General features: G+C 60.4%; 52 protein-coding genes (2 of these 52 only partly in view). 15 read left to right on the top strand and 37 right to left on the bottom strand.

Going from position 1 to position 57671, the window contains the following annotated elements; genetic code table 11:
• On the bottom strand, window positions 1-65 hold the start of the coding sequence (locus tag DXT96_RS19935) for a substrate-binding domain-containing protein (protein WP_153516108.1). 913 nt of this gene lie to the left of the window's left edge; only the first 65 of its 978 coding nucleotides appear in the window; it begins with the start codon at window positions 63-65; its stop codon lies beyond the left edge, outside the window.
• A gap of 237 nt (window positions 66-302) precedes the next feature.
• On the opposite strand from DXT96_RS19935, the gene DXT96_RS19930 reads away from it, so the two are divergent.
• Together DXT96_RS19930 and DXT96_RS19925 are read left to right on the top strand one after the other, a co-directional pair.
• Entirely contained in the window at window positions 303-1382 is a 1080-nt protein-coding gene (locus DXT96_RS19930; protein ID WP_371418941.1) for a LacI family DNA-binding transcriptional regulator, read from the top strand.
• 116 nt (window positions 1383-1498) lie between these two features.
• Entirely contained in the window at window positions 1499-1828 is a 330-nt protein-coding gene (locus DXT96_RS19925; RefSeq protein WP_153516107.1) for a tetratricopeptide repeat protein, read from the top strand.
• Here DXT96_RS19925 and DXT96_RS19920 read toward each other — a convergent pair.
• The 4 genes from DXT96_RS19920 to DXT96_RS19905 all read right to left on the bottom strand — a co-directional run bounded on the left by DXT96_RS19920 (window position 1809) and on the right by DXT96_RS19905 (window position 7335).
• Window positions 1809-3395 (bottom strand): ABC-F family ATP-binding cassette domain-containing protein, encoded by a 1587-nt coding sequence (locus tag DXT96_RS19920; RefSeq protein ID WP_153516106.1) that lies wholly within the window; start codon window positions 3393-3395, stop codon window positions 1809-1811. The genes DXT96_RS19925 and DXT96_RS19920 overlap by 20 nt on opposite strands.
• Before the next feature lie 180 nt (window positions 3396-3575).
• A complete protein-coding gene (locus DXT96_RS19915; protein ID WP_153516105.1) occupies window positions 3576-5366 on the bottom strand; it encodes an ABC transporter ATP-binding protein in 1791 nt (596 codons plus the stop codon).
• A 467-nt stretch (window positions 5367-5833) separates the two neighbouring features.
• Window positions 5834-6823, bottom strand: a complete 990-nt coding sequence (locus DXT96_RS19910) for a tripartite tricarboxylate transporter substrate binding protein (protein WP_153516104.1) — start codon at window positions 6821-6823, stop codon at window positions 5834-5836.
• A 173-nt stretch (window positions 6824-6996) separates the two neighbouring features.
• Window positions 6997-7335 carry a GCG_CRPN prefix-to-repeats domain-containing protein gene (locus DXT96_RS19905; protein WP_149901052.1) on the bottom strand — a complete coding sequence of 113 codons (339 nt, stop codon included), beginning with the start codon at window positions 7333-7335 and terminating at the stop codon, window positions 6997-6999.
• Between the two features lie 187 nt (window positions 7336-7522).
• On the opposite strand from DXT96_RS19905, the gene DXT96_RS19900 reads away from it, so the two are divergent.
• The gene (locus tag DXT96_RS19900) at window positions 7523-7723 is read left to right on the top strand and encodes a hypothetical protein (RefSeq protein ID WP_149901051.1); all 201 of its coding nucleotides are present in this window, start codon (window positions 7523-7525) and stop codon (window positions 7721-7723) included.
• A gap of 6 nt (window positions 7724-7729) precedes the next feature.
• Here DXT96_RS19900 and DXT96_RS19895 read toward each other — a convergent pair whose 3' ends face one another.
• The 4 genes from DXT96_RS19895 to DXT96_RS19880 form a co-directional block, all read right to left on the bottom strand.
• Window positions 7730-8791, bottom strand: a complete 1062-nt coding sequence (locus DXT96_RS19895) for an ABC transporter ATP-binding protein (protein ID WP_153516103.1) — start codon at window positions 8789-8791, stop codon at window positions 7730-7732.
• On the bottom strand, window positions 8788-11019 hold the full coding sequence (locus DXT96_RS19890; protein WP_153516102.1) for an iron ABC transporter permease: 2232 nt from the start codon (window positions 11017-11019) through the stop codon (window positions 8788-8790). Before DXT96_RS19890 ends, DXT96_RS19895 begins: the two co-directional genes overlap by 4 nt.
• 85 nt (window positions 11020-11104) lie before the next feature.
• Window positions 11105-12130: an ABC transporter substrate-binding protein gene (locus tag DXT96_RS19885; RefSeq protein WP_149901048.1), complete on the bottom strand. Its 1026-nt coding sequence runs from the start codon at window positions 12128-12130 to the stop codon at window positions 11105-11107.
• Between the two features lie 114 nt (window positions 12131-12244).
• The gene (locus DXT96_RS19880; RefSeq protein WP_153516180.1) at window positions 12245-13204 is read right to left on the bottom strand and encodes an ABC transporter substrate-binding protein; all 960 of its coding nucleotides are present in this window, start codon (window positions 13202-13204) and stop codon (window positions 12245-12247) included.
• Between the two features lie 273 nt (window positions 13205-13477).
• Between DXT96_RS19880 and DXT96_RS19875 the strand changes: the two genes are divergently transcribed.
• Window positions 13478-14224, top strand: coding sequence for a response regulator transcription factor (locus tag DXT96_RS19875; protein ID WP_149901047.1), 747 nt, complete (start codon window positions 13478-13480; stop codon window positions 14222-14224).
• Window positions 14221-16338, top strand: a complete 2118-nt coding sequence (locus DXT96_RS19870) for a PAS domain-containing sensor histidine kinase (protein WP_371418940.1) — start codon at window positions 14221-14223, stop codon at window positions 16336-16338. Before DXT96_RS19875 ends, DXT96_RS19870 begins: the two co-directional genes overlap by 4 nt.
• Window positions 16339-16362: 24 nt before the next feature.
• Here DXT96_RS19870 and DXT96_RS19865 read toward each other — a convergent pair whose 3' ends face one another.
• From DXT96_RS19865 to DXT96_RS19805, 13 genes are all read right to left on the bottom strand, one after another.
• The gene (locus DXT96_RS19865; protein WP_371418938.1) at window positions 16363-16974 is read right to left on the bottom strand and encodes an ankyrin repeat domain-containing protein; all 612 of its coding nucleotides are present in this window, start codon (window positions 16972-16974) and stop codon (window positions 16363-16365) included.
• 125 nt (window positions 16975-17099) lie between these two features.
• Window positions 17100-18911 carry an ABC transporter ATP-binding protein gene (locus tag DXT96_RS19860; RefSeq protein ID WP_153516100.1) on the bottom strand — a complete coding sequence of 604 codons (1812 nt, stop codon included), beginning with the start codon at window positions 18909-18911 and terminating at the stop codon, window positions 17100-17102.
• A 4-nt stretch (window positions 18912-18915) separates the two neighbouring features.
• Window positions 18916-20700 (bottom strand): gamma-glutamyltransferase family protein, encoded by a 1785-nt coding sequence (locus tag DXT96_RS19855; RefSeq protein WP_153516099.1) that lies wholly within the window; start codon window positions 20698-20700, stop codon window positions 18916-18918.
• A 22-nt stretch (window positions 20701-20722) separates the two neighbouring features.
• Window positions 20723-21595 carry an ABC transporter permease gene (locus tag DXT96_RS19850; RefSeq protein WP_194287686.1) on the bottom strand — a complete coding sequence of 291 codons (873 nt, stop codon included), beginning with the start codon at window positions 21593-21595 and terminating at the stop codon, window positions 20723-20725.
• A 12-nt stretch (window positions 21596-21607) separates the two neighbouring features.
• Window positions 21608-22555 (bottom strand): ABC transporter permease, encoded by a 948-nt coding sequence (locus DXT96_RS19845; RefSeq protein WP_006311351.1) that lies wholly within the window; start codon window positions 22553-22555, stop codon window positions 21608-21610.
• A gap of 67 nt (window positions 22556-22622) precedes the next feature.
• Window positions 22623-24131 carry an ABC transporter substrate-binding protein gene (locus DXT96_RS19840; RefSeq protein ID WP_153516098.1) on the bottom strand — a complete coding sequence of 503 codons (1509 nt, stop codon included), beginning with the start codon at window positions 24129-24131 and terminating at the stop codon, window positions 22623-22625.
• Between the two features lie 78 nt (window positions 24132-24209).
• Window positions 24210-24971 (bottom strand): FadR/GntR family transcriptional regulator, encoded by a 762-nt coding sequence (locus tag DXT96_RS19835; RefSeq protein ID WP_149901041.1) that lies wholly within the window; start codon window positions 24969-24971, stop codon window positions 24210-24212.
• Between the two features lie 179 nt (window positions 24972-25150).
• Window positions 25151-26017 (bottom strand): aldose 1-epimerase, encoded by an 867-nt coding sequence (locus DXT96_RS19830; protein WP_153516175.1) that lies wholly within the window; start codon window positions 26015-26017, stop codon window positions 25151-25153.
• Window positions 26004-27191 (bottom strand): galactarate dehydratase, encoded by a 1188-nt coding sequence (locus DXT96_RS19825; RefSeq protein WP_153516097.1) that lies wholly within the window; start codon window positions 27189-27191, stop codon window positions 26004-26006. Before DXT96_RS19825 ends, DXT96_RS19830 begins: the two co-directional genes overlap by 14 nt.
• A gap of 44 nt (window positions 27192-27235) precedes the next feature.
• Window positions 27236-28960, bottom strand: a complete 1725-nt coding sequence (locus DXT96_RS19820) for an ABC transporter ATP-binding protein (RefSeq protein WP_194287685.1) — start codon at window positions 28958-28960, stop codon at window positions 27236-27238.
• A gap of 8 nt (window positions 28961-28968) precedes the next feature.
• Window positions 28969-30093 (bottom strand): ABC transporter permease, encoded by a 1125-nt coding sequence (locus DXT96_RS19815; RefSeq protein WP_153516096.1) that lies wholly within the window; start codon window positions 30091-30093, stop codon window positions 28969-28971.
• 9 nt (window positions 30094-30102) lie between these two features.
• A complete protein-coding gene (locus tag DXT96_RS19810) occupies window positions 30103-31089 on the bottom strand; it encodes an ABC transporter permease (protein WP_149901037.1) in 987 nt (328 codons plus the stop codon).
• Between the two features lie 115 nt (window positions 31090-31204).
• A complete protein-coding gene (locus DXT96_RS19805; RefSeq protein ID WP_153516095.1) occupies window positions 31205-33154 on the bottom strand; it encodes an ABC transporter substrate-binding protein in 1950 nt (649 codons plus the stop codon).
• A gap of 302 nt (window positions 33155-33456) precedes the next feature.
• Between DXT96_RS19805 and DXT96_RS19800 the strand changes: the two genes are divergently transcribed.
• From DXT96_RS19800 to DXT96_RS19780, 5 genes are all read left to right on the top strand, one after another.
• The gene (locus tag DXT96_RS19800; protein WP_153516094.1) at window positions 33457-34176 is read left to right on the top strand and encodes a FadR/GntR family transcriptional regulator; all 720 of its coding nucleotides are present in this window, start codon (window positions 33457-33459) and stop codon (window positions 34174-34176) included.
• 55 nt (window positions 34177-34231) lie between these two features.
• Complete coding sequence (locus tag DXT96_RS19795; RefSeq protein ID WP_371418934.1) at window positions 34232-35113, top strand: SMP-30/gluconolactonase/LRE family protein; 882 nt, start codon at window positions 34232-34234, stop codon at window positions 35111-35113.
• A gap of 29 nt (window positions 35114-35142) precedes the next feature.
• Window positions 35143-36039 carry a dihydrodipicolinate synthase family protein gene (locus tag DXT96_RS19790; RefSeq protein ID WP_153516093.1) on the top strand — a complete coding sequence of 299 codons (897 nt, stop codon included), beginning with the start codon at window positions 35143-35145 and terminating at the stop codon, window positions 36037-36039.
• A gap of 311 nt (window positions 36040-36350) precedes the next feature.
• Entirely contained in the window at window positions 36351-36560 is a 210-nt protein-coding gene (locus DXT96_RS19785) for a cold-shock protein (RefSeq protein ID WP_153516092.1), read from the top strand.
• A gap of 131 nt (window positions 36561-36691) precedes the next feature.
• Window positions 36692-36916 (top strand): hypothetical protein, encoded by a 225-nt coding sequence (locus DXT96_RS19780; protein ID WP_149901031.1) that lies wholly within the window; start codon window positions 36692-36694, stop codon window positions 36914-36916.
• A 263-nt stretch (window positions 36917-37179) separates the two neighbouring features.
• Here DXT96_RS19780 and DXT96_RS19775 read toward each other — a convergent pair whose 3' ends face one another.
• The 6 genes from DXT96_RS19775 to DXT96_RS19750 all read right to left on the bottom strand — a co-directional run bounded on the left by DXT96_RS19775 (window position 37180) and on the right by DXT96_RS19750 (window position 45326).
• Window positions 37180-38832 (bottom strand): OFA family MFS transporter, encoded by a 1653-nt coding sequence (locus tag DXT96_RS19775; RefSeq protein WP_149901030.1) that lies wholly within the window; start codon window positions 38830-38832, stop codon window positions 37180-37182.
• Window positions 38833-38945: 113 nt separating this feature from the next.
• Window positions 38946-39287, bottom strand: coding sequence for a formate dehydrogenase subunit delta (locus DXT96_RS19770; protein WP_153516091.1), 342 nt, complete (start codon window positions 39285-39287; stop codon window positions 38946-38948).
• Between the two features lie 68 nt (window positions 39288-39355).
• Complete coding sequence (gene fdhF, locus DXT96_RS19765; RefSeq protein WP_153516090.1) at window positions 39356-42238, bottom strand: formate dehydrogenase subunit alpha; 2883 nt, start codon at window positions 42236-42238, stop codon at window positions 39356-39358.
• A 4-nt stretch (window positions 42239-42242) separates the two neighbouring features.
• Entirely contained in the window at window positions 42243-43799 is a 1557-nt protein-coding gene (locus DXT96_RS19760; protein WP_153516089.1) for an NADH-quinone oxidoreductase subunit NuoF, read from the bottom strand.
• Window positions 43796-44275: a formate dehydrogenase subunit gamma gene (locus DXT96_RS19755; RefSeq protein WP_153516088.1), complete on the bottom strand. Its 480-nt coding sequence runs from the start codon at window positions 44273-44275 to the stop codon at window positions 43796-43798. The genes DXT96_RS19760 and DXT96_RS19755 overlap by 4 nt, the downstream gene beginning before the upstream one ends.
• A 115-nt stretch (window positions 44276-44390) precedes the next feature.
• Entirely contained in the window at window positions 44391-45326 is a 936-nt protein-coding gene (locus DXT96_RS19750; protein ID WP_149901025.1) for a LysR family transcriptional regulator, read from the bottom strand.
• A gap of 189 nt (window positions 45327-45515) precedes the next feature.
• On the opposite strand from DXT96_RS19750, the gene DXT96_RS19745 reads away from it, so the two are divergent.
• The 4 genes from DXT96_RS19745 to DXT96_RS19730 all read left to right on the top strand — a co-directional run bounded on the left by DXT96_RS19745 (window position 45516) and on the right by DXT96_RS19730 (window position 48173).
• On the top strand, window positions 45516-46994 hold the full coding sequence (locus tag DXT96_RS19745; protein ID WP_153516087.1) for a helix-turn-helix transcriptional regulator: 1479 nt from the start codon (window positions 45516-45518) through the stop codon (window positions 46992-46994).
• Between the two features lie 140 nt (window positions 46995-47134).
• Window positions 47135-47314, top strand: a complete 180-nt coding sequence (locus DXT96_RS19740; protein WP_153516086.1) for a CsbD family protein — start codon at window positions 47135-47137, stop codon at window positions 47312-47314.
• 32 nt (window positions 47315-47346) lie between these two features.
• A complete protein-coding gene (locus DXT96_RS19735) occupies window positions 47347-47670 on the top strand; it encodes a BON domain-containing protein (RefSeq protein WP_188356124.1) in 324 nt (107 codons plus the stop codon).
• Entirely contained in the window at window positions 47667-48173 is a 507-nt protein-coding gene (locus DXT96_RS19730) for a DUF992 domain-containing protein (RefSeq protein WP_153516085.1), read from the top strand. The genes DXT96_RS19735 and DXT96_RS19730 overlap by 4 nt, the downstream gene beginning before the upstream one ends.
• Before the next feature lie 65 nt (window positions 48174-48238).
• Here the strand turns inward: DXT96_RS19730 and DXT96_RS19725 are convergent, their stop codons facing one another.
• Together DXT96_RS19725 and DXT96_RS19720 are read right to left on the bottom strand one after the other, a co-directional pair.
• Window positions 48239-48955, bottom strand: coding sequence for an aspartate/glutamate racemase family protein (locus tag DXT96_RS19725; protein WP_149901021.1), 717 nt, complete (start codon window positions 48953-48955; stop codon window positions 48239-48241).
• Window positions 48956-48977: 22 nt separating this feature from the next.
• On the bottom strand, window positions 48978-49607 hold the full coding sequence (locus tag DXT96_RS19720; protein WP_110759564.1) for a flavin reductase family protein: 630 nt from the start codon (window positions 49605-49607) through the stop codon (window positions 48978-48980).
• 130 nt (window positions 49608-49737) lie between these two features.
• Between DXT96_RS19720 and DXT96_RS19715 the strand changes: the two genes are divergently transcribed.
• Window positions 49738-50415, top strand: a complete 678-nt coding sequence (locus DXT96_RS19715; RefSeq protein WP_153516084.1) for a GntR family transcriptional regulator — start codon at window positions 49738-49740, stop codon at window positions 50413-50415.
• 9 nt (window positions 50416-50424) lie between these two features.
• On the opposite strand, the gene DXT96_RS19710 is transcribed toward DXT96_RS19715, so the two are convergent.
• The 7 genes from DXT96_RS19710 to DXT96_RS19680 form a co-directional block, all read right to left on the bottom strand.
• Complete coding sequence (locus DXT96_RS19710) at window positions 50425-51432, bottom strand: ABC transporter ATP-binding protein (protein WP_149901019.1); 1008 nt, start codon at window positions 51430-51432, stop codon at window positions 50425-50427.
• Window positions 51429-52412 (bottom strand): ABC transporter ATP-binding protein, encoded by a 984-nt coding sequence (locus DXT96_RS19705; RefSeq protein ID WP_149901018.1) that lies wholly within the window; start codon window positions 52410-52412, stop codon window positions 51429-51431. Before DXT96_RS19705 ends, DXT96_RS19710 begins: the two co-directional genes overlap by 4 nt.
• A complete protein-coding gene (locus tag DXT96_RS19700; RefSeq protein ID WP_153516083.1) occupies window positions 52405-53898 on the bottom strand; it encodes an amidohydrolase family protein in 1494 nt (497 codons plus the stop codon). Before DXT96_RS19700 ends, DXT96_RS19705 begins: the two co-directional genes overlap by 8 nt.
• On the bottom strand, window positions 53898-55091 hold the full coding sequence (locus DXT96_RS19695; protein WP_153516082.1) for an amidohydrolase family protein: 1194 nt from the start codon (window positions 55089-55091) through the stop codon (window positions 53898-53900). Before DXT96_RS19695 ends, DXT96_RS19700 begins: the two co-directional genes overlap by 1 nt.
• 5 nt (window positions 55092-55096) lie before the next feature.
• Window positions 55097-56044: an ABC transporter permease gene (locus DXT96_RS19690; RefSeq protein ID WP_149901015.1), complete on the bottom strand. Its 948-nt coding sequence runs from the start codon at window positions 56042-56044 to the stop codon at window positions 55097-55099.
• Between the two features lie 18 nt (window positions 56045-56062).
• A complete protein-coding gene (locus DXT96_RS19685) occupies window positions 56063-57031 on the bottom strand; it encodes an ABC transporter permease (protein WP_046801232.1) in 969 nt (322 codons plus the stop codon).
• Window positions 57032-57288: 257 nt separating this feature from the next.
• Window positions 57289-57671: the end of an ABC transporter substrate-binding protein gene (locus tag DXT96_RS19680; protein ID WP_149901014.1), read on the bottom strand. 1183 nt of this gene lie beyond the right edge of the window; the window shows 383 of its 1566 coding nt (coding positions 1184-1566); its start codon lies beyond the right edge, outside the window; the stop codon is at window positions 57289-57291.

Genomic DNA, 57671 nt, shown 5'->3' with positions numbered 1-57671 from the left:
GCTAAGGCCGCGGATGAGAGCAGCGCAAGCGACAGGCCGAGCGCCGCAGCAATAATTTTCCTCATGATGTTCCTCCTCAAAAAATCGGCAAACGAAATCCGCCGCAGCCAGTTTTTCCCTGCCGCGCTTCAAATCTCTCATCTCGCTTATTCGAGACTCTCCCTTGCCACTCCCATAGCAACCATCCTGCACAATCGATATTGCCAAACTGCACAATCGATGGTGCAATAACCATATCATGAAGCTCCCTTCCGTCAAGGGGATGCGTGCTCTAATAATCGGAATCAGCTGGGGAGATCGAAGTGACAGGCATAAGTTCCAAGAAAGCCACCATTTATGACTTGTCGCTATTGTCTGGAGCATCAGCCTCGACAGTGAGCGCGGTGTTGAATGGATCATGGCGCAAGCGGCGGATTTCGGAGGAAACCGCAGACAAGATACTCTCGCTCGCCAAGGCACAGCGCTACACCACCAACCTGCAGGCCCGTGGCCTCAGGAGCTCAAAATCCGGTCTCGTCGGGCTTCTGGTGCCGGTTTATGACAACCGGTTCTTTTCATCGATGGCACAGACATTCGAAGGACAGGCACGCAAACGCGGCCTGTCGCCGATGGTTGTTTCCGGGCGGCGTGACCCCGAGGAGGAACGCCGGACCGTAGAGACGCTGATCGCCTATTCGATTGACGCCCTGTTCATCGCCGGCGTCACCGACCCGGATGGCGTTCACCAGGTCTGCGCCCGCGCAGCCCTTCCGCATGTCAATATCGACCTGCCCGGCAAATTTGCATCTTCTGTCATTTCCAATAACAGGCACGGCGCGGAAATCCTGACATCGGCGATCCTTACCCATGCAGCGAAAGGCGGCTCTCTCGGTCCGGACGACGTCGTCCTGTTCGGCGGTCATGACGACCACGCCAGCCGCGAGCGTATTAACGGGTTCCATGCCGCGAAAGCCGATTATTTCGGCGTGCAAAGTGGTGACGATATCGAGATCACCGGCTATTCGCCGCGCATGACGGAACTGGCCTTCGAACGCTTCTTCGAGCGCAGGGGCCGCCTTCCCCGCTGTTTCTTCGTCAATTCATCGATCAACTTCGAGGGGTTGCTTCGTTTCATGGGGCGTCATGACGGGGAAGCGTTCGGCGACATCGTCGTCGGCTGTTTTGACTACGACCCATTCGCGTCATTTCTTCCCTTTCCCGTTTACATGATCAAACCCGATATTGCGCAAATGCTCGAAAAAGGGTTCGAACTGCTGGAAGAGAACCGGGCAGAGCCCGAAGTCACCATTATCGAACCGCAGCTCATTCCCCCGCGCACCGCCCTTGAAGGACCGCTTGATGATATCTGGGATCCGGTCGCGGTACGCCGCATATCAAGGTGAAACGTTCCGTTCCATCAGCGGAGGAGCCCTCCGGAGAAGCGCCAATTCCGCTTGACCTCAACCGCACTTGACGTCGTACCGATTTGCATGAAGCCCACCATTGCAATGGAATGACGATGATTGAAAAGCTCCTGAAGATGCTGAAAGACGGCAAAGATGCGCCCCTCCTGCGCTTTTCACTCGCAAAGGCCCTGATGGCCGCGCGGCAATTCGACGATGCGGCGCAGCATCTGCGCGAGGCGGTTCACCAGGACCCCGATTACTCGGCTGCCTGGGCGGCGCTTGGCGAATGCCTTATGCATCTCGCAGACGACGACGGTGCGATTGCCGCGTGGGTTGAGGGCAGCGCGGTTGCCACGAAAATGGGTGACATCCAGGCAAAACGGCAGATGGATGTCCGGCTTCGGCGTGCGCAATCGCGACGCCTCACGGTCGCCCAAGGGTAAGCCGCCAATCGATGCCAATCTTGCCAAGAAACGCTTCGTCATGGCTGACAACCAGGAGCGCTCCGTCATAAGCCCGCAGGCCGGCCTCCACGGCCGCGATGGAATCGATATCCAGATGATTTGTCGGTTCATCGAGGATCAGCAATTGCGGCGGCTGCGGGCCACAAAGAACGCAGGCGAGACCCGCGCGCAGCATCTGTCCGCCCGAAAGCGTTCCGACGATCTGCAAGGCGGCATCGGCACGAAACATGAAGCGGGCAAGCGCTGCCCTGCAGGCGTTCTCTCCGGCCTCCGGGTTAAGTTGAAGGAAATTGTCGCGGATAGAAAGCTTCGTATCCAGCAGGCTGACCTGCTGGTCCAGAAAGACGGACGTCACACCGAGGTGGACCGTCCCTGACAACGGCATCAATTCCATCCTGATCACGGAAAGCAGCGTCGTTTTTCCCGATCCGTTCGGGCCGGTGACGGCGACACGTTGCGGGCCGGTGATTTCGAAGGACAGATCGGCGAATACTGGCTGTTTTCCCGAATATCCTGCGGTCAGGTTTTGCAGGCTCAGCACGGTCTTGGTTTTGTGCAAGCCGCTGGGTGGCAAGATGACAGTAACGTCCTGAAGGACTTCGATCCGTTGACGTGCCGTCTGCAAATCCCCGGTCGCTTCGGCTTTCAGGCGACTGGCGAGATTGGCATTGTCGCCGCTGGTCTTCTCGGCCCGCCTTTTCATGCCGCCGGCGGCAATGCGGGGCATATCCCCCTTTGCCGATTTGGCGGCGCCCTTTGCGTCGCGCCGGGCCTTGCGTTCCAGTGCCTCCTGCGACCGGCGTTTGACCTCCGACAGGCGCTTTTCGGCGCTGGCGAGATCCTGTTCGGCAGCGGCCAGTTCCTGTGCTTTTTGCGCGCGGTAATGGCTCCAGTTTCCGCCATAACGCGTTGCGCCCAGCGTCGTCATTTCGACGATGGCATCAAATGTATCGAGAAGTTCCCGATCATGGCTGACGACAATCGCTCCGCCACGCCAACCCGCCAGAAAATCGGCAACGAACAGACGACCGTCGCGGTCGAGATTATTGGTCGGCTCGTCGAGGATCAAGAAGTCGGGCGCGGCATGGATTTGGGCCGCAAGTGCCGCCCGTGTGCGCTGCCCGCCGGAAAGTGCCGAAAGCAGCGTTGACGGTAAGGCGTCCAACCCGACCTCAGCCAGCGCATCGGCAATTTTTTCCTCCAGCATCCAGTCGACATCACCAAGCTCTTCGAGTGTGGCCTGCCCCGCCTGGGCGCGGGAAAGTATCTTGAGTGCCTCACGCGCATTGAAGAGATCCGCGACGGTCTCCCCGGGCATGACCTGCACGATTTGCCTGAGAACGCCGGTCCTGCCGGAGACGGAGACCGTGCCGGCGGACGGTGACAATTCACCGGCAATCAACTTCAGAAGCGTCGTCTTGCCGACGCCGTTGCGCCCGACAAGGCCGGCTCGTTCGAGACCGAAGCGAAGATTGATGTTTGAAAAAAGCGGATGACCGTCAGGCGTGGACCATGAGAGGTCTGAAAGGGTGATGGAACAAGGCATGGATATGGTTTCCCCTGATGACAAGGCGTTGCGGCTTTGTGATCGGGTTGAAATCCATGGTTCACCATCCTGTTGGTATTGCGGAGAGAACGCCACTAACCGAAAAAAGCGGCGCGTTCGTGGCAATGGTTTGAAGTTGCGGATGAAACGCCGGAGGATGAACTCCGACGTTTCGTTGTTTCAGGCCACCAGGCCCTTGGTCAGTTCCAGCGCCTGCCGTTCGAACAGCCGGCGATAGATGCCGTCATTGAGGCGGATAAGCGCCTGATGGTCACCTTCTTCGACAATCTTGCCCTTGTCGAACACCAGCAGCCGGTCCAGTGCCCTGACCGTGGAGAGCCGGTGCGCGATGACGAGCGTCGTGCGGCCATCCATCAGCCGTTCCATTGCCTGCTGGATCTGCACTTCGCTTTCGCTGTCAAGGCTTGAGGTGGCCTCGTCAAGGATCAGCACCGGCGCATCCGCGAGAAAGGCACGGGCAATGGCGACGCGCTGGCGTTCCCCGCCCGAAAGCTTGACACCACGTTCGCCGACCATGGTCTCATATCCTTTTGGAAGGGACATGATGAAATCATGGGCGCTGGCCTGTTTTGCCGCCTGCTCGATGTCACGCCGCGTGGCACCCGGCCGGCCATAAGCGATGTTTTCCGCCAGCGTCCGGTGGAACAGGATGGGTTCCTGCTGCACGATGGCGATCTGGCCGCGCAGGCTCGATTGCGTGACACCGGCGATATTCTGCCCGTCGATGCGGATTGCGCCCGACTTGATGTCGTAAAGGCGCTGGATGAGCTTGACGAAAGTTGTCTTGCCCGAGCCGGAATGACCGACCAGCCCCACACGCTCGCCCGGCTTGATGGTGACCGAGAAGTCATCATAAAGCGGGGTGGGATGCGCGCCATATTGGAACGTGACGTGATCGAAGACGATCTCGCCCCTGCCGATATCAAGCCGCGCCACATCCGGCCTATCTTCGACGCCAAGCTGCATCTTGTCCAGCAGCACCAGCTCTTCCATGTCGTTGACGGCGCGTTGCAGGTTACGGATATCCTGCCCCACATCACGCAGGTAACCCTGCAGCACGAAGAACATGGCAAGCACGAAGGTGATATCACCCGGCGTCGCCAGCCCCTGTCGCCACATGATGAGGCCGGTGCCGAGAATGCCGGCCTGCATGGACACCATCATGAAGCTCTGAATGGTGCCGTTCAGCGTGCCGCGCCGCCATGTTCTGCGCGTGCGGTTATCCCATTTCACCAGCACATGGCCCAGCCGCGCTTCCTCACGCGTCTCGGCACCAAAGGCCTTGACGACCGAGTTGCAGCTGATGGCATCCGCCAGCGCCCCGCCAAGCCTTGTATCCCAGGCATTGGCAAGCCGTGCCGCAGGCGACACATAACCCATGGAAAGAGCCACGGTGACACCGACATAGATCAGCGAGCCCAGGCCGACGATGAGGCCCATGACCGGCCAGTAGCTGCCGAGCACGATGGTGGCGCCGACCAGCATCACGAGGGACGGCAGAAGGGCGATGAGCAGCAGGTCGTTCAGCGAATCCAGCGCCCACATGCCGCGCGTGATCTTTCGCACCGTAGAGCCGGCGAAGCTGTTGGCATGCCAGTCCGTGGAGAAACGCTGCACCTTGTGGAAGCCGTTATTGGTGACATCCGCCATGGTTTTCAGCGTGAGCCTGATGATGCCGTTAAAGATGAACCAGCGCAGCACCACGCTGGTGAGACCAAGCGACACCACGACGACGAAGGCGTGCAGCGCCTTGTCCGCCCCGTTGCCGCCGGCAATGGCATCAACGATCTGGCCGGAAAAAACCGGCACCATGACTTCGGCCAGCGTGCTGGCGACGACCAGCACGATGATGAAACCCACCAGTGCCGGCCTGTGGCTCCAGTGGTGAAAAACAAAGCCGAGCACATGACGATAGGCATCGGCGCGGAAATCGAGCTTCTTGCGAGACATTTTAACCAGCACGGCGCCAGAAAATCGGCAACCGGTCCTCAAAACGGAAGTTGGATGGCACAGCCCGGACGGGAGACGAAATGATCCCGTCAGATCAATCGGGCCATGAAGGAAAATAAAACCGCATGTCGGGCGCGCGCAGGGCGGGCCACGAATGGATATGACCTAGTGTCGGGTCATTCCCTGCGGGAGGATTTCGGTGAATGTTGGTGTCATGCAACGCCTCCCTTTGTTTGATCTGACGCGGTGATAGGTTTTGTAGCTGAGTGATTTGAGCTTGCCAAGCCGATTTTTGCAACCTTATGGCAAGTGATGCTGAAACGACACATTGGTCGATGCGACAGGCCCGTTTTTTGGCCGGGCCATGATGACAGCTTCGGCTACGGGTCTTCAGCAGCAGGTGGTACTGCGCACCTCAGGGCAGAGGTGCGCAGCGAGGTATCGAAGAACCAGGTTACCGTTCCCGATCAGTCCATCTGCACATTTGCATTCTTCACGACGGGTTCCCACTTGGCGATTTCGGCCGCGACGTGGGCTTTCAGCTCATCGGGTGACGACGCGACGATCTTGGCGCTGAACTCCGCCATGCGTGCGGCGACGGCCGGATCGGCAAGCGCTTTCTTGGCGGCGGCATTCAGCTTGTCGATCGCTTCGGCCGGCGTGCCGGCGGGCGCAAAGAGCGCGTTCCAGGTGTAGGTTTCATAACCCGGGACGGTCTCGGCAATGGTCGGCAGATCCGGGAAGGATGAGGCGCGGTCAGTGGTCGTCACGCCAAGCGCCCGCAATGTGCCGGACTTTATGTGGCCTGATGACGACGGCAGATTGTCGAACATGATCGAAATCTGGTTGCCGAGCAGATCGTTGAGCGCGGGGCCTGCTCCCTTATAGGGAACATGCTGCATGCTGACGCCGGCCATGCTCTTGAACAGTTCGCCTGAAAGATGCAGCGGCGTGCCATTGCCGGAAGAGGCATAGGCATATTTGTCCGGCTCGGCTTTGAGAAGCGCAATCAGTTCCGCAACGCTGTTGACGTTGAGCTTCGGATTGACGACCAGCACATTCGGCACCACCACCAGCAGCGAGACCGGGGCGAAATCCTTTTCCGGATCGTAAGGCTTTGTTTTAAGGATAAGCGGGTTGAGCGCATGGGTCGCGACCGTACCCATCAGGATCGTATAGCCATCTGGCTCGGCCCGGGCGACACGGTCGGCACCGAGATTGCCACCGGCGCCGGCGACATTTTCAACGACGATCTGATGGCCAAGCTCATCGCCCATCTTCTGCGCGATGACGCGCGCCACCACATCGGTGGAGCCGCCCGCCGCGAAAGGCACGACCAGCGTCATGGTTCGATCAGGAAAACCCTCAGCGCTCGCCGTCATTCCCAGCATGCAAAAAGAAGCTGCCGTGGCGGCAAGCTTCAACACCATACGCCGTTTCGAAAACCGGTAATTCATGAACCCTCCTTTAACATGGCCTCCCCGCCATGCCGGCATAGTAGCTCAAAAGCCCTCGAGAGCAACCCATGGCCGCCGCTGCCGCAAAAGCGGTCCGGGGGATCGCCGGGCACCGTTTCCCGGGGCGTGCCACAACTAAAAAGGCCCCCCGGTTAAGGAAGGGCCTTATCTTGTTACCAGCGATAATAATCGCGACGGTCACGCCATTCACGGTGCTCTCGCCAATCGCGGCGGTCTCGCCGCTCCCGCCATTCTCTGCGGGCCTGACGTTCGCGCCATTCGCGGCGACCTTCCCAGCGGTCGCGCCTGTCCCAGCCGCGCTCATAACGCGGCGGTCCGTTCGGACGGCAATTGCCGCGCGGCGACAGATGAAAGCCGCGTCCGCAGGCATAGTCGACGGTCTGAACATTGGATGTCGCGGGTGCAGACGGCTGACCCACGGGCATGGCGTTCGCGCCGGTGCCGAACAGGGCGCTGAGAAGCATTCCCGCGCCAAAAATCATCTTACGCATGTCATCTCCCTCCTTATGGGATGGGGGGATTTAGCGCCCCGGCGGGTGAACTGCGGCTGAATGAATCTGGGTGTTTTTGTGGCAGGGTGCCGCACTTCATGGCGAGGATGAGGCCGCGCTCTTCTAGACAACTGGTTGCGGCCGTGAGGTTTTGGTCGTAGGTCTCAAGGTCACGGGGAGATGGCTATTGGACATCAATCAGGACGAAAAGCACGAAACGAAACCAGCGGGCAGACGCCCGATCTGGCCTTGGTTGTTATTGGGGCTTTTCACGCTTCTGGCCATTCACCTCTATATGGAGGTGAACGCCATGATGGATGATCTCGCCCGCACCTGGAGCGACCTTGTGCAGCTGTTCTGGTGGATCATGCCCGATCCGCAGAACTGACGCCCGTCAGGACTGGATCAGCGCGATGCCGCGGTTCCTGAAGCCGAGCGTGACATCGCTTTGCGGCGGCAGGCTGGTCTCGACCGCATGGTCAACGATGAAGAGCGTGCCGATATCGGTCTCGACTTCATATTCGACATGGCCGCCGAGATAGGCGCTGTGTAGCACCCGGCCGGCAACCCCTTGCCCGCCTGCCTGGCCGATGGCAATCGAGCCGGGACGCACCGCAAGTTTGGCCGGGCCGGGTTTGGCGTTGCGCGCCGATACACGATGATCGATGCCGCCGACGCGGATCAGCGCCTCCGGCCCCTCAATGCTGATGACCTCGCAGCCGACGACATTCGCCTCACCCATGAAATCGGCGATGAAGGCGGAGGCCGGGGCTTCGTAGAGGTCGCGGGGCGCACCCGACTGAGCGATCTCGCCATCCTTCATTACGATGATCCGGTCGGAAACGGCCAGCGCCTCATCCTGATCATGCGTCACATAAACGGCGGTAAAACCGAGCCGCTGTTGCAACTCACGGATTTCGGTGCGCACCCGGCGGCGAAGGCGGGCGTCGAGATTGGAGAGCGGCTCATCGAGCAGCAGCACCTGCGGTTCGAGCACCAAAGCGCGGGCAACCGCCACGCGCTGCTGCTGGCCGCCGGAGAGTTCGGCGGGCAGACGGTGGCCCATGCCGGCGAGGCCGACGAGCTTCAACCCCTCTTCCGCCTTTTCCCGCGCTTCCGCCTTGCGCAATCCCGACGATTGCAGGCCATAGGCGACATTGTCGAGCGCCGTCATATGCGGGAACAGTGCATAGGACTGGAACACCATCGAGACATCGCGCTCATTGGCCGGCAGCATGGTCACGTCCTTGTCGCCGATGAGGATGCGCCCGCTGGTCGGGTGTTCGAGACCGGCCAGCATGCGCAGCGTCGTCGTCTTGCCGCAGCCGGAGGGGCCGAGCAGGGTCACCAGCGTGCCGGGCTCGATGGTGAGCGACAGGTCGGGAATGGCGGTGAAGGCGCCGAAGGTCTTGCGGACATTCTGAAAGGTAACGGAGCCGGGTTTTACGGAAATCATGCGATTTTCTCCTGAGCGAGAGGAACGGAGGAAGCGGAGGGCAGCCCGGCGACGCGGTTTTCGCGCCGCAGGCGGCGTTCGCCCACAATGAGCTGGAAGCCGGTGATGACGGTGATCATCACCACGATCAGCATGGAGGAATAGGCGATCGCCACACCATATTCGCCGTTTTCGACGAGGCCGACGATGTAGGACGTCGCCATGTTGTACTGCGCGCTGACGAGGAAGATGACGGCGCTGATGGAGGTGATGGCGCGCACGAAGGAATAGACCAGTGCGGCCGTAATCGCGGGCCTCAAGAGCGGCAGGATGACCTTGCGGATGGTACGGAAACTATTGGCCCGCAGCGTCAGCGAGGCTTCGTCGAGGCTCTTGTCGAGCTGGCTCATCGCCGCGATGCCGCCGCGCACGCCGACCGGCATGTTGCGGAACACGAAGCAGGCGATCAGGATCAGCGCCGATCCCGTCATTTCCACCGGCGGCAGGTTGAAGGCCATGATGTAGCTGACGCCGATGACCGTGCCGGGAATGGCAAAGCTCATCATCAGCGCGAATTCGAAGAGGTTCCGCCCGGCGAATTTCTGCCGCACGATGATATAGGCGGTCAGCAGGCCGACGGCAGCGGTGAGCGGTGCCGAAACCAGCGCAATCTCCATGGTCGTCCAGAACGAGTTCCAGGCAACGCCGGTCCAGGCAATCGAGCCATTGGAGAAGCTGACGGAAAAGGCGCGGATGTAGTGGTCAAGCGTCAGCGAATTGTCGAGACCCCAGGTCTTCACGAAACCGCCGACGAGGATCATGCCATAAACGACGATGGTGAAAAGCATCCACGGCACGACGATGGCGTGCACGCCGATTGAGATGCCGCGCGGCAGGGCAATGTGCGCACCGCTGTCGCCCTTGCCGGTGACCGTCGCGAAATTCTTGCCGGATAGCCAGAAGCGCTGTGCAAGGAAAGCCGAAAGCGTGAAGCACAGGAGAATGATGGCGAGAACCGCGGCGCGCGACGGATCGTTCTGCGAGCCGACGACGGCAAAGAAGATTTCCGTCGATAGCACCCCATGGGTGCCGCCAAGCACCAGCGGATTGCCGAAATCCGCCATGCTTTCGATGAAGCCGATGAGGAAGGCATTGGCAAGACCGGGCTTCATCAGCGGCAGGGAAACCCGCCAGAAAGTGCGCCAGCGGTCGGCGCGCAGCGTCTGCGACGCCTCCTCCATCGACGGGCTGACGCCTTCGACAACGCCGATCAGCACCAGAAACGAAATGGGCGTAAAGGAAAGAACCTGCGCGATCCAGATGCCGGTAAGACCATAAAGCCAGCGGCCGGGTTCGATGCCGAAGAGATAGGAAAGCCATTCCGTGACGACACCGGCGCGGCCGAAAAGCAGCGTCAACGCAAGGCCGATGACGAAAGGCGGCGTGATGATCGGCAGAACGGTGAGAAGGCGCAGGCCTTTCTTGAACGGAAAACGGGTGCGGGTGGCGATCAATGCGAAGCCGAGGCCCAGCACGGTGGAGCCAAACGCCGTCATCAGCGCGAGGAACAGCGTGCGCCAGGCGACGCCGCAGCGCTCCTCACCCATCACGCAGCCAAGGCTCCAGATGCCGGGATCCTGAATATTGCGGATAAAACCGTCGGCGTTGAAGGAGCCATCGAAATCCTGAACGGATGCGATCAGCATGCTGCCGATTGGATAAAAGACAAAAACGGTGACGAGAAAAACCAGAACGGAAATCGCGCCGACCACGAAGGCGTCGCCCTTCATGACGCCGCGTTCCGCAAGGCCAAAGGCAAAGAGAAGCACGAAGATGAACGACATGACGACGGCCCCGGCACCCATAGATGCCTGACCATCAGCGAGCATGCCGAAGAGGTTTTCGCTGATTGCCCAGGTCCAGCCGGTAAAGCCGATCGCCAGCCCCTGCAAAGCCAGAAAAACCAGACCGGCAGCACCGATAACGGCAAGTAACCCGCCACGCCGCATCGGATCACGGATCGGCCGGACAAGGCAGGCAGCGAGGAAAAAGAGAACGATGCCGGCCAGCCATGGTTTTCCATAGGTCAGTATCTGCAACACACCCGGCGCATTGCTGGCGGAGGAGAAAAACCCGGACAGCCAGCGGAAGCTGAAAAAGCCGCCTTCGATGCGATACCAGGGAAGAAGAATGAGGGCGAACGCCCCGAGCGCCAGGACGATGTCCAGCCTGCGATTGCCACGTGTCATGGCCGACCTCGCTTATTTCATGCCGATGAAAGAGTGGCGGACACCCCGGCTTTGAAAGCCGGGATGCCTGTCGCCGGAGTTAAGATCAGTTGGCGACCGCACCGACCTCGCGGTCCCAGCGTTCCAGCAGCGCCTTGCGCTTGGCCGGATCGCCATAGGTCTTGAAGTCGTAGTCGATGAGCTTGATGTCCTCGAACTTCGGTGCTTCCTTCGGCACTTCCGCCGTTTTGTTGGAGGGAAGCTGGAAGGACTTGGCGTCCTTCATGCGCGACTGGACGTCAGGCTTCAGCGCCCAGTCGTACCAGGTCTTGGCATTGTCGAGGTTGCGGGCGCCCTTGATGATCGACATGGAGCCGATCTCGTAGCCGGTGCCTTCGCAAGGCGCGATGGACTTGACCGGGAAACCTTCCGCCGTCTGCGCCACCGCATCATGCATGAAGACGATGCCGAGCGCCGTTTCACCGCGCGCCGCCGCCTTGACCGGGGCCGAGCCAGACTTGGTATATTGCGAAATATTGGCGTTGAGCTTCTTCAGGTAGTCGATCGCCTGATCTTCGCCCATGATCTGAACCAGCGAGGCAAGCGCGGTATAGGCGGTGCCCGACGAGTTCGGATTGGCGATCTGGATTTCACCCTTTAGTTCCGGTGCCAGCAGATCGGCCCAGCACTTTGGCTCCTTGTAACCCTTGGACTTGAAGATTTCCGTGTTGTAGCCCCAGCCCAGCGCACCGGCATAAACGCCGACGGTCCGGTAACCCGTACTTTCCGCCTGTTTGACGGCCCAGTCCTGCAACTGATCCAGCATCGGCGACTTATATTCCAGCGTCAGGTTCTCCGAAGCCGCCTGCATGTGCGGATCGCCGGTGCCAGCCCACCAGATATCGGTCTTCGGGTTGCGGGCTTCCGCGCGCACCTTGGCATAGGTCTCGCCCGAAGACAGGCGAACCATATTGACCTTGATGTCGTGCGATTTTTCAAAATCGCCCTTCATCTGCTCGCAGATGACGACATCGGCCGAGCAGATCAGGTTCAGTTCGCCTGCCGCCTGCACCGATGTGGTGCTGAGCGCCGTGCCGGCAAAAAGCAGTGTGGAAAGTATCGTCAGTCGCATGGTTATCCTCCTGTAGCTTGCGTCTGAATTGTCGGGCCGCGCGCAGACATGGCGCTGCCGGTCGCGGCACCCTGTGGCGCGCACGTTGTCTTTTGGGATGTCGGTTTGCTGGCCTTACTGGGTCGGGTGGATTTCGCTGTCGAAGCGGCTCAATAATCGACTTCGCTCTTCCGGCTGGCCGAAGGTGGCGAAGTCGTAGTCCACCATCTTGATCATCGATATGTCAGGCGCGGTCAGCGGCAATGTCGCCCTTGCATTGGACGGCACCTGGTTCTGGCCGGCTATGGCTCCGGTTTCCTGTCCTTCCGGGCTGAGCGCAAACTCCACGAAACTTTGCGCAAGCGCCGTGTTGCGGTTGCCCTTGACGATGCTGACCGCCCCGATCTCGTAACCGGTTCCCTCGCAGGGCGCGACGATGACAAGCGGGAAACCCTCGATCTTCTGGGTCACGGCATCATGCATGAAGGAAATCCCGATCAGCACCTCGCCCCGCGCCGCCGCCTTGACGGGCGCTGAACCGACCTTGGTGTAACCCACGACATTGAGGTTCAGCTTGGTCATGAAACCGAATGCCTCCTCCTCACCAAACAGCTGGACGAGGGTGGCGAGCATGGTGAAGGCCGTGCCGGAATAGTTGGGATTGCCGGTCAGGATGTGGCCGCGATAGATGTCCTTGGCCAGATCCTTCCAGCAAGTGGGAGCCGGCAGGTTGTTTTTGGCAAGCAGTTCCGAATTATAGGCAAAACCCAGCGCGCCGGCATAGATTCCAGCCGATTTCGAGCCAGACATGGCATTGAAGTTCTGCGCCCATGGCAACAGATCCTGCTGGTCGCGGGGCTGGTATTCGTCCAGCAGACCTTCCGAACCTGCCTGCAAATGCGTGTCACCCGTGCCGCCCCACCAGACGTCGACGGTCGGATGGGAGCGTTCGGCGCGGATCTGATCGAGAATTTCGCCGGTGCTTTTGCGCACCATCGAAATCTCAAGGCCCGCCTTCGCCTCGAAAGCCCGCTGCATGGTCACACACCACGCCTCGTCGACGCCGCACAGGACGTTCAACTTCGGCGCGGCCATGCCATGCCCTGCGCCGCACAGCCAAACGGCCACGCTCGCCGCAAGTGCGGTCAATGCTTTCACTTAAATCCTCCCTGTCTGGAACCTCCCCGTTCCAGTCTCCACCAACAACATGTCACATCCTGTCTGCACCGCAATCGAAGAATGGTTACCAATCTTTCACCGCACCGCCGAACAAGATTACAGATATTACAAATATCACAGGAGAGATAACCAGCGAGCCTTTGAACATCGCCGCCGCCATGCCTATGATGATGGCGGGAGGAATACACAGTGCTTAATCAGAAGGTTCGCATTCTGATCGTCGAGGACGATCCGGATATGGCAGAGCTTATCTCGGACCTCATCGAGGCCGAAGGCTGGCTGCCCACCTGCGCCCGCTCCGCCGAGGAGGCCGACGAGATATTGGCGCGGGACAGGATGCAGCTTGTGCTGGTCGATCACAACCTGCCCGGCGCGTCTGGCCGCACCTTTGCCCAGCGGCTGCGCAGCAGGGTCGATAGCGATATCGGTATCGTCATGGTCACCGCCGCCGGCAGCGCCGCCGACCGGGTTCTTGGCCTTGAAACCGCCGCCGACGATTATGTGGTGAAACCCTTCGAACCCATCGAACTCACAGCGCGGATCAAGGCCGTTTTGCGCCGGACGATCCCTTCGCTGAAACAGGAAAAGGACAGCGAGCGTGACCACGGCCGCGCTGCCCTTCGTCTCGGCGACTGGGCAATCGATCTCGATGCGCGCCGGGCCGTCTGCCTTGCCGACCGCAGCCGCACACTCACCAGCGCCGAATTCGCGCTGCTGGAAATTCTCGCCGAAACGCCCAACCAGCCCGTCAGCCGCTCGCAGATCCTCGACAGGCTGGGCTCAGAAAGCGACCGCTATATCGATCGCAACGTCGATGTGCTGGTGCTGCGGCTCAGGCGCAAGATCGAGATCAATCCCGATCTGCCGCGCCATATCAAGACGCGGCGCGGCAAGGGTTATGTGCTGCATACCGATGAGGGCGAGCTTTCCCCGTGATCAGCCGCTCCTTTCTTTCCTCGATTGCCTTTCGCCTGCCCTTTGCGATCGTCTTCATCTGCGTGCTCGTCTTCAGCCTCTCCGCCATCGCCATTTATGGCCTGCAGCGCGCCCGCGATGAAATGGCGGCCTATGGCTTGCAGGCCTTTTCCAGCCTTGCCAAGGCATCGCTGATTTCGCGACAGGTTTCCGACCTCGTTTCGAGCGCGCCTTTCCTGATGAACGCCGCCTCGCCCTACCGTGTTTCCAGCGAAAGCCGCTCCGTGGTTCAGCAGGTCGATCTGCTGTTGCAGATGACGGGGCCAGAAAACGGCGAACGGGCCGCACGCGGATTTGCAAGTGAGCGCATCGTCGAACTCCTCCAGCTTATCAGGGCGCAGACGCTGGATCTGGCAAAGGATGCAGATGCGGCGCAGGGCCACAAGGCGGAAGCGGCAGCAGCGCTTGGTGAAATCGCCACCGGCCGCGGCATCGCCGATCCAGAACTGCGCCGCCGCATGAACGGCATCGTGCAGGCCGCCTCCGCTTCCGACAGCCTCTTCCAGCTCGGCGAACTGCGCCGCCGTTACATCGCCGAAACCACGGCGCGACAGGAAGGTTATCCCGGCGAGCGGCTCCCCGTGGCCGAGATGCAACCTTATGAGCGGGTCTTCGCGGCGCAGAGCCGCTACCTTCTGGAGATGTTCGCCATCCGCGCTTCGGTGTCGCGGCTTCACACCGTGTCGCGCGATCTGTCGCATGTCACGGAAACGCAGGGCGATGCGGTTGCCCGCAGCCTGAATGAGGACCTGATATCGACCTCCGATGCGCTCAGCCGGCTGCTGGTTATCGTTGCCGTGGCCTCGCTTCTGGTGCTGGTAGTGGCGATCTTCTCCATCCGCTCGGTGATGCGGGTATCGCGCGGGATCGCGACGCTTTCGAATGGCATGAATGCGCTCGCCAAAGGCGAGAAAGATGTCGGCCCGCCATCCTATACCGGGCCGGAGACGGAGCTGATCCGCCTTCTCGACGCATTCCGCGCCTTTCATGACAGCGTCGACCGTGTCTCCCGCCTCAGGCGCACGGCGGAAGCGGCGGCCCGCACCATCCGCTCGACCTTCCGCACCATGAATGAGGGCATAGCGCTGTTTGATCCGACCGGCCGGCCGATCACCATGAACCGCCGCATCATCGAACTGGTCGGACGCTCCGGCTCGTCGCGAAAACTGCCGATCCGCCGGTTTGTCGAGCCGGTCCCGGAAATCGATCCGTTGCTGCTGCCCTTCGAGAGCGAAAAGGGCGAGTTGATGGAGCGCGCCGTGGTGCGCCACCGCACCGCAGACGAGCGGGTGATCGAAGTCTCGATGTCGCGCCAGCCGGATGGCGGCACCGTGCTGCTTGCCCGCGATGTCACCGCGCTCGACCGGCAGGAAGCGGAAGCCGTAAAGGCCCAGCGGCTGGACGGCATCATGCGCATGACCCACCAGGTCAGCCACGAGGTGGGCAACATGATCGGCATCATCACCGGCAGTCTCGGTCTTCTTGAACGCGAGGCCGGTTTCAACGACCGGCAGAACCGCCACATCGCCCGCATCCGCAAGGCGGCGGATCGTGGCCGGTCTCTGGCCAGCAGCATGTTGACCATCGGCAGCCAGCAGCCGATCCATCCAAGCTGCATCAATGTCGCCAATCTGCTGCGCGGCATGGCCGATATTCTGGAGATCGCGGTCGGCCCGAAATGCCGGATCGAACTCGATCTCGACGACAATCTTCCCGCCATACCGCTCGACCCGGCTCTTTTCGAGCAATCCATCCTCAATCTTTGCCTGAATGCCGCAGCCGCCATGCCCGATGGCGGCCTGATCTCGATTGAGGCCACATTCGAAAAGGAGGCGCTGGTGATATCAGTCACCGATGAGGGCATCGGCATGACGCCGGAGGCGGTGGACAAGGCCTTCGAGCCCTATTTCACCACCCGTGGCGACCATGGCGGCGCGGGCCTTGGCCTTGCCATGGTCTATGGCTTCGTGCGCCAGAGCGGCGGCGAGGCGCATATCAGTTCGAAACCCGGTGAAGGGGCGAAGGTGCAGCTGACATTTCCGGCCGGCGCCGGGCTGGCGAGCAGGTCGGCATAATACCGGCGTTACAAACCTGGCCGGTCAGTCCTTCGCGCCGGCGGCCTCCAGCAGTGCAACAATCTCCTTAAGTCCTCTTTCACGGGCATGGGCAAGCGCGCTCCTCCCGTCGAAATCCTTCAACGCGACATTGGCACCGCCCGCAAGAAGCGACCGGACGATCCGCTGCGATATCGCGCCGCCGTCTCTCAGGATCGCCACTTCAAGCAGGGCCGTCCATCCGAGCCGGTTGACGTGATCGACATCCACACCCGCTGCAAGCAGAATATCAACGGCGTCCGGATGTCCCTTTTCGGCAGCGGGGATGAGCGCCGTGCCGCCAAAGCGGTTGGTGCTTTTAAGATCAGCACCGTTTTTGAGGATCATCCGCAGGATTTCGGTCCTGCCCTGCGCCCCGGCCACCAGAAAGGGGCTGTCCTCGATACTGTCGCGAGCGTTGACATCGGCACCGGCATCGAGAAGCAAACGCGCCGCTTCCACGTCGTTCTGCCAAACCGCCACCAGCAGCGGCGTCTGGCCCTGCGCGTTGCGCTCTTCGGTCGGGCCACTGTTTTTCAGCAGCTGTTCGAGCTGCACGTGATCCTTCGCCACGACCGCTTCCAGAACGGCAGCCTGCGCATTTGCGCCAAGGCTCATCATCAGCACTCCCCATAAAACCAGACGTCGCATCATCACCTCGAAAGAATGCCGGCACCGGTGGTGCAAGCCGCGCCATTATTCCAGACGACCGGCATTCACTTCAAGGGCCTGTCTTTGCCGCATCAGGCCACCTGCACGAAATGGCCGGGTGAAACGGTTCTGTAGGTCCGTTCAGGTGTTTCATAACCCATCGCCCGTATCGGGCTTTTCAACTCGTCATTGGAGATGCCGCGTCTTATTCCGCGCCGTGCCGGATCGGGCACCGGCACCGCCGCCATCAGCTTTTTCGTATAGGCGTGCTGCGGATTGTCGAAGACGGCAGCGCGCGGGCCGATTTCGACGATTTCACCGAGATACATCACCGCGACGCGATGGCTGACGCGCTCGACCACCGCCATATCATGCGAAATGAACAGGAAGGCGAGGTTGAGGCTCTGTTGCAGGTCGAGCAGCAGATTGCAGACCTGCGCCTTGATCGAGACATCCAGCGCCGAGACGCTTTCATCGGCAACGATAACCTTTGGATCCAATGCAAGCGCGCGGGCAATGGCGATGCGCTGGCGCTGGCCGCCGGAGAATTCATGCGGATAGCGACTGGCCATATCGGCGGCCAGACCAACCTTTTCGAGAAGATCGGCGGTCTTTTCCCTTGCCTGTTTCGAGGTGCCCAGCCTGTGCTTGATGAAGGGTTCGGAAATCGCCGTCCCCACCGTCATGCGCGGATTGAGCGACGAGAACGGGTCCTGAAAGATCATCTGCACGGATTTGCGCATATTGCGCAGGCCGGTGGTATCGAGCCGCATCACATCGTATCCATCGAGCGACACGTCGCCGGACGACGGCTCGACGAGACGCATGATAGAGCGGCCAGTGGTGGATTTTCCGCAGCCGGACTCACCGACCAGCGCAAGCGTCTCCCCCTGAAACAGATCGAAGGAGACGTTTTCGACGGCATGAACCGCACCCGTCTGACGCGCCAGCAGGCCGGAACGGATAGGGAAACGCGTCACGAGGTTCTTGACCGACAGAACCGGCGTCTGTCCGTTCGCAACCGTCTCGGCTACCTCTTCAGCTTCCGTCGAGAGACCGGTTTTCATGTCGAGCACCGGAAACCGCGTCGGCCACGCACGGTCATGCATCGAACCCAGCCTCGGCACCGCCGAAAGCAGCGCCCGCGTATAGGGATGCTTGCCGCGCTGGAATATGTCCTCGGTCGGCCCGGTCTCGACCTCATCGCCGCGAAACATGACGATGGTGCGGTCGGCAATCTCGGCTACCACGCCCATGTCATGGGTGATGAAGAGCACCGACATGCCCTCCTCTTCCTGCAGCAGCTTGATGAGGTCGAGGATCTGACCCTGAATGGTGACGTCGAGCGCCGTCGTCGGCTCGTCGGCAATCAGCAGTTTCGGGCGCGAGGCGAGCGCCATGGCGATCATCACGCGCTGGCGCATGCCGCCGGAAAACTGATGCGGATATTCGTCGAAGCGGCTGGATGCGTTGGGAATGCGAACCTTTTCCAGAAGACGCACCGTCTCCGCCCTTGCCTGCTGCTTGGAAAGCCCCTTGTGGCGGATGAGGACTTCGGAAATCTGACGGCCGATGGTGAAGATCGGGTTGAGCGAGGTCATCGGCTCCTGAAAGATCATCGAGATATCGTTGCCACGCACGCCCCGCATTTCCTTTTCGGAAAGCGCCAGCAGATTGCGCCCGTTGAGCAGCACTTCGCCTTCGATCCGGCTGGAGGCCGGTGCTAGCAGCCGCATGAGCGACAGCGAGGTGACGGACTTGCCGGACCCGGATTCTCCGACAATCGCCACGGTTTCACCGGGCGAGACATCGAAGGAGACATTGCGCACGACGCTTTTCCATTCGTCATCGACGAGAAAGGAGGTGGTCAGGTTACGGACAGAGAGGACGGGTTTTGTCTCCATGATGTCAACGCCCCACCGCATAGGCCTGCATCAGCCGGGGTGTGGCGGCCGCCCGCAACAGGCCATCCGCATCCCGCCTTGCTGCGGTCAGTCGCCCGACCGACCAGGCATCGGCAACCGTGACCCGGTGACCGCGACGGCGGAGTTCATCGAGTGTGGCCTCGCCCACCGTGCTTTCCACCATGATTTCACCCGGCGAGCTGGTGCGCGGATAAAACGAACCCGGAAAATGCGAGGTGTGGAACAGCGGCATGTCGATGGACGCCTGCAGGTTCTTACCGTGATGCGCATAACGCAGGAAGAACGGCAGCTGCCATTGATCCTGTTGATCACCACCCGGCGTGCCGAACACCATCGAGGGGCGGCCCTGATGCAGCGCAAGCGACGGCGTCAGCGTCGTGCGTGGGCGTTTGCCCGGCGCAAGCGAGGTCGGCAGGCCTTCCTTCAGCCAGAACATCTGGGCGCGGGAATTGAGCGCGAAACCCAGACCGGGCACGATGGGCGAAGATTGCAGCCAGCCGCCCGATGGCGTGGTGGAAACCATGTTTCCCCAGCGGTCGATGACATCGATATGCACCGTGTCACCGCGCTTCTCGGTCAGGTGTGACATGGTCGGCTCGTAGACGGTGCCCTTGCCGCTCATCTCGGCCAGCATCGCCATGGTGGCATCCACCTGCTTTTCGTAACCGGGCACGGTGCCGGGGCGCAGGTCGAGCGATGCCTCGCTGCCGATCAGTTTGCGACGCCCGGCGTTGTAGCCTTCAGAAAGAAGATACTCGGTCGGGATCTGCCCGAATTCCGGATCGCCATAATAGACCTCGCGGTCGGCAAAGGCGAGCTTCATGGCTTCGACGGTGGTGTGGATGAAATCAGGCCCGGACGGGTCCATGGCCGCAATATCGAAGCCCTTCAGCAAAGCGAGCGATTGCAGCAGAACCGGACCCTGCCCCCAGGCAGGCGTCTTGGCAATCGTCCAGTCATGATAATCGAACGTCTGCGGCGCTTCTACGGTCGCGCTCCACCCGGCCATATCCTGCGCCGTCAGCACGCCTTTGTGCTTTGCGCCGCTGGCATCCATGACTTCTGCGGTGCTGACGTAACTGTCGATGGCTTCCGCAACGAAACCCCGATAAAACGCATCCCGCGCCGCTTCGATCTGGTTCTCGCGGCCGGAACGCGCTTCGGCTTCGGTGATGATCCGCTGATAGGTTGCGGCCAGAACCGGGTTCCTGAAATTGGCGTGAGGCTCAGGTGCGGCACCGCCCGGCAGCCATGTCTCATGGGAGGTCGGCCATTCCTTCTCGAAGAACGCCGCCAGTCCCTTGATGGTGGCGGAGACACGCGGCAGCGTCGGATGCCCGTGTTCGGCATAATAGATGGCCGGGTCCAGCACCTCGCGCACGCTCATCGTGCCATAGTCGCGCAACATCAGCATCCAGCCGTCGAAAGCGCCGGGAATGACCGTTGCCAGCAGCCCGTCGCCGGGGATCAGCTTCAGCCCTTCCGAGGTATAATGCTCGATCGTCGCACCGCTCGGGGCCGGACCCTGCGCGCAGATGACCTCCACCTTGTCCTTCTGCTTTGAATAAAACACGGCGGGCATGTCGCCGCCGGGGCCACACAGATGCGGCTCAACGATCTGCAGCACGAAACCGGTGGCGACGGCGGCGTCGAAAGCATTGCCGCCCTTTTCGAGGATCGCCATGCCAACCGCCGATGCGATCCAGTGCGTTGAGGTGACGACGCCGAAGGTGCCAAGGATCTCGGGGCGTGTGGTGAATTCATTCATCAGGGTATTTCCTTGTAAAAAATCATGCTTCGCGCGGATCGAGCGCATCGCGCAGGCCGTCGCCCAGAAGATTGAAACCGATGACGACGAGGAAGATGGCGATGCCGGGCCACATCGTCATCCACGGGGCCTGGCTCAAGAAATTCTTTGCAGTGTTCAGCATCGAACCCCATGAGGGCGCCGGCGCCTGCTGGCCAAGGCCCAGGAAGGAAAGGCTTGCCTCCGCGATGATGGCGGTCGCCACCGTCAGCGTCGCCTGCACGATGATCGGAGCAAAGACATTCGGCAGGATGTAACGCGTCATGATATCGATGTGGTTGAGGCCGATCGACCTTGCACCCTCGACATAATCCTCCATCTTGACCGCCAGCACCTGTCCACGCGTCAACCGCACGAAAATCGGCATGGCGGAAAGTCCGATGGCGATCATCGCGTTGGTGAGGCTCGGCCCGAGAAAGGCTGCGAGCGCAATCGCCATGATGAGGAAGGGCATGGCCAGAAGCGCTTCGGTGATGCGGGATATGACCATATCCACCCAGCCGCCGAAATAACCGGATATGAGACCAAAGGGCACGCCGATGACCACTGCAATCATCACCGAGACGACGCCGGCCATCAGCGAGGCGCGCGCGCCATAGATCATGCGCGAGAGAATGTCGCGGCCGAGATCGTCGGTGCCGAGCCAATGGGCCGCCGAGGGCGCCTTGCGGATGGCCGACCAGCTGGTCGCAATCGGGTCCGCAATCGGCAGGATCGGCGCAGCGATAGCGAGCACCGCGAAAAACAGCACGATGATCATGCCGGCCAGCGCCGATTTGTTGCGCTTCATTTTCTTCCAGGCGCGGCTTTCCTGCCGTGTCGCCGGTGCGGAGATGTTTTGATCAAGAACGGTCATGATATCAGGGCCTTAGATTGTCGCCCTGAGGCGGGGGTTGAGCAGGACATAGGCGATATCGGCCAGAAGGTTCATGAGGATGAAACCAACGGCGGTGCATAAAACGATGCCCTGCACGACGGCATAATCGCGGGTGAACACCGCATCGACCGTCATCTTGCCGAAGCCGGGAATAGTGAAAATCTGCTCCGTCAGCACCGCCCCGGCCAGCAACTCACCGAAGAGCAGCGCCAGCAGCGTGATGACCGGCAGAAGCGCATTGCGGAAACTGTGCGACAGGATGATTTCGCGCGGCGAAAGCCCTTTGGCGCGGGCGGTGCGGATATAGTCGGAACTCAAAACCGCCACCATCGCCGAGCGGGTATGACGCATCAGCGTCGCCGCAAGCGCATTGCCCAGCACGAAGGCAGGCATGATCATGGTTTCGATGGAACGAACAGGGTCGACGAAGATCGATTCATAACCGGATGCCGGCAGCCAGCCGAGTTTCACCGACACCAGCAGGATGAGCATGATGCCGAGCCAGAAATTCGGGATCGACAGGCCGGAAAGCGCCACGATATTGGCCGTGTAGTCGATCCACGTATTCTTCTTGACGGCGGCCAGAATGCCGATGGGAATGCCGATGACCATGGCGAAGAACATCGCCATGACCGCCAGCTGAATGGTGACCGGCAGCTTCTGGCCGATCAATTCCAGCACCGGCTGGTTGGTGCGCAGCGAAATGCCGAAATCGCCGGTCACCACACCGCCCAGCCAGTTGAGGTACTGAAGAGGCACCGGGTCGTTGAGGCGATATTTTTCCCGCAGGAATTCAATCGTCGCGGGATCGCGCTCCTCGCCCGCCATGGCAAGAACCGGATCGCCCGGCAGCAGTTTTTGCAGCGAGAAAACGAAGATGGAAATGATGAGAAGCGTCGGGATCGCGACCAGCAGTCGCTTGCCGATATAGACAGGCATGGCATTGCCCCCGTTTGAGTCCGGTGCTGGGGGCCGCACGGCAAGCCGTGCGACCTGTTCAAAGCTGTCAGTCCTTGCTGACGCCGAGAAGGCGGATCATCCCATCAGGCGACGGCGCCCAGCCCTTGACCTTGTTGGAAATGGCATAGGCATAAGGCTGGTGGCCGAGATAGATGATCGGCATGTCATCGTTGAGGATGACGCTTGCGGCATCGTATTTTTCCTTGCGCACCGCATCTTCGGTCGAGGCGCGAGCCTCGTTCAGCAGCTTGTCGACTTCAGGGTTGCAATATTTCACATCGTTGATGCCGCCCTTGCAGGTGACGAACTGGTGCAGGTTGCCATCGGGATCGATGCGACCCGACCAATCGGAACGGCTGAGCTGGTAATTGCCGGCGGTCTGTTCGGACAGCAGCGTCGCAAATTCCGTCGCCTTCAGGGTGACGTTGAAACCGGCCTCGGCCACCATCGACTGGATGACCTGCATCATCTGCGTCTGCGTGGTGTTGTTGGCGTGCTGAAGCTCGACGTCGAGCTTCTCGTAACCCGCTTCCTTCATCAGCTGCTTGGCCTTGTCGATATCGCGCGGCGGCACGGGCAGGTTCTGGTTGAACCAGGGGCTTGTCGGCGGGAAAGCCTGATTACCGCCCTTGGAGGTGCCTTCAAAAACGATCTGGCCGATCGCCTCGCGGTCGATCGCATAGGAGAATGCCTGCCGCAGGCGCTTGTCCTTGCCGAGCGGATTGTCGGCGCGCGCGCCATTGTTCATGTTGACATACATGGCCATGTAACCCGGCCCGATCACATCGGCATAGGTCAGCTTGGAGTCATTCCTGACGGATTCCGCATCGGACGCCGAAATACGCTCGGCGATATCGAGGTCGCCGGCGCGAAGGTTCGCAAGCTTCACGGTCGTGTCGGGGATCGGCAGATAAACGACCTTGTCGACGAGGACCTTGTCCTTGTCCCAATAGTCAGCGAATTTCTCGAGCACGATACGGTCCTGCTGGATACGCTCGACGAATTTAAACGGCCCGGCGCAAACCGGTTTCGAACCAAAATTCGCGCCCAGTTCCTTGGCCGCTTTGGGTTCAACGATCATGCCGGCGCGGTCGGAAAGCTGCGCCAAAAGGGTAACGTCAGGCGTCTTCAGCGTGAATTTCACCTCCAGCGGTCCCGTCGCCTCAACCTTCTCGACCGAGGACAGCTCGCTTTTGCGGCGCGATTCCGGCAGCGTCATATTGCGCTCGATGGTCGCGACGACGGCGGCCGCATCAAGCGTCTCGCCATTGTGGAACTTGACGCCATCGCGGATTTTCATGGTCAGCACCTTGCCGGCTTCGGACCACGCCCATTCGGTGGCAAGCTGGGGCACGATCTTCATGTCCTGCGAGATGTCCACCAGCTTGTCGCACATGGCCGTGTAGACGATGCGGCCGACGAAGGTGCGCGATTGCGCGGGGTCGAGCACATCGGCATCGTCGTTGAGGCCGATGCGCAATTCGGATGATAGCGCCGGCGCGGCGAGCAATGCGCTGGCGAGCAGCGCCGCAGTCAATGTCTGGATTTTCTTCATGTTCTTTCCTCTGGTGTGGTTATTTTGACTTTTTGTCATTGGCCGCCCTTGAAGGGACGACGGTTTTCATCCGCGGCCTCAAGAGGCTGCGGTCAGTGAATCATCGGCTTCAGCCGCATTGCCCTCCCCGGTTCCCTCCTCCAGAAAGCCAAGCGAGGTGGCGCGGATCAGCCTTTCCTGATGCATGAGAAGATGCTGGCGCATCGCTTCACCGGCTCTTGCGGGATCGCGGTCGGCGATGGCATCGACGATGGCCATGTGCTGTTCGAAAGATGCCCTGCCATTCGTGCCGCTACGCCGGGCGAGTTCCCGTATCGACTGCCATGCATCATCCTGACGGATGCGGTTGACGACATCGAAGATCGACAGGAAGAGTTTGTTGCCGGCACTCTGGGCGATCTGCCGATGGAGCGAGCCATCCCATAGCTCCTTGGCATCGGCATCCGTGCTCTGGCCGGTCTTCTGGACAAGCGCGCGCATGCGCTCCACCTCGGCCGGCTTGGCGCGCATGGCCGCCAGTTGCGCCAGTTGCGGCTCGATGCGCAGACGCACCTCCATGATTTCCATGATATCAGTGCCGGCCACCAGTTCGGTGACCTGAGCGGACCAATCGTCAGGCTTTTCACCCACAAAGGTCCCGGCCCCCTGCCGCCGCCAGATCAGGCCTTCGGCCTCCAGAACCTCCAGCGCACGACGAATCGAACGACGGCCGACATTAAAACTCTCCGCAAAAGCCCGCTCCGTTGGCAAACGACCTTCTTTGGTAAGATCCTGCGTCTGAATATAGTCACGCAGCTTCGCCAGGGCGTAGTTGGAGTTGTCGTTAGGGTTCACCGCCACATCGCACCAATCATTGAACCAATCTCATATTGGTTCATTTGGTGAGAAATTTTCGCGCACGTCAAGCGCATTTTTGAGCGGCCATAATTAGCGCTCAAAATATGGGCAAGTGGCTTTTTTTTGAAAGTGAACCATGTGGGGCGGGGCCGCCCCTGGCCTTGCCGGTACAGCGTATCTCTTCAAGGATTGATGGAGAGCCTGATGCGCCCCGACAGTCGCTCGCCGGGGGCGGCTATCCTCAGACCCTGCCCTTCTCGTCCCGCCTGCGGCAAACCAAGTGTTCCGGCTGCCATGGAAACGGGTTCAAGGCAAAGATAACGGTCCATGCGGTGCACGGCCAGATGGGAAAAAACGGGGTCGGCCTCGAGCCGCAGTGAAAACCCGCCGCATTGAACCTGCGCCTTTGACCAACAGGTGAAATGCAGGGTGTATCCCGTCGTGGCGGGGATGGCAGGTTCCGCGAAAGGCGCGGCCGGCTGACCGGTCGGTACGTTTTGCGCGTCCAGAGGATATTGCAGCCTGGCGTCTGTCGATGCGTCACAGTTGAGCCCGGCAGCAAAGTAGGGATGCCAGCCAAGCGCCATCGGCGCAGGCACATCCGCCAGATTGGTGATCGACAGTTCCACGGCGAGGCCAGCATCGTCCAGCAGGAAAGACTGTTCGGCGCGGAAAGAAAACGGCCATTCACCGTCAGCTTTGTATTCCAGCATCAGCCCGATGCAATCGGAAGACAGACTGGAAATCTCCCATGCTCGACGGTGCGCGGGGCCATGCATGGCGTCCGGAGCAAGGGCCGGATGGGGCAGCAGATCATGGCGGATGCCCGCATGGACGAAGGAGCCGCCATAAAGCCGGTTGTGGTACGGAAACAGCGGGTATGCACCGGCTCTCGGCCAGTTGAACGGCCCGAAATTCGGCTCTGATGTCGGCACCAGAATGTCACCATAATCCGCATGGCGCAGATGGGTCATCCTGCCGCCCCAGGCGGGGCTCAGGCGGGCCGAAAGCGGCCCGCAGGCAATCGAGACTGTTTCAGGCGAAGGCATAGGAGCCGTCAGGCCGTTTCGGCACCCGTCTTTGCCAGTGAACATAGCCATCCTCCTGCATGGCTTTTTCGTCCATCTCGATACCCCAGCCCGGGCGATCCGGCCTCAGTTCGAGGTATCCGTCCTTGGGCAGATAGGGGTCGACGACATAACGCGTTTCGTCCTCGCGTTTTTCGAGATCGGTGCCGCCGTAGACGTAGCATTGCCCTTTCGGAAGCCGGTATTCGAGAATACGGAAATTCTGCTGGGCGGCGGAGAAATGCACGTTGACGGCAGTGGCGAGCGGCCCCATCGGGTTGTGCGGCGCGATGCTGACGAAGTGGGCTTCCGCAAGCGTGGCGATGCGGCGCATTTCCGAAATGCCGCCGACAACGCAGATGTCGGGCTGAATGATATCCGCACCTTTTACTTGAAGAAGACGCAGGAACTCATTGCGATTATAAAGACTTTCGCCTGTTGCCAGCGTGCAGTTCAGTCCCTGTTTCAGGTCTCCCCACATCTCGATGTTTTCCGGGCGCAACGGCTCTTCGAAGAACAGCGGATCGTAAGGCGCAAGCGCGTTACCCAGCTGGCGGGCGGCGGCGGGTTCGAAAATCTTGGCATGGGCGTCAAAGGCGATATCGTAGTCAGGCCGCACCGTTTCGCGCAGCGAACGGAAATATTCGGCCGAACTGCGCACTACCTCGCCCCAGCGATGGGCGTGAATATCGAGACGCCACGGGCTGAGCTTGAAGGCCGTGAACCCCCAATCCTCGTTCAGCCGATCGAACTCTTCTTTTGCTGCCGGCGCATCCGGCGCGGTATAGACGCCGGCATAGACCTTGATGCGGTCGCGCACTTCACCGCCCAGCAGCTTGTAGACCGGCACGCCGGCCGCCTTGGCTGCAAGGTCCCAAAGGCAATGGTCAAGCGCCGAGATTGCCGAGAGACCGAGCGCGCCGGGTGGAAAGCGGTTCTGCTGGAGGAGAAGGTTGTAGAGATACTCGACCCGCGTCGGGTCCTGCCCGGCAAGAAAGCCATAGAGGTAGTCCAGAATTGGCGGCAAGGCGAGATCGGGGCCGTGATTGTAACATTCACCCCAGCCGGTCAGACCGTCGTCGGTATCGAGAGCGACGACAACGCGGGGACGGTCCTTGTCGCGGGTGACGAATACCCGCATGCGATCGATTTTCATGCTTTAGTCTTCCTCGTGAATTTCAGGATGCAACAGCCGCGACACTATCGGGCCGCAACCCCGTTCTTGATCTCGGGTGGTTCGACATAACGGAACCTTCGGGTGCGATCCCGGTCTCGCGGGTCCGGGCGTGGAATGGCCGATAGAAGCGCCTGCGTGTACGGATGATCCGGCGCGTTGCAGACCTTTTCGGCCTCTCCCACTTCCACCAGCTTGCCGCGATACATCACCCCGACGCGGTCGCACATATATCTGATGACGCCGATGTCATGGCTGATGAAGATGTAAGCCAGCCCAAGCTCGTCCTGCAGCCGCATGAGCAGATCCAGCACCTGAAACCGCACAGAAACATCGAGCGCCGATGTCGCCTCATCCGCCACGATGATGCGCGGCCGTAGCGTGATGGCGCGGGCGATGCCGATACGCTGGCGCTGGCCGCCGGAAAAGGCGTGCGGATAACGCTCACGCCCGGCCGGGTCGAGACCCACCTGCTCCATCAGCGCGCAGACGCGCTCGTCCAGTTCCTTGCCTTTCGCGATGCCATTGACCAGCAGTGGTTCACCGATCACCTGCGCCACCGTCATGCGCGGATTAAGCGAGCCGAACGGATCCTGAAACACCATGCGCAACTCACGCCGCGCCGCCTTCAGCTCGGCGCCTTCGATCTTGGCGAGATCGACCACCGTGCCATCCGCCCGACGATAAAGCATTTCGCCGCCGTTCGGATCGTAGAGGCGCATGATCGAGCGACCCATCGTGGTCTTGCCGGAGCCGCTTTCGCCGACGATGCCGAGCGTCTCGCCCGGAAGCAGCTTGATGGACACGCCATCCAGCGCCTTCATCTCGCCGAAATGCATGGAGAGGTCGTTCACTTCGAGGATCGGTGCTGCGGCAAGATCGAGCGGCGGGCGGGCAAGCCGGATTTCCGCCTTCTGCTCCAGCTTCAGAACAGAACCGATCAGCATGCGCGTATAGGGGTCCTGCGGATTGTGGAATATTTCGTCGACGGTGCCGTATTCCTTGGCGACGCCGTGATGCATGACCAGCACGTCATCGGCAATCTGCGCCACCACACCCATGTCATGGGTGATGAACAGCACCGCCATGCCATGCGCCTTTTGCAGCCGCGATATCAGGTCGAGGATTTCGGCCTGTGTCGTGACGTCGAGCGCCGTCGTCGGTTCGTCGGCGATCAACAGTTGCGGTTTGCAGGCCAGCGCCATGGCGATCATGGCGCGCTGGCGCATGCCGCCGGAATATTGGAAGGCATAACGATCCAGCGCCTTTTCAGGGTTGGGAATTTCCACCTGCCGCAGCAGCTCGATGGCTTCCGCCCGTGCCTGCGCCTTGCTCATCTTCAAGTGCAGCCGCAGAACTTCGGTGATCTGGTCGCCAACGGTATGCACCGGCGACAGCGATGACATCGGCTCCTGAAAAATCATCGAGATGTCTGCGCCGCGCACCGAGCGGATGGCCCGGCTGCGCGGATCGAGCTTTGCGAGATCAAGCGACGTGCCGTCGGCACGGTTGAGGATGATCGACCCGGAGGCGATGTAACCGGGGCTGTCGATGATCTGCAGGATCGAGCGGGCGGTAACGGATTTGCCGGAACCGCTTTCGCCGACGACGCAGAGCGTCTTGCCGGGATCGATGGAGAAAGACAGATCGTTGACCGCCCGGAAAATGCCGTTTCGCACGGGAAATTCGGTGACCAGATTGCGGACGTCAAGCAGCGGTCGGGCAGACTTCATGGAGAGAATATCGCTCATCCGGGGCCTCACTTGTTATAGGGGTCGGCTGCGTCGCGCAGACCGTCACCGAGCAGATTGAGCGCCATGACGGCAACGACAACAGCCACGCCGGGCAGGAACAGCCACGGTGCAGTTGCAATCGAGCGAATATTCTGTGCCTCGCGAAGCAGCACGCCCCAGGAAATCGTCGGCGGCTGGAGGCCAAGACCGAGGAAGGACAGCGAGGTTTCCGCAAGGATCATCGCCGGAACCGCAAGCGTGACCGAGGCGATGATATGGCTCGAAAAACTCGGCAGCATGTGGCGGAAGATGATGCGCCCTTCCGACACGCCATCCAGCCGCGCTGCCGCCACGAACTCTTCGGTCCGCAGCGACAGGAACCGGCCACGCACGACGCGGGCAAGCTGCGCCCAGCCGGTCAAGGACAGGATGATGGTGATCATCATATATTGCAGCGTTGCCGGCCAGCCCTGCGGCAGGGCGGCGGCCATTGCCAGCCAGATGGGAATGGTGGGCAGTGACAGAACGAAGTCGATCACCCGCTGCATGACGAAATCGATGCGGCCGCCGTAATAACCGGAGATACCGCCGAGGACGACACCGAGCAACAGCGAGAAGAACACGCCGACGAGGCCGATGGACAGCGAAATCTGCGATCCCTGCACCACCCGACTGAAAACATCGCGGCCAAGGCGATCAGCACCGAAAAGGAAGAGCGGCCGCGTCTTGTCGGTCGAGGCCAGCAGGTGGATATCCGTGGTGAACAGGCCGAGCACGGAATATTCGTAGCCGCGACCGAAAAGCTGGACCGGGATTTTCTTCGCCGTATCTTCGACGAACACAGCAGCCAGCGTTTCAGGATCGCGCGTCAGCTTCAGCGGATAATAATGCATTCCGAGCGAGAAGCCGTCCGTCGTATCGATGAAATGCACACGTTGCGGCGGATGGAAGGTGGCGCGCGCATTTTGCAGCACCGGATCGTTGATGGCGAAGAAACCAGGCAAAAGCGCGACGATATACATGGCGATGGTGATGAACAGGGCGACCATGGCCAGCCTGTGGCGCTTGAACGCCCACCAGATGAGCTGCCACTGCGAGGCGACGGCGGCGCGGTCCGGCCGGGTGTTGGTGGTGATTGCGATATCGCTCATGGCGCCCTCCTATTCGAGACGGATGCGCGGATCGACCAGCGCAAGCAGGATGTCGCTGATCAGCGATCCGATCAGCGTCAGCGCGCAGATCAAAAGCACGAAAGCGCCGGCGAGATACATGTCCTGCGCCATCAGCGACTGCAAAAGCAGCGGTGCGGCCGTGGGCAGGTTGAGCACGATGGCGACAACCACGGAGCCCGAAATGAGGTTGGGCAGCAGCCACGCAATGGTAGAAATGAACGGGTTAAGGGCAATTCTCAGAGGGTATTTTGTCAGCAGCCTGAACTCGGACAATCCCTTCGCACGCGCCGTGGTCACATAGGGTTTGGGCAATTCGTCCAGCATGTTGGCGCGCATGACGCGGATCAGGCTTGCGGTGGAAGAGACGGCAAGGATAGCGACCGGCAGCCAGATATGCGCCATCAGATCGATCATCTTGGCAATGCTCCACGACGCCGTTTCATATTCCGCCGAAAACAGCCCACCGACATCGGCCCCGAACTCCACCGCCGCGACATACATCAGCACCAGCGCCAGCAGGAATGACGGTATGGACAGGCCGAAAAACGAGAAGGCGGTGAAGAGATAATCGCCGATCGAATATTTGCGCACGGCGGAGAAAACACCGATGGGAAGGGCGATGGCCCAGGTGGCGAGAAGGCTGGCGACGGCCAGAACCAGCGTCAGCGCCATACGCTCCCAGATCAGGCCTGAAACGGGCTGCTGCCACTCGAAAGAGATGCCGAAATCACCCCGGCTGATGATGCCCCATATCCATTTCAGATATTGCACGATCATCGGATCATCGAGGCCGAAACGTTCACGCAGCTGCGCTGCCGTATTGTGGTCGATGACCTCGTTGGAAGCGGCCAGGGTGGCGATATAGGTCGTTACATAGTCGCCGGGTGGCAGCTGTATCAGGACAAAGGCAAGGAAACTGACGGCAAACAGGGACGGTATCATCCACAGCAGGCGTTTGACGATAAAAAGCAGCATGTCGCTCTCGCAATCACATTATACCGCACGCACCGCTAAGGAGACGGGTTTGTGGGTGGTAGAAACAACCTGAAAGGCGTCGCCGCGGTGAGGCAGCGACGCCCATATGGCGGTGTCAGCTTGTGAAGGTGAACTGTTGCGGCAGCGCCGGGCCGGGGTTCGGCCACGACCAGCTGTCGGGCTCGGTTTCCGGCACGTTGCGCAGATTGTTGCGGATGATGCCGAAACCACCGACCGCAAGGCAGAGGCCGATCGTCTCGAACTCGTCCGCCGCGATATCGAAGATTTCCTTCATCTTCTCGCCGCGCTTGGCAAGGTCGGCCGTCGAACGCGCCTCATCGAACAGTTTGAAGCGCTTCTTCTGGCTTTCCGGCGGTTCTTCGCCCTTCTGGCCGTTGGATGTGTACCAGAGCGCCCACGGAATTGCGTAGCGCGAACCCTGCGGATGGAAGGCGAAGAAATCGCGCGGGTCGAGCATCGGATCGAGACCGCCGGGGCCGGGCCACACCGCCGCATCATGGGCGTTATCATCGCCGCGTGTGTAATACAGCGCGCGTTCGATGGTGTTGACCTTGATATCGACGCCGATCTGCGCCCATTGCGCCTTCACCAGTTCCAGCGCATCGACCAGATCGGGATAGAGCGTCGGGATGACATCGATGGAGAAGAAGATCGGCTGACCGTCCGGCCGCAGCCGCATGCCATTGCCGTTCTTCTTGTCGTAACCGGCCTTGTCGAGAAGTTCATTCGCCTTGGCGGCATCATATTCGGTGTACTGGCGCGCCAGTTTTTCATTGTACCAGGGATGCGTCGGGCGTGGTCCCGCCTGATATCCCTCGCTCTGGCCGAAATAGACGATGTCGATGATTTCCTGCCGGTTGAGAGCGACGGACAGCGCCTGACGGAACGACTTGTCGGCAAACATCTTGCGCATTGCCGGGTCTTTATGGGTGATGTTGAGGTAGATCTGGCACTGCTGCGAGGCGGATGGCACCAGCGTCAGCAGGCGGTAATCGCCCTTTTTCATGTTCTGCGACAGGGTCGGCTTGTTGGCGAGAACGCTGATATGGCGCTCCTGAATGTCGATCTTGCCGGAAATGACGTTCAGCATCAGCGATTCGACATCCTGCGAGATGCCGAAATTGACCTCATCGATGTAAGGAAGCTGGTTGCCTTCGGTATCGACCTGCCAGAAGTAAGGGTTACGGGTCATCACCACCCGTGTCGCACCACCGGAATAGGGCTCCTTGACCACCCATGGGTCAAGCGTCGGCTTGTCGACATTCGACCAGCGCGACGGGATTTCGATGTCACCGCACTTGGCGCGGAACAGTTCCGTCCAGCTGGACACGCCGGCCGCCTTCACATCGGCATCGAGCGACGTGTTGTATTTCGGCAGGAACTTGCTGCAATAATGCTTGGCAAACAGCGTTGGGTGCTGACCAAGCGGCGTGGCGAGATTTTCGAGATAAAGCGCGTTCGGCGCTGCGAATTTGAACCTTACCGTGAAGTCATCGACCTTTTCGACATCGACGGCCTTGCCGGCGACGGAGAGCTGGGCCGGGGTGGCGCTATAGAGCTCCTTGTTCTTGATGCAGTCCTCGATGGCGAACACCACGTCATCTGCGGTGAAGGGATGGCCGTCAGACCATTTCGCGCCCTGCAACAGATGGAAGGTGAACTGCGAGGCGTCGTCATTGACCTCCCATTTTTCGGCAAGGTTGGGCAGAACTTCGGTGAAGTCCATGTTCCAGCGCACCAGACCCTGATTGCCGACCATGCGCAGGATGCCGTTATGGTCCGACGAGCCGCGCAGGCCGCGGCGCAATGTGCCGCCATAGGTGCCGATCTTTTCGTGCGGCGTCACCACCATCGGATTTTTAGGCAGGCGCTCGGCCAAAGGCGGCAATTTGCCGTCCTTTACCAAGGCCGCCAGGTCCGGCGCTTCCTTGCCAGCGGCAGCCCAGGCCGAGGTCCCGATGACAGAAAGGGCAGCGACACCCCCAAGCCCCGCCACAAAGGTTCGGCGCGTCACGCCCAGCGAAAATTTATCCCCATCGCGCATCGATTATCCTCCCAAAAAATCACCGGCAGCAAAACAGCTTTCACTGTGTCGCAACGGCCCTCCCGGCCAGCCAGCACGCCGATCCTCCACCGGCAGGGGCAGACCATATGGGCGTTTTCAGATGATTACAAGTATTGACAGCTTTTTACATATTTTTTATTCGTAGAGCGATTTTAGAAGACAGGCTTGACGATAAAGATCGGAACGGCAGCGCCCCCCGCTGATAAAACCCCGGTATTTCTGTTGCGGATGACATACAGGAAACCGTTCAACTTCAGCGATTTGCAACGAAAGGTGTGCTGATGGACAATATGACCACATCGCCGGCCGCACGCGGCGAGACCCGGCTCAGCGACATCGTCTACGAAAAGATCGTCGGCATGATTTCGGACGGGCGGTTTCCCATAAACGAGCGGCTACCATCCGAACAAAGCCTGGCCTCGCTGTTCGGGGCTTCCCGGCCGGTGGTGCGCGCAGCGCTGGAGCGGCTGCGCAATGACGAGCTTGTCGTTTCGCAGAAAGGCTCCGGCTCCTACGTGCGCCAGCAACCCGACTCATCGGTGTTGCAGCAGGTGCCGGTCGGTTCGCTCGCCGACGTGCAGCGCTTTTTCGAGTTCCGGGCCGGCCTTGAGGCCTCGGGGGCCGAACTTGCGGCGCGCAACTGGCAGGCGGCCGACAAGACGCGGATCGAGCAGGCAATTGCCGCTCTGGAACAATGTCTCGAGCGCAACGATCTTGGCGCAGAGGAAGATTTCGCCCTGCACGAAGCCATTGCGAGGGCAAGCCATAACCAGTTCCACATCACCGTGCGGATGTGGTTCAAACCGCATTTTGCGATTGGCCAGTCTGTAACGCGCAGCCTCAGCCTCAAACGCACGCCGCAGCATGTGCGCGAAGTGCAGAACGAGCACACTGCCATCGTGGAAGCAATTTTTGCGCGGCGCGAGCAGGCGGCGCATAACGCGATGAAAGACCACATCCTCAAAGCCCGCGCCCGCATGTTTCAGGGCGTCGGCGGCTAGAACCGATCCCGCAATTCAAAAAAACGAAGCCTAAACGGGCGATGGAGAATAATCAGTGAGCCAGCCGCGCATCATAGAACCGAAACTTCGCTCCCTCGTCGATACGCCTTTGAAAGTTGGCGAATCGCCCGCATGGGACGAGCGGACCGGCAATCTGTGGTTCGTCGATATTCTCGCCCCGGCGATTTTCCGCCTGCATGCGGACGGAAAGCTGGACAGGTTCGACATGCCCGCGCAGGTGGGCTGTCTCGGTCTGTGCGACAATGGCCTTGTTGTGGCGGGCCTCAAGACCGGCGTGCATCTGCTCGACCCCGCAAGCGGCAAGCTCGACCTTCTGTGCGATCCCGATCAAGGGCGACCCGACAGCCGCCTGAACGACGGCAAGGTTGGCCCGGACGGGCATTTCTGGGTAGGAACCCGCGACGAGGCCGCCGTGCCCACAGGCAATGCGCGTCTCTATCGTGTCGCGCCTGACGGCGGCATCGAGCGTATCATCAACGGCAACATGTTCACATCGAACGGGCTTGCCTGGAGCCCTGACGGAAAGCGGATGTACCATTCCGACAGCAGCGGCCTCATGTATCAGGCATTCGATTTCGATGTCGCCACCGGCAAGCTCGGCCCGGCCGAACGCCTTCACGATTTCGCGCCCGACGAAGGCAGGCCGGATGGTGCTGCGACCGATAGCGAAGGCTGTTACTGGAGCGCCGGCGTTCAGGCCGGACGTCTCAACCGCTTTACGCCTGAAGGCGAGTTATTCGAGATCTACAAGCTGCCGTTCAAGGGGCCGACCATGCCGTGTTTCGGCGGTCCGGACCTTAAGACGCTCTATCTCACCAGTCTCGTGACCGAAACCAACGGTGTTTCCACGGCGGGCACGGTCGTTGCATTCGATGCGCCCATCGCTGGCACGCCCGTGCACAAATTCTCCATCTGAGACGCCCTTTTACCTTGAGGAACAAATTGATGACGACATTCGATTTTCGCCAGGCCCTGCAAGGCATCTCCGGCGTTCCCGTGACGGCTTATGATGGAGGCGGCGACGTGGACGCCAGTGTCACCGCCGAGGTTTACGCCCGCGTGGCAAAGGCGGGCATCCAGAATATCGTCGCAGCGGGTAATACCGGCGAGTTCTACGCCCTGACGCCCGCTGAAATTCTGAAGGTCTATGAGGCCGCGATCAAAGGCGTGAACGGGAAAGCCCCGGTAACAGCGGCGATCGGGCGCTCGCAGCGAGAGGCACTGTCCATGGCGCGGCAGGCAAAGGAAATGGGGGCTTCCGCCGTCATGTCGCATCAGCCGGTCGACCCTTTTGCAGCTCCGCAATCACAGATCGACTATTTTATCGGCCTTGCAGAGGGCAGCGAATTGCCGCTGGTGGCCTATGTCCGTGCCGACGGTTTTTCGGTTGATGACATGGTCAGGCTATCCAGCCACCAGAATGTCGCCGGCATCAAATTCGCCACCACCGACATCATGCTGTTGTCGCGCGCGATTGCAGCTTCCGATCCGAACGGCGCTTTGTACGTCTGCGGACTGGCGGAAAGCTGGGCGCCCGCCTTTTGCGCGGCCGGCGCACGCGGTTTCACATCGGGTCTCGTCAACGTCGCGCCGCAGTTTTCATTGCAGGTCCTCGACGCACTGACATCAGGGGATTTCGACGCGGCCCGAAAGATCGTCGAAAAGATCGAGCTGTTCGAACGGCTGCGGACACGGTACCGCAACGGCGCGAATGTGACGGTGGTGAAGGAAGCGATGGAAATCCTCGGGCTTACGGTCGGTCCCGTTCGTGCGCCGGGGCTTGCGCGTCTCGATAAGCAAGATCGCGCCACACTTGAAGGGTTGCTTGCCAGCTGGCGGTGACACCGATCCGCGCTCAAGCCAGCCATCTGCAAAGGCCGAGCCTCAAGCTTGGCCTTTGTTAATGCTCAGCTTTCGGCCAACCTACCGATCCCCACCGCGACGCAATTTCTTGACGAAGATTTCGATACGGAAACCAATAGTTGACATTGCGACATCGACCCGATAGAAGAGGCAATCGAATTTGCTTGCTTAGCTTTGCTTATCACGTGTCTTGGCAACGCGTTCTGAACGAACCTTTCCTTTCAAAATCGCTATCATCATCCGCGGCGCCTGAGTGCTGTGGTTTCTCTATTGCTATGAAAGGGTTCATCATGACCACTGGCACAGTTAAATGGTTTAATTCCACCAAGGGCTTCGGCTTCATTCAGCCTGACAATGGCGGCACCGATGCTTTCGTTCATATCTCCGCCGTTGAGCGTTCAGGTATGCGTGAACTCGTCGAAGGCCAGAAGGTCAGCTTCGATCTGGAGCGCGACAACAAGTCGGGTAAAATGTCGGCCTGCAACCTGCAGGCTGCCTGAACGGGTATTTGCTTTCCTTTGACCACGGATGTACTGGCACTGCCGGAAGCATACTAACCCAATCAAGGCCAGGCACATCGCCTGGCCTTTTATTTTTTGCTCGCTTGCCGAGCCTTACCACCGGAACACCGATGACAGAAAAATACAGCATCTCTCGCCAGAAGGCAGAGATTGCCTTCAGCCATATTCAGGCACCGTTTTTCGCGAAGGAAGAAGCATTCGAGGAGCTTGATTCCATTGCGCGATCCCGCGAAGCAAAGAGCCTGCGGCTTCGGGAAGCACGTCTTGCAAAAGAACAGTCGGACCGCGCTTCGGCCACCTCCGCTCTCCTCGCCAAGCGTGCACGCGGGCGCTAATCATCGCAAAGAGGTGCGGCCACCAAAGGCCGGCCGGGATAATAAAAGAGAAGTTCAGCCCCCGGAAAATTAAAGCGCGCATTGGCGTGGCTCAGATTTGAACCTGCGACGAGGCCGACAGTGTTTGCGAGTTTGGGGAAGCGGCTCATGGAACCTGAACCACCTCCCTCTTTTTAGCGCCTTGATCAGGCAACACACCGACTACAAGCAGACGCATTCCTCGTCAGCGGCGCACTCATTCTGCATGACCGAACGAAATCCGCTCAGCCAAACAGCGCAAGGCTGCTTCTGACCGTGACCCACACGCCCCAGAGAAGCGGTATGCCGACCGCAAGCCACGCGAAGGCGGCCTTGGCGTCGAGACCACCCCTGCCGATGCCGAATGAGCCGGTCGGGCCGGCGCTGGCGGCCGCGGTTTTCGCCTGAAGTGCGGCAACCTCCGCATCCGACATGAACCATTTTTCCGGCAGCGGCTTCACGAACGCGTTGGCGATAAGGCCGATCGCCAGCATGCCCGCCAATATATACATGGTGCTGGTGTATAGCGCCGGACCCGGTGCAACACCGGCGGCAATCTGCGCTTCACGGATGTAGTTGACAACCACCGGTCCGGCGATGCCGGCCGTTGCCCATGCCGTCAGCAGCCGACCATGGATGGCGCCGACGAACTGCGTGCCGAAGATATCAGCGAGATAAGCGGGAATGGTCGCGAAACCACCGCCATACATCGACAGGATGATGCCCAGAGCCAGAACGAAGAACGCCTTGGAGCCCATGGTCGCAAATGTCGGGGCCAGGGCATAGAGAATGATGCCGAGGATGAAGAAGCAGAAGTAAGTGTTCTTGCGGCCCAGCTTGTCGGACATGGAGGCCCAGAAGAACCGCCCGCCGATGTTGAACAATGACAGCAGGCCGGTGAACCCCGCCGCAATGGCGGCGATCTGTGCCTTCTGACCGGCATCCAGATCCGCAAAACCGACGCCCGGAAGGCCGATCAGCGAACCGGCAAAGATTTCCTGCAACATGGGTGACGCCATGCCGATGACGCCGATGCCAGCCGAAACATTGAGGCACAACACCACCCATATCAGCCAAAATTGCTTCGTCTTGTGCGCATCGCGCAAATGCACGTGACGATGGGTGATCATCGCGCTTTTGGCCGCGGGCGCCGTCCAGCCTTCCGGACGCCAGCCGGCGGGCGGAATACGATAACCAAAAGCACCCGCCATCATGAAGGCGAAATAGATCAAGGCCATGACGACGAAAGTCTGCCACACGCCGACGGAGACATCCGTCTTGAAGGTGTTCATCAGGATATTGGCAAGTGGCGCACCGATCATCGCACCGCCGCCGAAGCCCATGATTGCCATGCCGGTCGCCATGCCGCGACGATCCGGAAACCATTTGATCAGGGTCGAGACCGGCGAGATATAACCCAGCCCCAGCCCGATGCCGCCGATGACGCCGGCCCCGAGCCACATGAGCCATAATTGATGCGTCATGACGCCCAGCGCCGCGACCAAAATGCCGCCGCACCAGCAGCAGGCGGAGACGAAACCGGCCTTGCGCGGCCCTACCCTTTCCAGCCAGCCGCCCCAGATTGCCGCCGAGCAACCCAGAAGGACAAAAAACAGCGTGTAAATCCAGCCGAGATCGGCCACACGCCAGTTGCAATCCGTTGTGAACAACGCACCGACAAGGGTGATGCTGGAGCAACTGGGATCCGTCACCGGCAGCGCCTTCGACAGCGGCAGCCAGAAGACGCTGAAGCCATAGGCCATGCCGATGCATAAATGAATGGCCAGAGCCGCCGGCGGCACCAGCCACCGGTTAAATCCGGGTTTCGCTATGATCCGTTCGCGGTCCAGAATTCCGGCCTGCACCGGTTCTCCCGCAGATACGCCTGCTACTGCCATTGACACTACCTCCCTCGTGGATGTCTGGACAAATTTTCGCGCCCCGTATGGCAGGGCGAAACCGCCGAATGCTCTCCCATGCGGCAATAGGTGAAGGCGGCCCCTCGCCGCGTTCAATGTCTGGTTTCAGGAATGCTCGGTTCGGACAGGGACTCACCCGCAGCCGGCCCTTTGCCGCCCGGCGCGCCCGTGGCATCCTCCCCAAGGCCGACCGCATCGTCGACAGGCGTTCCGGGCCTTTTGATCTCCTGCGAGGCCGCTATCACCAGCGGCAAAAACTCTCCGGCACCGGCATCGACAATCTCGAAAAACCGGCGGCGCATGCGCGGCTCCCAGAATTTGTTGATATGGGTGGCGACGCCGTCGATGCGGACACCCTCCGGCTGCGAGAGGAAAAAAGTCGCGATCTGGTTCGCCATCCTCACCAGTTTTTCGTCGGTGTGATTAAGCAACATGCTGCTCCCCCGCGCCGCCTGCCGGTCGGCGTCCGTGTTTCAAATGACCGGGGCACCCCCGGCCCCGATTATTCGGCTGCCTCCAGCTTGCCGGTGATCCGCCGCGACCGGCGGCCAAGCGCGTCATATTCCTCCTGCCACTCAGTCGGCCCGTTCGAAGGCGACACCTGCACGGCGGTCACCTTGTATTCCGGACAGTTGGTCGCCCAGTCGGAGAAGTCGGTGGTGATGACATTGGCCTGCGTGCCCGGATGGTGGAAGGTGGTATAAACCACACCGGGGGCGACGCGGTCGGTAATCAGCGCTCTGAGCGTGGTATCGCCGGAACGGCTGACGAGCTTTATCCAGTCGCCATCCTTGACGCCGCGCTGTTCGGCATCGTGCGGATGGATTTCCAGCCGGTCCTCCTCATGCCACACGACGTTTTCCGTGCGCCTCGTCTGCGCGCCGACATTGTATTGCGACAGAATGCGTCCCGTGGTCAGAAGCAGCGGGAAGCGCGGGCCGGTGCGCTCATCCGTCGCCACATATTCGGTGCGGATGAACTTGCCCTTGCCGCGCACGAAACCGTCGACGTGCATGATCGGCGAGCCCATCGGGAATTTCTCGTTGCAGGGCCACTGCACCGAACCGTTGACCTCCAGATAGTCATAGGAAACACCGGCAAAGCTTGGCGTGGTGGCTGCGATTTCGTCCATGACCTGAGACGGGTGCGTGTAATTCCAGCCAAGCCCCATGGCCTGGGCAAGTTTCTGCGTGACCTCCCAGTCCGAAAGGCCATTTTTCGGCGTCATCACCTTGCGAACGCGGTTGATGCGGCGTTCCGCATTGGTGAAGGTTCCGTCCTTCTCGAGGAAGGTCGAGCCGGGCAGGAAGACATGCGCGTAATTGGCCGTTTCGTTGAGGAATAGATCGTGGACGACGACGCATTCCATGGCGGCGAGACCGGCGGAGACATGTTTGGTGTCCGGATCGGACTGAAGAATATCTTCGCCCTGAATATAGATGCCCTTGAAGCTGCCGTCGACGGCAGCATCCAGCATATTGGGAATGCGCAGTCCCGGCTCGTTGTTGAGCTTCACACCCCAGAGTTTTTCAAAGACGTCGCGCGTGGCGTCATCGGAAATATGCCGATAGCCCGGCAGCTCGTGCGGGAAGGACCCCATATCACAGGAGCCCTGCACATTGTTCTGGCCACGCAGCGGATTGACGCCCACACCCGGCCGGCCGATGTTACCGGTGGCCATCGCCAGATTGGCAATCGCCATGACGGTTGTCGAGCCCTGGCTGTGTTCGGTAACGCCGAGACCGTAATAGATCGCGCCATTGCCACCCTGGGCAAACAGCCTTGCGGCACCGCGCAACTCCTCTGCCGGTACGCCGGTAAAGCTTTCGGTCTCCTCCGGGCTGTGTTGGTGTTCCGCAACGAAAGCGGCCCAGTCTTCAAATTCCGACCAGTCGCAGCGCTCGCGGATAAAGGCCTCGTCGAACAGTCCTTCGGTGACGATGACGTGGGCAAGCGACGTCAGCACGGCGACGTTCGTGCCCGGCTGCAGCGGCAGGTGGAAAGACGCTTCCACATGCGGTGTGCGGACAAGATCGATGCGGCGCGGATCGATAACGATCAGCTTGGCGCCCTGGCGCAGCCGCTTCTTCAGGCGAGAGCCGAAAACCGGATGGCCGTCGGTCGGGTTTGCGCCGATGACAAGGACGACATCCGAGTGCTCGACGCTATCGAAATTCTGCGTGCCGGCAGAGGTGCCGAACGCCTGCCCCAGACCATAACCCGTCGGCGAATGGCAGACGCGGGCGCAGGTATCGACATTGTTGTTGCCGAAACCGGCGCGGATGAGTTTCTGGACCAGATAGGTCTCTTCATTGGTGCAACGCGACGAGGTGATGCCGCCGATGGATTCGCGGCCATAAGCCCCCTGAATCCGCTGGAATTCCGAGGCGACATGCGAAAAAGCCTCTTCCCACGTCACTTCCCGCCACGGATCGGAAATCTTCTCCCGGACCATGGGGTTGAGAATACGGTCGCGGTGGCTGGCGTAACCATAAGCAAAGCGGCCCTTGACGCAGGAATGGCCGCGATTGGCCTGCCCGTCCTTCCACGGCACCATGCGCACCAATTCCTCGCCGCGCATCTCCGCCTTGAACGAACAGCCGACGCCGCAATAGGCGCAGGTCGTGACTAGCGAATGTTCCGGCTGGCCGATTTCGATCACCGATTTTTCGGTCAGCGTCGCCGTTGGACAGGCCTGCACGCAGGCGCCGCAGGACACACATTCGGAATCGAGAAACGCTTCATGCGCGCCGGGCGACACCCGGCTCTCGAAGCCACGTCCTTCGATCGTCAGCGCGAAAGTCCCCTGCACTTCCTCACAGGCGCGAACGCAGCGGGAGCAGACGATGCATTTCGACGGATCATAGGTGAAATAAGGGTTGCTCTCATCCTTCGGCATCCAGTTGGCGTTGAGAGCGCCATCACTGGCGCGGGCCTTCACGTGGTTGTCGCCATCGTAACCGTAACGCACATCGCGCAGGCCCACGGCACCGGCCATATCCTGCAATTCGCAATCGCCATTCGCCGCGCAGGTCAGACAGTCGAGCGGGTGGTCGGAGATATAAAGCTCCATCACGCCCTTGCGGATCTGTTTCAGACGCTCCGTCTGGGTGTGCACGACAAGGCCGGATGCGACCGGCGTGGTGCAGGAAGCGGGGGTGCCGTTGCGGCCCTCCACCTCGATAAGACAGAGACGACAGGAGCCGAAGGCATCGACCATATCGGTGGCGCAGAGCTTGGGAACATCGATGCCCGCTTCCCTCGAAGCGCGCATGATCGACGTTCCCGCTGGCACGGTGATTTCACGGCCGTCGATAGTCAGTGTCACCATCTCGGTGGACAGGGATTTCGGTGTTCCATAGTCGTTTTCAAAAACAAGGGCCATGGTCTTACTCCGCCGCTTCGATGCGTGGGATGGGTGCAAAATCTGCCGGGAAATGCCGCAGCGCGCTCATGACGGGATAAGGCGTGAAACCGCCAAGCGCGCACAACGAACCGAACTTCATCGTTTCGCACAGGTCTTCGAGCAGGGCTGTATTTCGCTCCCGCTCTATTCCAAGGGAAATCTTATCGACCGTTTCGACACCGCGCGTCGAACCGATGCGGCATGGCGTGCATTTTCCGCAGCTTTCCACGGCGCAGAACTCAAGCGCGAAACGGGCCTGACGCAGCATATCGGCCGTGTCGTCGAAGACGACGATGCCCGCATGACCGATCAGGCCGCCGGCGGCGGTAAATGCCTCATAGTCAAACAGCGTGTCGAACAGCGAGACGGGAAAATAAGCGCCCAGAGGACCGCCGACCTGAACCGCCTTGACGGGACGACCGGTAATCGTGCCGCCACCGATATCGTTGACCAGTTGCCCGAGCGGCAAACCGAACGCGGTCTCGTATAATCCGCCATGTTTGACATTGCCGGCAAGCTGGATCGGGATCGTGCCATGCGAACGGCCGATGCCGAAATCCCGATAAAAGGCCGCGCCGCGATCCATGATCACCGGGATCGACGCGAGCGAGATGACATTGTTGACCACCGTCGGTTTGCCGAACAGGCCTTGCAGCGCCGGAAGCGGCGGTTTGGCGCGCACCGTGCCACGCTTGCCCTCAAGGCTGTTAAGCAACGAGGTTTCCTCACCGCACACATAAGCGCCGGCCCCCATGCGCACTTCCATATCGAAGGCGCGGCCCGACCCCAGCACCGAGTTGCCAAGCACGCCTTCGCGGCGGGCGATCTCGATGGCCTTTTCCATCGTTCTGATGGCGTGGGGATATTCGGAGCGGGTGTAAATGAAACCCTTCGTCGCCCCGACCGCAAGCCCGGCAATGGCCATGCCCTCGATCAGCACGAAGGGGTCACCCTCCATGATCATGCGATCGGCAAAGGTGCCACTGTCGCCCTCATCGGCGTTGCAGACGATATATTTCTGGTCGGCCATGGCATCGGCGACGGTCTTCCATTTAATGCCCGTCGGGAAACCCGCGCCGCCGCGCCCGCGAAGGCCGCTTTCCGTTACCTGGCCGACGATCTCGGCAGGAGCCATGGAAACGGCTTTTTCCAGTCCTTTCATGCCCTGATAGGCGCGGTAATCCTCAAGCGACAGCGGATCGGTGACGCCGCAGCGCGCAAACGTCAGGCGCGTCTGGATTTTCAGGAACGAAATATCCTTGGTAGGCCCAAGACAGAGCGCATGGTCGCCACCATCAAGAAAACCGGCGTCGAAAAGTGCAGAAACATCAGAAGCCTTGACCGGGCCATAGGCGATACGGCCGTGATCGGTGCGAACCTCCACCAAGACTTCCAGCCAGAGCAGGCCACGCGAACCGTTGCGCACGATGTGGACATCATGGCCTCGGGCGGCCGCTTCGCTCCGGATGCCTTCGGCAACGCGATCTGCACCGACAGCCAAAGCGGCGGAATCGCAGGGTACGAAAACGGTGATGCTCATCGGCGCGCCTCCGCCAGAATGTCGCCAAGACAGTGCTCGTCTACCCTTGCATAAACATCGCCGTCCAGCATCAGGGCCGGCGCCTGGGCGCAGAGCCCGAGACAGAAGACCGGCTCAAGCGTGACCGAGCCATCCGCAGCCGTCTCGTGCCAGTCAAGACCGAGCTTTTGTCTGATGGTATTGTTGAGAGACTCGCCGCCCATCGACTGGCAAGCCTCTGCCCGACAGAGCTTCAGGACATGGCGTCCACCGGGATGATCACGGAAGTCAGGATAAAAGCTGACGACACCATGCACTTCCGCCCGCGAGACATTGAGGGCCAAGGCAATGATCTGCTTGGCGCTTTCAGGCACATAACCGAACTCCTCCTGCACCCTGTGCAGAATGGGCAGCATCGGCCCTTCCAGATGCAGACAGTCTTCGATGATGGCGGAAACACGGGCCGCCTCATCCACGGCCACCGCACGAATATTCATAAGGCCAGTCCTCCCAAACCGACTTGGGGCAGATGGTTCGAACGGAGGACCTCCACATCCTGACCCGTTACGTCGCACCCGCCTGATGCCGGAAAGAATGGCTAGCTGATCCAGATCAGGTCAATAACGCCTTTCCGTCAGTCGATAGGAAATTTCTATCAAAAACGGAGGCGGCGGCGCGCAATCGCGCCTCGTGCAGCAGCGCCGATACGAGCGGCGTATGCGGTTCGCGATAGGTCGCAATCAGCCCGACCAGATGTTCCGCATCCGGCTCGGTGATGGGGATCATTCGTATCTGTTTTGGAAAACCGAACGATTCCGCAATGTTACGCGGCATTATCGAGGCCCATTGACCCGTGCGAATATGGGAAAAAAGCACGATCATCGAATTGGATTCGAGCGTGGGCTTCGCCTCGACACCCGCTTCGGCCATGTGCTTGTTGATAATACGGCGGTTTTGCATGTCGGAAGTCAATAGACAAAGCCGAAGATCCGAGACCTGCTTCCAGGTCACGTTTTCCTGATCGGCAAGCGGCGTGCCAGCTGCGGCGATCAAATGATACCGCTCCGAATAAAGAGGAACCGTGGTGACCCGGCCGAGCGGCTCATTGTCCAGATAGCTGATTCCTGCATCGATCTCGAGATTTTCGATCTGGCTCAGAACCTGCAGCGAGGTGCGGGAGGTGACCGAGAACGTGACCGCCGGATGGCGCGCCTGAAACGGCTCGGTAAGACGCGGCACCATGGCAAGGGCGGTGGGGATGACGGCAAGGCGGATATGACCGGCAAGACCTTTGCGAGCGGCCCGCATTTCCTCCCGCATGGTGCGTGTATCGGCAACGATGCGCCTTGCCCATTCCAGAACCCGCTGGCCTTCCGGCGTCAGGCCCTGATACCGCGCGGCGCGCACGACAAGCACGACGCCGAGCTGATCCTCGAGTTGCCGGATGGCCGCAGAAAGCGTGGGCTGCGAAACGCCACACTCCTCCGCCGCCCGCCCGAAGTGCTCGGCACGCGCAAGCGCGATGAAAAACTCCAGCTTGTCGATCATCCTGCCTCCCGTAACACGTGTCGCTGTGTAGGACGGCGTGCACGGCGACACTAACGTGAGGTGAGCCCCGTCGCAAATCCAGTCGCAGCGAAAGACCGCCGGATTGCGACACGTCTCCTTGAGTTTGCTGCAACACTTGCCTCAACCATGCGTTATAACCCGCACGGGGATCAACATGCCGGGGGCAATATGGACGAGCACGCAGACATTCCGAAGATCAACCGGCTTGTGTTGCAAAATCTGATCGCCGGGTTGAGCGACGGATTGATCCTGCTCGAAAAGGACGGAACGATTGCCTGGGCAAACAGGGCGGCACTTCGTATGCACCGGATCGAGGCGCTCACGGATCTGGGAGAGGATGCAGCGGCCTACAGGCGCAATTTTACGCTTCGTTATCGCAACAACCATCTGCTCGAGGAGGGACAATATCCGCTCGAGCGTCTTCTGGCCGGCGATGATTTCGACGACGTGACGGTGGAAGTATCGCCGAGCGGCAATGAAGAGGAGTGCTGGGTCCATACGATACGTGGCCTCGTTCTTGAGGATGCGGGTGCCAGGCCCGACGTTCTCGTCCTCATCATCCGGGACGAAACACCCCGTTTTGAGGCTGAAGCGCGCTTTGAAAGCGCCTTTAACGCCAACCCCGCCCCGGGCCTGATCTGTCGGCTGGAAGACGAGCGTTTCATCCGCGTCAATCAGGGCTTTCTTGAAATGACCGGCTTCACACGTGAGGAGATTATCGGCGTGAGCGTGGAGGAGCTCGGACTGTTTTCCGAATGCGACACCGGTGAGGACGCGCTGAAGCGGCTGCATGAAGGCAGGATCATCCGCCAGCGGGAGGCGCTTATCCCCATACCGGGAGGCGACAGACTGGTGATCGTTGCTGGCGAAACCATCGCGGTTGCCGAGGAGCCCTGCATGCTCTTCACCTTCGCCGATCTTGACGGGCGTCGCAGGGCGCAGAACGCGCTGCGCCAGAGCGAAGAACGGTTCTTCAAGTCTTTCCGTCTTTCACCCGCGCCGGCTGCCGTTTCGCGGCTGGAAGATTTCGTGCTGACTGAAGTCAACGACGCCTTCCTGCAACTATGCGGCCGCAAGGAGCCGGAGGTGGTGGGCAAAACCGCCGGCGAATTGCGGCTTTGGGAAGACGTGGCGGCACGCCGGGATATCGAGAAACGGCTGAAGGACAACATCCCCATCCGCAATGAAAACATGCGCATGAAGCTGAGCGATGGCGGCGCTGCCGAATGCATCGTTTCTGCCGAACGCGCCGAGATCAACGACCAGCAATGCGTCATCTGGGCAATACAGGACGTGACCGAACGCAGACGCTCGGAAAATGAACTGATCGAGGCGATCGAAAGCGTGATGACAGATACTTCCTGGTTCAGCAGGACCGTCGTCGAAAGGCTGGCAGGGCTGCGCCAGAATGCGCGCAGCACGACGCCGTCCGCATCGCTGAAGGACCTGACGGATCGCGAGGAGGAAATCCTGTCGCTTATCTGTGACGGTTGCAGCGACAGGGAAATGAGCGACAGGCTTCATCTTTCCAAGCACACCATTCGTAATCATATCGCGTCGCTTTATGGCAAGATCGGCGTGAACCGCCGTACTGCAGCGGTCATCTGGGCACGCGAACGGGGCTTTTCCGGCCGCAGGGAAAAATAGCAGCCTGCTTTTGCGAAAATAGGTCACTTTATACCAGTTCAACTAGTAGAAAGTGCTCTGCTTCAGGCCATTGCGCCGCACTACCTTCACATCATGCCGTTGTCAGCAGCGGCAGTATCCAACGATGGAAGGAGTGCATCATGGACAAAAACCGTATCGAAGGCATTGCCCGCCAGGCCAAGGGAACCATCAAGGAAGCGGTCGGAAAGATTACCGGCCATGGGCAACTTGAAGCGGAAGGCAAGGCCGAAAAAGTCGCCGGCCACGCACAGGAGAAACTTGGCCGGGCGAAAGACGCCATCACCAAAGCATTAAAGTGATCTACCGATTGTTCAGGGCGGGAGGTTTCACGATGATGCTTTCATGGGACGCAAACACGGCACCGGGCTGCAATCCGCAGGAAATCAGCCTGTGCGCCGCGTTGCAGGCATTGATCGCCTATGCGGACGGGCAGGAAAACAGCAGCATCTCCGTCAGTTCCTCTGATGGGTGCATTGTCCTCACAGGCGAAGTTGAAACACTCTCTGCCTTCGAACGTGCGGTCATCATCGCCGAATGTTTCGCATCGCGACCCATCATCGCCGATCTGGCGATCCGCCAGCGGCCGTCGATCAGGCTGGACGCGGCCTCCCCGCGCCTCCACCTCGCCAACAATAACAGGAGTGATAAACAATGAAGAAGTTCGTTCTCGCAACCGCCATTGCAACCCTCGCACTTGCCCCGCTCGCCTCGGCCGAAACCAAGCACAACTCGAAGCGCGCGACTGAAACCGTCCAGAAGGAACGTGTCGGGACCTTGTCCTGCGAAATCGCAGGTGGGGTCGGCCTTGTGATCGGTTCCAGCAAAAATGTCGATTGCCAGTTTCGCCAGCGTTCCGGCAAGACCGAGCGCTACACCGGCACCATCGGTAAGCTGGGTCTCGATATCGGCGTGACGGGCAAGACCTATATGAGCTGGATCGTGTTCAACACGGCGGCGAGCCGCATCGGCGACGGCGCGCTTGGCGGCGAATATGTTGGCGCTTCCGCCGCCGCCTCGGTCGGCATCGGTATTGGCGCAAACGCCCTGATCGGCGGCAACGCCAAGAATTTCGCGCTTCAGCCGATTAGCGCCGAGGTCGGCACGGGTGTAAACATTGCAGCGGGCGTATCACGCCTGCAATTGAAGCACGCCCGCTAATTAAGGCTGCAAACAGTGCGGTTTCGGGCATCCACATTGCCTGAAACCGTATGCCCTCTCCCGGCTCAGGCAACCAGCATGGCTTCCTTGATGCGCGGATAATCATAGGCATTGACCTTCGAGGTCACGTAACCCGCCCCCACCAGCGCCTCGGCGAGTTTCACCGCTGCCGTGACGCCATCGATAACAGGCACGCCGGTTGCCTCCCGCAGCCTGTCGCACAGAGCCGACATGCCGGCGCATCCAAGGATGATCGCTTCCGCCGCATCCTCCTTTTTGGCCGCTTCGATTTCGCGGATCAGCATCAATTCGGCAGCGAGCGGATCTTCTTCGAGACCAAGAACCGGCAGATTGATGGCGCGGACCCTGCGGCAATGCCGCTCCGCCCCATAGTTGCCGACAAGGTCTTCGATGATGGGTATCGAACGCGGCAGAGTGGTGATGATAGAAAATCGGCGGCTAATCGTCATGGCCACCTGAATGGCGGCCTGGCAGATGCCGATGACCGGCCCGCGCGCCACTTCGCGGGCGGCATGCAGCCCCGGGTCGTCAAAGCAGGCGATGACATAGGCGTTAACGCCCAGCTGTTCACCCTTGCGGATTTCCTGCAGCAGGCCCGGAACGGCCAGCGCCTCATCCGCCCCACCTTCGATACTCACGGGCGTATCGGCGGGATTTGCAGCGGAAATTTTCGTATCCATGTGTTTGACGCGCAAGGCACTGTCGAGCGCCTGCGCCGTCATCGAGGCCGTAGAGTTCGGGTTGATCAGGCGAATATGCATCGGGGTAAGCCTTTCAGGACCTTCACGCGCCATCTGGCTTTATGAAGTCGGTAATCGCTGGCGCCTTGAGGACGAACTGGCGGTCCGAAGTAATGTAATTGTCGGCGTGAAGACGTGCGATCGGCTGGTAGCGGTCCGGATCGACATAACGCCCCTCTTCATCAAGGCAATCCTTGTGCACATGCATGTGTACAACCTCACCCAGAACCAGCGTGCGGCGCGGATAATCGATCAGGCGCTCCACCCGGCACTCAAAGGCGCAGGGTGATTCCGCCGCAAAGCTTGCATCGATCTTGTTGCAGGGGGTCGCGGTCAGCCGCGCCATGGAAAGTTCGTCCACCTCGCTGTCGAAGCCGAGGCCGCAGACGAGCATCTGTTCCGACAGGGCCATGTCCACCATGTTGATGACGAATTCGCCGGTGCGGCGAATATTGACCATCGTGTCCTTCTCCTCACCCGTCACACGCGGCTGGATACCGAGGACGACGATCGGCGGATCATGGGAAAAAACGTTGAAAAAGCTCATCGGCGCCGCATTGTTGTGGCCGGCAGCCGAACGCGTCGTGACGAGTGCTATCGGCCGAGGACCGATAAAATTCGTCAGCAGACGATAACGGCTCTGCGGTTCGAGCGTGGTGAAGTCGAATTCCATGACAACTGCCCTGTTTATAGTACACAATATTATTTCAGATTGTTGACAATCTTGCAACCAAAACTCTGTTGAAACGGTTGACTTTTTCCACCGCATCACGCTTCTCTACCCACAATGGAGAGTGAACCCGATGACCGAACAAAACGGCCAGTCCACGCAGCAAATTGTCGAGAAAGTCTGGCTGTCGATCGCTGAACGACGGCTTCGCCCGGGCGTGCAGCTGAAGGAGGAGCAGCTCGCCACCATTTTCGGCGTCAGCCGCGCGCGCATCCGCCAGGCGCTTTCCGTGCTGGAGCGCGACGGGCTCGTCACCATCGTTCCCAATCGCGGCGCCTTCGTTTCCAAACCGTCGGTCGAAGAGGCGAGAGACGTGTTCTTCGTGCGCCGCACGGTAGAACAATGCGTCGTTGAGCGACTGTGCAAATCGGCCACCAAGGCTGATCTGAAACGGCTTCGCGACCATGTCGAAAAGGAGCGCGTGGCCAATGCTCATAATATCACCACCGACATCATCAAGCTTTCCGGCGGCTTCCACCTGCTGCTTGCGGAAACGGTCGGTTCCGATTTCCTGTTCACCACCATGCGCGACCTCATTTCCCGTTCCTCCCTCATCACTGCCGTTTACCGTAACACGGACCGCTTCAACTGCGGGCCTGACGAGCACGCGGAAATCGTCGATGCGATCGCCAATAATGATCCGTCGAGAGCCACGCATCTGATGACCCATCACCTCGAACATGTGGAAGCGGAACTCGACCTCAGCGAAATCCGCGACCTTTCCCATGATCTGCGGGCAGCACTCGCCTGACCCTGCGGGTCAGGCGCGCTCCCGTTCCTGCGTCAACACCTCTTCATCCTCCACCAGATGACATGCAACGCGTGTGCCGCCGGCAAGCGTGCGCACCTGCGGCACTTCCGCCGAACAGCGCGCCGTTGCCAGCGGGCAGCGCGGATGGAAGGTGCAGCCCGAAGGCGGCCTGAGCGGGCTTGGGACTTCACCTGCCACCAGTTCCCGGTCGCGGCGCGGCGCCTCGATATTGGGAATGGTCTGCAGCAAAAGCTGCGTATAGGGGTGGCGCGGGCGGGCGAACAGCTCCTCCGTATCGCCCTCCTCCACGATGCGGCCGAGATACATCACCGCGATACGGTCCGACATGTGGCGGACCACGCTCATATCATGGCTGATGAACAGATAGGTGAGCCCCAGTTCGTCCTGCAGCCGCCGCATCAGGTTCAGCACCTGCGCCTGCACCGACACGTCAAGCGCGGATGTCGGTTCGTCGCAGACCAGAAACTCCGGCTCGCTTGCCAGGGCGCGGGCAATCGAAATGCGCTGGCGCTGGCCGCCGGAAAATTCATGCGGAAATTTCTCACCGTCGGAGGCGGAGAGGCCGACCGTTCGCAGCAGTTCCTCCACCCTTTCCATTGTCTCAGCACGGGTGGCGCGCAGTTTCAGCTCCCGGATCGGCTCTGCGATGATGTTCTTCACCCGCCAGCGCGGATTAAGCGAGGCATAAGGATCCTGAAAGATCATCTGCGCTGAAAGCGGCGCACCCTTTCGTCCCTTGGCAAAACGGAACTCACCGGCGCTCGGCCGGAACAGCCCCGTCACCAGCCGCGCAACCGTGGACTTGCCGCAGCCGCTTTCGCCGACGATGCTGAGACAGCCGCCTGCTGGCACCGTGAAGTCGATGTCGTTGACGGCCTGCACAAATAGACGGGGCTTGCGCTCTATGACGCGGTTGAGCCATGGGGCGGAAACATCGAAGGTCTTGGTCAGGCCCTTCACCGTTAGTGCGGGCGTTTTTGTCACCGGGGCTTTCATGCTGTTCCTCCTGCATTCATCCAGCAGGCGCTTGCGCTGTTGCCCTGCGTTTCCAGTTCCGGGCGCTCGCGAAGACAGCGGGGGCCTGCAAAGCCACAACGCGGATTGAAGGCGCAGCCCGGGGGGATCGCATCAAGACGCGGCATCGCCCCGTCGATCTGGTTGAGCCGCTCCACCCGCGCGCCGAGCGAGGGGATGGAGGCCATCAGGCCCTGCGTATAGGGATGTTTCGGCGCATGCAGAACCTGCTCGACCGGCCCGACCTCGATAAGCCTGCCGGCATAAAGCACGGCGACGCGATCAGCAGCTTCGGCGATGACGCCCATATCATGCGTGACCAGCATGACGGCCGTCTGCTTCTCCTTGCACAGCCTGCGCAGCAGCGAGATGATCTGCGCCTGAATGGATACGTCAAGCGCTGTGGTCGGCTCGTCGGCAATGATGAGCTTTGGCGAGGCCGCCAGCGCCAGCGCAATGACGACACGCTGGCGCATGCCGCCGGAGAACTGATGCGGATAATGATCGATGCGGTCTTCCGGAGACGGAATGCCGACATCCTTCAAAAGTTGAACCGCCCGCCCCCGCGCCTCTTTTTTATTGAGCGGCAGATGCTGGCGGATCGTTTCGACCAGCTGCGCGCCCACCGTAAAGAGCGGGTTGAGAGAGGTGAGCGGATCCTGAAAAATCGCACCTATTTCGCGGCCGCGAATGCTCTCCATCGCCCTGTCGTCCAACTTGTCGATACGCCGCGACCCAAGCCATATTTCGCCTTCGGCGATGCGCCCGGGCTTTTCCAGCAAGCCCTGTATCGCGAGCCCGGTCATGGATTTTCCGGCACCGGACTCTCCCACCACTCCGAGGATTTCGCCGGGGCGGATCGACAGGCTGATATCCGAAAGGGCCGTCACCGTGCCTCTGCGGCCCGGAAACTCGACTTTCAGATTGCGAACGTCGATAACCGACTGGTTCATATTATCCATTGCCGTCAACCTCCACCGGGTAGCTCGGGGGGAAAATTTCCGAAATGGGCGGATTGGCCCAGCTTCGTTCGGGATATTTCGCGATCAGCCCGTCGAACTGCGTCTGCGCCTGAACGCGGGCTTGCTCCATGTCGATATTCGCGACCTGCCTTGAGCGCATCGACAGGCGGCCATCAACGAAGACCGCACGTGTGATCTTGCCGGAACCGCCGGTAACGATGGTCGTAATCGGATCGACGCTCGGCGCCATGACGGTATCATCGAGATCGAAGACCGCGATATCGGCGCGGGCGCCCTTTGAGAGATGTCCTAGATCGGACCGGCCCAGCGCCGTTGCGCCACCGATCGTGGCGGCGTCGAACAGATCGGCCGAACGAACCCTGTCGGGCACGCCATCACTGATGCGGCAGGTGATGAGCCCGACCAGAAGGTTCATCAGCATGTCGGCCGGTGCCGTGTCCGTGCCCATCGCAATGTTGATGCCACGCTGCTGGCACGACGAAAACGACGACAGCTTGCTGCCGCCTCTGGCCGACACCAGCGGACAGTGGACGATGGAAACGCCATTTTCAGCGTAGAGCGCCAGATCTTCGTCCGTCGCATTGGTGGCATGCGGCGCGACAAGGCGCTCGCTGAGGAGACCGGCCTTGGCCAGCCACACGGGTGCAGTGGAGCCATGAAGGCTGCGGACGGTATCGACCTCCATCGTGCCCTGCGCCATGTGCAGACGGAACTTGCATCCAAGATCACGAGCGGCCGCATCGGTTCTTTGCAACAGGGCGAGCGTCGATGTCTCGACCCGATCCGGCGCGAGCATGCCGCGTACGAGATCGCCATGCCGTCCGCTCTGTCTTTCGATAAAGGACACCGCATCCTTCAGGCCCTGAAAGCCGCGCTCTTCGTCAAAAACAGGCACCATGCGCCCCGGCTCTTCCAGCACCATGCCGCCGGAACGGTATGCGGGGCTGAGATAGACGCGCAGGCCGAGTTCGCCTGCAGCATCGGCCGCAGCTTCAAATTCGGCGACGGTTTCGCCCCATTCCCGGTAAAACAGGGAAGCGATGGGCGCTGCCGTGGTGATGCCGTTGAGAAGCAGCTGGCCGAAAGCAAAACGCTTCTGGAAGGCCAGCTCCTCCCCGGAATACATCTCATAGGGACCCGCCTCGACATAAGATCGCGGCCAGACGCGGCCCTTGGCCCAGCCGGGGTAATGATCGATCCCCAGGATCGTCGTATCGAGGTCGGAGAGCGCATCGAGATCGATCAGGCCGGGGCTGATGAGGGCATTGCCGAAATCGACGCGACGGGCGACCTCGCCGGGAAAACCGTGCCCGACGAACAGAATCTCACCATTCTCGAAGACCACCTCGCCGTTTTTCAAGAGCCGGTGTGATCCGTCCATGTGTCCGACAACCCAGCTTGCGGTAAGCAGCGTGCGGCCCGACGGACCTTCGCCAAGCGCGAGAGATTGCAAAGCGGCGCTCATCACGGCGCCTCCACGATGGCTTTGCCGTTTCTTGCGGTAACGCGGCCGCCTTTGACGACGAGCGGCCGGGGCGCGATATCAACAACGGCATGGGCGAGCGTTTCGCCCGTAAGCAGCGTGACGTCTGCGGCGCAGCCTTCCGAGAGGCCATAATCGCCAAGCCCCATGACATCGGCTCCGCCCTGCGAAACCACATGCAGCACATGGGCAAGCTCTATATCCGAGCGCAGGCCGTTCTTCATGCCGATGATCTTTGCCCGGTCGAGCATATCCGGCTGGCCCCATGGCCCCCAGGTATCCCGAATGCCATCGCAACCGCCGCCCACACGCACACCCGCCTCCTTCAGGCGCATGATCGACGGCACGTTTGCCGAAGGCGCACCGGTCGTCAGGATCGCCACGTCGAGCCTCGCAATCTCTTCAATCAGCTTGCCGACCCGCAGGTAATCATTCATCCCGAGTGCAAAGGCATGGCTGATAGCGACCTTGCCTTCCATGCCATTGGCCCGGATACGCTCGAAGATCAGCTCCATGGTGAAGGCGCCAAGATCGGCGGCCTCATGCAGATGGATGTCAATCGGCACGCCGTGCTTGACCGCAAGCGCAAAGAGAATATCCAACTGGCCTTTCGGATCGCGGTCGATGCCGCAGGGATCGATGCCACCAAGCACTTCGCAGCCCTGTTTCAAGGCCTCGTCCAGAAGCTCCACGGTGCCGGGCATGACCATGACGCCGGATTGCGGGAAGGCGACGACTTCGATGTCGATGATGCCCTTCAGCTTCTCGCGGGTCTCCCAGATGCCCTCCACAAGCGCCAGGCCATGGGTCGGGTCAATATCCACGTGGCTGCGAATATGCGTGCCGCCGTTCGCCGCAAGGCCGATGGCGTGGCGCATGGACTGGCGGTGCGGATCGATGCCGATCTGTGTCCGGTTTTCGCGTTCAAAGTCGATCCGCTGGCGCAGGATCGCGGCGCGATTATTGACATGCCAGGGCATGCCCCATGTCGTCTTGTCGAGATGGGTATGGGCATCGATAAGGCCGGGAACGGCAATCGCACCATTCCCCTCCTCGACCGGCATGCCCGGCTCGGCCTCGAACTTTCCGAAACCGGCTATCTTTCCCTGCCTGATCAGAATGTCGCAGGTATTGCCCGCCATGGGCCTGATGTTGCGGAGCAGAAGATCGTGCATGGAACTCACCTCAGTTTCGGATTGAGCGCATCGCGCAGCCAGTCACCCAGAAGGTTGACGGTGACGACGAGCAGACAGAGCTGGAAAACGGGAAACAACACGATCCACCACGAACCCGAGAACAGGAACTGATTGCCGATACGGATCAGCGTTCCGAGTGAAGGCTGGCTGGGCGGCATGCCGATGCCGAGGAAGGACAGCGTCGCTTCGGTGAGGATCGCCATGCCGAAATTGAGCGTGGCGGCAACCATGATCGGTGTGAGCGTATTGGGCAGGATATGGTTGGCCATGATGCGACGGGCGGGAACGCCGATGAGTTTGGCCGCCTGCACATAATCCTTGCCGGTTTCGACGATGGCCTGGGCGCGCACGGTGCGCGCATATTGCACCCAGGCGGAAAGGGCGATGGCGAAAATCAGCACGGCGGATGCCCCCACCTCGCGCAGACTGTCCGGCAACATCTGTCGCACCACCGTCGAGACGAGGATGGCAACCAGAATTGTCGGGATGGAGAGCGTGATATCGCCGATCCGCATCAGGAGATTATCGGCAAAGCCGCCGAAGTAACCAGCGACCAGCCCGGCCGTCATACCGATGACCAGCGATAGCGCCACGGAGGCGACACCGATGACGATCGATATGCGGGTGCCGTAAAGAATGGCGGAGAGCATGTCCCGCCCCTGCGTATCCGTGCCGAGCAGATAGGGCCATTCGCCGCCCTCCTGCCACACCGGCGGCAACTCGGCCTTCCACATGTCCAGCGAAGCGCCATCATAGGGGTTTTGCGGCGCGATCAGCGGCGCGAATATGGCAGCGAGGATCAGGATTGAGAGGACCAGCGCGCTGATCTTCGCCGATCTGCTGCGACTGAAGGACCAGTAGAGATCGCTGTCGCGCATGCGGCTGAAAAGCGACCGGCGGGCGGGTTTTGCCATTTGTGGAAGGTCTGTCATGAAACCGGCTCCCTTCGGTTAACGCGCGGTGCGCAGACGCGGATCGATCACCGCATAGGCAATGTCGACGAACGTGTTGAGAACAACGAAGATGAAGGAAATGATGCAGAGATAGGCCGCCATGACGGGAATATCGAGAAACGTCACCGCCTGTATGAACAGCATGCCCATGCCCGGCCACTGGAAGACCGTTTCCGTAATCAGCGCGAAGGCGATGAGCGAGCCGACATTCATCGTCGTCAGCGTCACGACAGGCATGAGACAGTTGCGAAGCGCATGGCGGAAATAGATGCGCCAGCGGGGAATGCCACGGGCACGCGCAAACTTCACGAAATCGGATCGCAACACCTCCAGCATCTCGGCGCGAACCAGACGCATGACGAGCGTGATCTGATAAAGCGAAAGCGCAATGGCCGGCAGAATGATGGCCGCACGCCCGGAGGAGGTCAGCAACCCGGTGGACCACCAGCCGATCTGCACCACATCTCCGCGACCGAAGGCCGGCGCCCAGCCGAGCGACACCGAAAAGACGAGAATGAGCAGAATGCCAACGACGAAACTCGGCAGCGAAACGCCGACGATCGACAGGAATTGCAGGCCCTCTGTATACCACTTGCCGCGCCTGATTGCCGTCAGCACCCCAAGCGGCAGACCGACGACCAGCGAAAGGACAGTGGCGACGAGAACAAGCTCCAGCGTTGCCGGAAACCTCTCCGCTATCAGCGGCAGCACCTGCTGGCCGTTGCGATAGGAAACGCCGAAATTGCCCTCTGCCGCATCTTTGACGAACCGCAGATATTGCGTCGGCAGGCTGTCATTGAGGCCGAGGCGCTCACGCAGGGCGGCCCGGTCTTCCTGCGAGGTCTGTTCGCCGACCATCAGCTCAACAGGGTCACCCGCGAGCCGAAAAATGAGAAATGCGATAAGCGCGACGGAAAGCATGACGAGCACGGCATTTCCCAAACGCTTGATGATGAAAACCAGCATGGTTACCTCTCGGATGCGAACCCGCGCCACAAGGCGTGCCAGGTTCGACCATTCTCTTCCAGAGACAGGGCAGAGCTTTCGCAACGATGCGATGCCTTGCGCGTGAGCCTGTCACATTGTCGACAATTGTACCGGCGGAGGATGGCGTTTCGGCCGTCCCTTCCGTGAGGATCACGGTTTCAACGGCTGAGGCGAACTGCGCCGGAAAGGCTGGAAAGGCGTTCGGCAACCGGCCGACGCCCTTCCAGCGGTCTGCATTATTTGTCGAGCTGTGTCAGCCAGTGACGCGGCTTGTTATCGGCACGGAAATCGACGCTCTTGACCTTTCCGAGCATGGCCCATGCAATGGGCTGCTGATGCAGCGGAACGAGCATGGTCTCATCCTTGGCGATTTTCAATGCGGCTTCTTCAAGTGCCAGACGTTTGGTGTTGTCCTGTTCCTGTGCCGCCTCTCCCACCAGCTTGTCGATTTCGGGGTTCGACCAGCCGCCATAATTGGAGACACCCATCGCACCCTTGCGGGTCGACAGGATCTGCGACAGGAACGAGAAGGCATCGAGCGTCGGCTCGTTCGCCCAGCTGAGATTGAAGACATCGGCCTTGCCGCCATTGCGCTTGGGCGACTGCACGGAGCGCGGGG

This window comes from Agrobacterium sp. ICMP 6402, assembly GCF_009498615.1.
In the GTDB taxonomy this organism is placed as follows: Bacteria; Pseudomonadota; Alphaproteobacteria; order Rhizobiales; family Rhizobiaceae; genus Agrobacterium; species Agrobacterium burrii.
The sequence above is the reverse complement of the archived record's forward strand: the minus strand, read 5'-3'. Positions and strand labels throughout refer to the sequence as shown.

What these genes read in the sequence shown, in the direction of transcription:
- DXT96_RS19925 (WP_153516107.1), top strand. Translation starts at nt 1,499, where the DNA reads ATGATTGAAAAGCTCCTGAAGATGCTGAAAGACGGCAAAGATGCGCCC.
- DXT96_RS19920 (WP_153516106.1), bottom strand. Translation starts at nt 3,395, where the DNA reads ATGCCTTGTTCCATCACCCTTTCAGACCTCTCATGGTCCACGCCTGAC.
- DXT96_RS19915 (WP_153516105.1), bottom strand. Translation starts at nt 5,366, where the DNA reads ATGTCTCGCAAGAAGCTCGATTTCCGCGCCGATGCCTATCGTCATGTG.
- DXT96_RS19910 (WP_153516104.1), bottom strand. Translation starts at nt 6,823, where the DNA reads ATGAATTACCGGTTTTCGAAACGGCGTATGGTGTTGAAGCTTGCCGCC.
- DXT96_RS19905 (WP_149901052.1), bottom strand. Translation starts at nt 7,335, where the DNA reads ATGCGTAAGATGATTTTTGGCGCGGGAATGCTTCTCAGCGCCCTGTTC.
- DXT96_RS19895 (WP_153516103.1), bottom strand. Translation starts at nt 8,791, where the DNA reads ATGATTTCCGTAAAACCCGGCTCCGTTACCTTTCAGAATGTCCGCAAG.
- DXT96_RS19890 (WP_153516102.1), bottom strand. Translation starts at nt 11,019, where the DNA reads ATGACACGTGGCAATCGCAGGCTGGACATCGTCCTGGCGCTCGGGGCG.
- DXT96_RS19885 (WP_149901048.1), bottom strand. Translation starts at nt 12,130, where the DNA reads ATGCGACTGACGATACTTTCCACACTGCTTTTTGCCGGCACGGCGCTC.
- DXT96_RS19880 (WP_153516180.1), bottom strand. Translation starts at nt 13,204, where the DNA reads ATGGCCGCGCCGAAGTTGAACGTCCTGTGCGGCGTCGACGAGGCGTGG.
- DXT96_RS19865 (WP_371418938.1), bottom strand. Translation starts at nt 16,974, where the DNA reads ATGAGCCTTGGCGCAAATGCGCAGGCTGCCGTTCTGGAAGCGGTCGTG.
- DXT96_RS19860 (WP_153516100.1), bottom strand. Translation starts at nt 18,911, where the DNA reads ATGGAGACAAAACCCGTCCTCTCTGTCCGTAACCTGACCACCTCCTTT.
- DXT96_RS19855 (WP_153516099.1), bottom strand. Translation starts at nt 20,700, where the DNA reads ATGAATGAATTCACCACACGCCCCGAGATCCTTGGCACCTTCGGCGTC.
- DXT96_RS19850 (WP_194287686.1), bottom strand. Translation starts at nt 21,595, where the DNA reads ATGACCGTTCTTGATCAAAACATCTCCGCACCGGCGACACGGCAGGAA.
- DXT96_RS19845 (WP_006311351.1), bottom strand. Translation starts at nt 22,555, where the DNA reads ATGCCTGTCTATATCGGCAAGCGACTGCTGGTCGCGATCCCGACGCTT.
- DXT96_RS19840 (WP_153516098.1), bottom strand. Translation starts at nt 24,131, where the DNA reads ATGAAGAAAATCCAGACATTGACTGCGGCGCTGCTCGCCAGCGCATTG.
- DXT96_RS19830 (WP_153516175.1), bottom strand. Translation starts at nt 26,017, where the DNA reads ATGCCTTCGCCTGAAACAGTCTCGATTGCCTGCGGGCCGCTTTCGGCC.
- DXT96_RS19825 (WP_153516097.1), bottom strand. Translation starts at nt 27,191, where the DNA reads ATGAAAATCGATCGCATGCGGGTATTCGTCACCCGCGACAAGGACCGT.
- DXT96_RS19820 (WP_194287685.1), bottom strand. Translation starts at nt 28,960, where the DNA reads ATGAGCGATATTCTCTCCATGAAGTCTGCCCGACCGCTGCTTGACGTC.
- DXT96_RS19815 (WP_153516096.1), bottom strand. Translation starts at nt 30,093, where the DNA reads ATGAGCGATATCGCAATCACCACCAACACCCGGCCGGACCGCGCCGCC.
- DXT96_RS19810 (WP_149901037.1), bottom strand. Translation starts at nt 31,089, where the DNA reads ATGCTGCTTTTTATCGTCAAACGCCTGCTGTGGATGATACCGTCCCTG.
- DXT96_RS19805 (WP_153516095.1), bottom strand. Translation starts at nt 33,154, where the DNA reads ATGCGCGATGGGGATAAATTTTCGCTGGGCGTGACGCGCCGAACCTTT.
- DXT96_RS19800 (WP_153516094.1), top strand. Translation starts at nt 33,457, where the DNA reads ATGGACAATATGACCACATCGCCGGCCGCACGCGGCGAGACCCGGCTC.
- DXT96_RS19790 (WP_153516093.1), top strand. Translation starts at nt 35,143, where the DNA reads ATGACGACATTCGATTTTCGCCAGGCCCTGCAAGGCATCTCCGGCGTT.
- DXT96_RS19785 (WP_153516092.1), top strand. Translation starts at nt 36,351, where the DNA reads ATGACCACTGGCACAGTTAAATGGTTTAATTCCACCAAGGGCTTCGGC.
- DXT96_RS19780 (WP_149901031.1), top strand. Translation starts at nt 36,692, where the DNA reads ATGACAGAAAAATACAGCATCTCTCGCCAGAAGGCAGAGATTGCCTTC.
- DXT96_RS19775 (WP_149901030.1), bottom strand. Translation starts at nt 38,832, where the DNA reads ATGGCAGTAGCAGGCGTATCTGCGGGAGAACCGGTGCAGGCCGGAATT.
- DXT96_RS19770 (WP_153516091.1), bottom strand. Translation starts at nt 39,287, where the DNA reads ATGTTGCTTAATCACACCGACGAAAAACTGGTGAGGATGGCGAACCAG.
- fdhF (WP_153516090.1), bottom strand. Translation starts at nt 42,238, where the DNA reads ATGGCCCTTGTTTTTGAAAACGACTATGGAACACCGAAATCCCTGTCC.
- DXT96_RS19760 (WP_153516089.1), bottom strand. Translation starts at nt 43,799, where the DNA reads ATGAGCATCACCGTTTTCGTACCCTGCGATTCCGCCGCTTTGGCTGTC.
- DXT96_RS19755 (WP_153516088.1), bottom strand. Translation starts at nt 44,275, where the DNA reads ATGAATATTCGTGCGGTGGCCGTGGATGAGGCGGCCCGTGTTTCCGCC.
- DXT96_RS19750 (WP_149901025.1), bottom strand. Translation starts at nt 45,326, where the DNA reads ATGATCGACAAGCTGGAGTTTTTCATCGCGCTTGCGCGTGCCGAGCAC.
- DXT96_RS19745 (WP_153516087.1), top strand. Translation starts at nt 45,516, where the DNA reads ATGGACGAGCACGCAGACATTCCGAAGATCAACCGGCTTGTGTTGCAA.
- DXT96_RS19740 (WP_153516086.1), top strand. Translation starts at nt 47,135, where the DNA reads ATGGACAAAAACCGTATCGAAGGCATTGCCCGCCAGGCCAAGGGAACC.
- DXT96_RS19735 (WP_188356124.1), top strand. Translation starts at nt 47,347, where the DNA reads ATGATGCTTTCATGGGACGCAAACACGGCACCGGGCTGCAATCCGCAG.
- DXT96_RS19730 (WP_153516085.1), top strand. Translation starts at nt 47,667, where the DNA reads ATGAAGAAGTTCGTTCTCGCAACCGCCATTGCAACCCTCGCACTTGCC.
- DXT96_RS19725 (WP_149901021.1), bottom strand. Translation starts at nt 48,955, where the DNA reads ATGCATATTCGCCTGATCAACCCGAACTCTACGGCCTCGATGACGGCG.
- DXT96_RS19720 (WP_110759564.1), bottom strand. Translation starts at nt 49,607, where the DNA reads ATGGAATTCGACTTCACCACGCTCGAACCGCAGAGCCGTTATCGTCTG.
- DXT96_RS19715 (WP_153516084.1), top strand. Translation starts at nt 49,738, where the DNA reads ATGACCGAACAAAACGGCCAGTCCACGCAGCAAATTGTCGAGAAAGTC.
- DXT96_RS19710 (WP_149901019.1), bottom strand. Translation starts at nt 51,432, where the DNA reads ATGAAAGCCCCGGTGACAAAAACGCCCGCACTAACGGTGAAGGGCCTG.
- DXT96_RS19705 (WP_149901018.1), bottom strand. Translation starts at nt 52,412, where the DNA reads ATGGATAATATGAACCAGTCGGTTATCGACGTTCGCAATCTGAAAGTC.
- DXT96_RS19700 (WP_153516083.1), bottom strand. Translation starts at nt 53,898, where the DNA reads ATGAGCGCCGCTTTGCAATCTCTCGCGCTTGGCGAAGGTCCGTCGGGC.
- DXT96_RS19695 (WP_153516082.1), bottom strand. Translation starts at nt 55,091, where the DNA reads ATGCACGATCTTCTGCTCCGCAACATCAGGCCCATGGCGGGCAATACC.
- DXT96_RS19690 (WP_149901015.1), bottom strand. Translation starts at nt 56,044, where the DNA reads ATGACAGACCTTCCACAAATGGCAAAACCCGCCCGCCGGTCGCTTTTC.
- DXT96_RS19685 (WP_046801232.1), bottom strand. Translation starts at nt 57,031, where the DNA reads ATGCTGGTTTTCATCATCAAGCGTTTGGGAAATGCCGTGCTCGTCATG.